Origin of the sequence: Allobacillus saliphilus (genome assembly GCF_018138385.1) — a bacterium.
In the GTDB taxonomy this organism is placed as follows: domain Bacteria; phylum Bacillota; class Bacilli; order Bacillales; family Alkalibacillaceae; genus Allobacillus; species Allobacillus saliphilus.
On record NZ_JAGSIE010000009.1, the window covers coordinates 115344 to 172377 of the forward strand.

63 protein-coding genes (1 of these 63 running past the window's edge) are annotated in these 57034 nt (G+C 37.7%); 8 read left to right on the plus strand and 55 right to left on the minus strand.

Annotation, left to right across the window (positions count from 1 at the left end):
- The 18 genes from KC820_RS03760 to KC820_RS03845 form a co-directional block, all read right to left on the minus strand.
- Positions 1 to 1001, minus strand: partial view of an NAD(P)H-dependent glycerol-3-phosphate dehydrogenase gene (locus KC820_RS03760; RefSeq protein WP_212368240.1) — the 5' portion only. 25 nt of this gene lie to the left of the window's left edge; 1001 of the gene's 1026 nt are visible here — the first part of the coding sequence; its start codon is at positions 999 to 1001; the stop codon falls past the left edge of the window.
- Positions 1002 to 1017: 16 nt separating this feature from the next.
- Positions 1018 to 2328, minus strand: coding sequence for a ribosome biogenesis GTPase Der (gene der, locus KC820_RS03765; RefSeq protein WP_212368243.1), 1311 nt, complete (start codon positions 2326 to 2328; stop codon positions 1018 to 1020).
- A 327-nt stretch (positions 2329 to 2655) separates the two neighbouring features.
- Complete coding sequence (rpsA, locus tag KC820_RS03770; RefSeq protein WP_212368246.1) at positions 2656 to 3795, minus strand: 30S ribosomal protein S1; 1140 nt, start codon at positions 3793 to 3795, stop codon at positions 2656 to 2658.
- Between the two features lie 62 nt (positions 3796 to 3857).
- Positions 3858 to 4439: a lysophospholipid acyltransferase family protein gene (locus tag KC820_RS03775; RefSeq protein WP_212368249.1), complete on the minus strand. Its 582-nt coding sequence runs from the start codon at positions 4437 to 4439 to the stop codon at positions 3858 to 3860.
- A complete protein-coding gene (cmk, locus tag KC820_RS03780) occupies positions 4439 to 5119 on the minus strand; it encodes a (d)CMP kinase (protein ID WP_212368251.1) in 681 nt (226 codons plus the stop codon). Before cmk ends, KC820_RS03775 begins: the two co-directional genes overlap by 1 nt.
- The gene (locus KC820_RS03785) at positions 5116 to 5805 is read right to left on the minus strand and encodes a flagellar brake protein (protein ID WP_212368253.1); all 690 of its coding nucleotides are present in this window, start codon (positions 5803 to 5805) and stop codon (positions 5116 to 5118) included. Before KC820_RS03785 ends, cmk begins: the two co-directional genes overlap by 4 nt.
- 90 nt (positions 5806 to 5895) lie before the next feature.
- Complete coding sequence (gene ypeB / locus KC820_RS03790; RefSeq protein WP_212368255.1) at positions 5896 to 7236, minus strand: germination protein YpeB; 1341 nt, start codon at positions 7234 to 7236, stop codon at positions 5896 to 5898.
- A gap of 16 nt (positions 7237 to 7252) precedes the next feature.
- Complete coding sequence (gene sleB / locus KC820_RS03795) at positions 7253 to 8005, minus strand: spore cortex-lytic enzyme (protein ID WP_377862720.1); 753 nt, start codon at positions 8003 to 8005, stop codon at positions 7253 to 7255.
- Positions 8006 to 8255: 250 nt separating this feature from the next.
- On the minus strand, positions 8256 to 9215 hold the full coding sequence (locus tag KC820_RS03800; RefSeq protein ID WP_212368367.1) for an asparaginase: 960 nt from the start codon (positions 9213 to 9215) through the stop codon (positions 8256 to 8258).
- Between the two features lie 12 nt (positions 9216 to 9227).
- A complete protein-coding gene (locus tag KC820_RS03805) occupies positions 9228 to 10208 on the minus strand; it encodes a YpdA family putative bacillithiol disulfide reductase (RefSeq protein WP_212368259.1) in 981 nt (326 codons plus the stop codon).
- 171 nt (positions 10209 to 10379) lie between these two features.
- Entirely contained in the window at positions 10380 to 11642 is a 1263-nt protein-coding gene (locus tag KC820_RS03810; protein WP_144087341.1) for a Glu/Leu/Phe/Val family dehydrogenase, read from the minus strand.
- A gap of 107 nt (positions 11643 to 11749) precedes the next feature.
- Positions 11750 to 12682, minus strand: coding sequence for a D-alanine--D-alanine ligase family protein (locus KC820_RS03815; protein WP_212368261.1), 933 nt, complete (start codon positions 12680 to 12682; stop codon positions 11750 to 11752).
- Positions 12683 to 12703: 21 nt separating this feature from the next.
- Positions 12704 to 13276 carry a genetic competence negative regulator gene (locus KC820_RS03820; protein ID WP_212368263.1) on the minus strand — a complete coding sequence of 191 codons (573 nt, stop codon included), beginning with the start codon at positions 13274 to 13276 and terminating at the stop codon, positions 12704 to 12706.
- 175 nt (positions 13277 to 13451) lie between these two features.
- The gene (locus KC820_RS03825) at positions 13452 to 14087 is read right to left on the minus strand and encodes a CBS domain-containing protein (protein ID WP_212368266.1); all 636 of its coding nucleotides are present in this window, start codon (positions 14085 to 14087) and stop codon (positions 13452 to 13454) included.
- A 247-nt stretch (positions 14088 to 14334) separates the two neighbouring features.
- Positions 14335 to 14568, minus strand: coding sequence for a hypothetical protein (locus KC820_RS03830; protein WP_212368268.1), 234 nt, complete (start codon positions 14566 to 14568; stop codon positions 14335 to 14337).
- A gap of 6 nt (positions 14569 to 14574) precedes the next feature.
- A complete protein-coding gene (locus KC820_RS03835) occupies positions 14575 to 15159 on the minus strand; it encodes a CPBP family intramembrane glutamic endopeptidase (protein WP_212368270.1) in 585 nt (194 codons plus the stop codon).
- A 4-nt stretch (positions 15160 to 15163) separates the two neighbouring features.
- Positions 15164 to 16633: a RecQ family ATP-dependent DNA helicase gene (locus tag KC820_RS03840; protein ID WP_212368271.1), complete on the minus strand. Its 1470-nt coding sequence runs from the start codon at positions 16631 to 16633 to the stop codon at positions 15164 to 15166.
- A gap of 5 nt (positions 16634 to 16638) precedes the next feature.
- Positions 16639 to 17679, minus strand: coding sequence for a YpbB family protein (locus tag KC820_RS03845; RefSeq protein WP_212368273.1), 1041 nt, complete (start codon positions 17677 to 17679; stop codon positions 16639 to 16641).
- A 144-nt stretch (positions 17680 to 17823) separates the two neighbouring features.
- Here KC820_RS03845 and KC820_RS03850 point away from each other — a divergent pair, with 144 nt between their 5' ends.
- Both KC820_RS03850 and KC820_RS03855 read left to right on the plus strand, forming a co-directional pair.
- The gene (locus KC820_RS03850) at positions 17824 to 18075 is read left to right on the plus strand and encodes a ferredoxin (protein ID WP_212368275.1); all 252 of its coding nucleotides are present in this window, start codon (positions 17824 to 17826) and stop codon (positions 18073 to 18075) included.
- A gap of 77 nt (positions 18076 to 18152) precedes the next feature.
- Positions 18153 to 18641, plus strand: coding sequence for an inorganic diphosphatase (locus tag KC820_RS03855; RefSeq protein WP_212368277.1), 489 nt, complete (start codon positions 18153 to 18155; stop codon positions 18639 to 18641).
- A gap of 52 nt (positions 18642 to 18693) precedes the next feature.
- Here the strand turns inward: KC820_RS03855 and KC820_RS03860 are convergent, their stop codons facing one another.
- The 15 genes from KC820_RS03860 to KC820_RS03930 all read right to left on the minus strand — a co-directional run bounded on the left by KC820_RS03860 (position 18694) and on the right by KC820_RS03930 (position 32452).
- Positions 18694 to 19260, minus strand: a complete 567-nt coding sequence (locus tag KC820_RS03860) for a DUF4256 domain-containing protein (protein WP_212368279.1) — start codon at positions 19258 to 19260, stop codon at positions 18694 to 18696.
- 50 nt (positions 19261 to 19310) lie between these two features.
- The gene (locus KC820_RS03865; protein WP_212368281.1) at positions 19311 to 20543 is read right to left on the minus strand and encodes a hypothetical protein; all 1233 of its coding nucleotides are present in this window, start codon (positions 20541 to 20543) and stop codon (positions 19311 to 19313) included.
- Complete coding sequence (sigX, locus tag KC820_RS03870) at positions 20540 to 21070, minus strand: RNA polymerase sigma factor SigX (RefSeq protein ID WP_212368284.1); 531 nt, start codon at positions 21068 to 21070, stop codon at positions 20540 to 20542. The genes KC820_RS03865 and sigX overlap by 4 nt, the downstream gene beginning before the upstream one ends.
- 146 nt (positions 21071 to 21216) lie before the next feature.
- A complete protein-coding gene (locus KC820_RS03875; RefSeq protein WP_212368286.1) occupies positions 21217 to 22992 on the minus strand; it encodes an ATP-binding protein in 1776 nt (591 codons plus the stop codon).
- On the minus strand, positions 22992 to 23708 hold the full coding sequence (locus KC820_RS03880) for a response regulator transcription factor (RefSeq protein ID WP_212368288.1): 717 nt from the start codon (positions 23706 to 23708) through the stop codon (positions 22992 to 22994). Before KC820_RS03880 ends, KC820_RS03875 begins: the two co-directional genes overlap by 1 nt.
- Positions 23709 to 23736: 28 nt before the next feature.
- On the minus strand, positions 23737 to 24924 hold the full coding sequence (ccsB, locus tag KC820_RS03885; protein WP_212368289.1) for a c-type cytochrome biogenesis protein CcsB: 1188 nt from the start codon (positions 24922 to 24924) through the stop codon (positions 23737 to 23739).
- A gap of 25 nt (positions 24925 to 24949) precedes the next feature.
- Positions 24950 to 26581: a cytochrome c biogenesis protein ResB gene (gene resB, locus KC820_RS03890; RefSeq protein WP_236782502.1), complete on the minus strand. Its 1632-nt coding sequence runs from the start codon at positions 26579 to 26581 to the stop codon at positions 24950 to 24952.
- A gap of 30 nt (positions 26582 to 26611) precedes the next feature.
- On the minus strand, positions 26612 to 27151 hold the full coding sequence (gene resA, locus KC820_RS03895) for a thiol-disulfide oxidoreductase ResA (protein WP_212368291.1): 540 nt from the start codon (positions 27149 to 27151) through the stop codon (positions 26612 to 26614).
- A 68-nt stretch (positions 27152 to 27219) separates the two neighbouring features.
- A complete protein-coding gene (locus KC820_RS03900; protein ID WP_212368293.1) occupies positions 27220 to 27969 on the minus strand; it encodes a pseudouridine synthase in 750 nt (249 codons plus the stop codon).
- A 415-nt stretch (positions 27970 to 28384) separates the two neighbouring features.
- On the minus strand, positions 28385 to 28909 hold the full coding sequence (locus KC820_RS03905) for a spore maturation protein (protein WP_212368295.1): 525 nt from the start codon (positions 28907 to 28909) through the stop codon (positions 28385 to 28387).
- Positions 28910 to 29497: a nucleoside recognition domain-containing protein gene (locus tag KC820_RS03910; protein ID WP_212368297.1), complete on the minus strand. Its 588-nt coding sequence runs from the start codon at positions 29495 to 29497 to the stop codon at positions 28910 to 28912.
- Positions 29491 to 30387 carry a D-alanyl-D-alanine carboxypeptidase family protein gene (locus tag KC820_RS03915; protein WP_212368300.1) on the minus strand — a complete coding sequence of 299 codons (897 nt, stop codon included), beginning with the start codon at positions 30385 to 30387 and terminating at the stop codon, positions 29491 to 29493. The genes KC820_RS03910 and KC820_RS03915 overlap by 7 nt, the downstream gene beginning before the upstream one ends.
- Positions 30388 to 30633: 246 nt before the next feature.
- Complete coding sequence (locus KC820_RS03920) at positions 30634 to 31101, minus strand: DUF3907 family protein (RefSeq protein WP_144087363.1); 468 nt, start codon at positions 31099 to 31101, stop codon at positions 30634 to 30636.
- Between the two features lie 24 nt (positions 31102 to 31125).
- Entirely contained in the window at positions 31126 to 31716 is a 591-nt protein-coding gene (scpB, locus tag KC820_RS03925) for an SMC-Scp complex subunit ScpB (RefSeq protein ID WP_212368303.1), read from the minus strand.
- Positions 31703 to 32452, minus strand: coding sequence for a segregation/condensation protein A (locus KC820_RS03930; protein ID WP_212368371.1), 750 nt, complete (start codon positions 32450 to 32452; stop codon positions 31703 to 31705). The genes scpB and KC820_RS03930 overlap by 14 nt, the downstream gene beginning before the upstream one ends.
- Positions 32453 to 32546: 94 nt before the next feature.
- Here KC820_RS03930 and KC820_RS03935 point away from each other — a divergent pair, with 94 nt between their 5' ends.
- The gene (locus tag KC820_RS03935) at positions 32547 to 33023 is read left to right on the plus strand and encodes a DUF309 domain-containing protein (protein ID WP_212368306.1); all 477 of its coding nucleotides are present in this window, start codon (positions 32547 to 32549) and stop codon (positions 33021 to 33023) included.
- 101 nt (positions 33024 to 33124) lie between these two features.
- On the opposite strand, the gene KC820_RS03940 is transcribed toward KC820_RS03935, so the two are convergent.
- From KC820_RS03940 to KC820_RS04040, 21 genes are all read right to left on the minus strand, one after another.
- Positions 33125 to 33469 carry a GNAT family N-acetyltransferase gene (locus KC820_RS03940; RefSeq protein ID WP_212368309.1) on the minus strand — a complete coding sequence of 115 codons (345 nt, stop codon included), beginning with the start codon at positions 33467 to 33469 and terminating at the stop codon, positions 33125 to 33127.
- Positions 33470 to 33623: 154 nt separating this feature from the next.
- Positions 33624 to 34055, minus strand: coding sequence for a peptidylprolyl isomerase (locus KC820_RS03945; RefSeq protein ID WP_212368311.1), 432 nt, complete (start codon positions 34053 to 34055; stop codon positions 33624 to 33626).
- A gap of 19 nt (positions 34056 to 34074) precedes the next feature.
- Positions 34075 to 35352, minus strand: a complete 1278-nt coding sequence (lysA, locus tag KC820_RS03950) for a diaminopimelate decarboxylase (RefSeq protein WP_212368314.1) — start codon at positions 35350 to 35352, stop codon at positions 34075 to 34077.
- A gap of 182 nt (positions 35353 to 35534) precedes the next feature.
- A complete protein-coding gene (locus tag KC820_RS03955) occupies positions 35535 to 37022 on the minus strand; it encodes a spore germination protein (protein WP_212368317.1) in 1488 nt (495 codons plus the stop codon).
- Between the two features lie 13 nt (positions 37023 to 37035).
- On the minus strand, positions 37036 to 37392 hold the full coding sequence (spoVAE, locus tag KC820_RS03960) for a stage V sporulation protein AE (protein ID WP_212368320.1): 357 nt from the start codon (positions 37390 to 37392) through the stop codon (positions 37036 to 37038).
- A complete protein-coding gene (gene spoVAD / locus KC820_RS03965; protein ID WP_212368323.1) occupies positions 37392 to 38399 on the minus strand; it encodes a stage V sporulation protein AD in 1008 nt (335 codons plus the stop codon). Before spoVAD ends, spoVAE begins: the two co-directional genes overlap by 1 nt.
- Before the next feature lie 18 nt (positions 38400 to 38417).
- Complete coding sequence (spoVAC, locus tag KC820_RS03970) at positions 38418 to 38864, minus strand: stage V sporulation protein AC (RefSeq protein ID WP_212368326.1); 447 nt, start codon at positions 38862 to 38864, stop codon at positions 38418 to 38420.
- Positions 38865 to 38878: 14 nt separating this feature from the next.
- Positions 38879 to 39298, minus strand: coding sequence for a stage V sporulation protein AB (locus tag KC820_RS03975; protein WP_212368328.1), 420 nt, complete (start codon positions 39296 to 39298; stop codon positions 38879 to 38881).
- The gene (locus KC820_RS03980) at positions 39288 to 39902 is read right to left on the minus strand and encodes a stage V sporulation protein AA (RefSeq protein WP_212368330.1); all 615 of its coding nucleotides are present in this window, start codon (positions 39900 to 39902) and stop codon (positions 39288 to 39290) included. Before KC820_RS03980 ends, KC820_RS03975 begins: the two co-directional genes overlap by 11 nt.
- A gap of 163 nt (positions 39903 to 40065) precedes the next feature.
- Positions 40066 to 40818, minus strand: a complete 753-nt coding sequence (gene sigF / locus KC820_RS03985) for an RNA polymerase sporulation sigma factor SigF (protein ID WP_212368334.1) — start codon at positions 40816 to 40818, stop codon at positions 40066 to 40068.
- Positions 40819 to 40827: 9 nt separating this feature from the next.
- A complete protein-coding gene (gene spoIIAB, locus KC820_RS03990; RefSeq protein ID WP_212368337.1) occupies positions 40828 to 41268 on the minus strand; it encodes an anti-sigma F factor in 441 nt (146 codons plus the stop codon).
- Positions 41265 to 41618 carry an anti-sigma F factor antagonist gene (spoIIAA, locus tag KC820_RS03995; RefSeq protein WP_212368341.1) on the minus strand — a complete coding sequence of 118 codons (354 nt, stop codon included), beginning with the start codon at positions 41616 to 41618 and terminating at the stop codon, positions 41265 to 41267. The genes spoIIAB and spoIIAA overlap by 4 nt, the downstream gene beginning before the upstream one ends.
- Positions 41619 to 41694: 76 nt before the next feature.
- Positions 41695 to 42867, minus strand: a complete 1173-nt coding sequence (locus tag KC820_RS04000; RefSeq protein ID WP_236782504.1) for a D-alanyl-D-alanine carboxypeptidase family protein — start codon at positions 42865 to 42867, stop codon at positions 41695 to 41697.
- 183 nt (positions 42868 to 43050) lie between these two features.
- Positions 43051 to 44355, minus strand: a complete 1305-nt coding sequence (locus KC820_RS04005; RefSeq protein ID WP_212368345.1) for a pyrimidine-nucleoside phosphorylase — start codon at positions 44353 to 44355, stop codon at positions 43051 to 43053.
- A 15-nt stretch (positions 44356 to 44370) separates the two neighbouring features.
- Complete coding sequence (locus KC820_RS04010; protein WP_377862716.1) at positions 44371 to 45192, minus strand: purine-nucleoside phosphorylase; 822 nt, start codon at positions 45190 to 45192, stop codon at positions 44371 to 44373.
- A gap of 22 nt (positions 45193 to 45214) precedes the next feature.
- Positions 45215 to 46390: a phosphopentomutase gene (deoB, locus tag KC820_RS04015; protein WP_212368347.1), complete on the minus strand. Its 1176-nt coding sequence runs from the start codon at positions 46388 to 46390 to the stop codon at positions 45215 to 45217.
- A 44-nt stretch (positions 46391 to 46434) separates the two neighbouring features.
- The gene (gene xerD / locus KC820_RS04020; protein ID WP_144087382.1) at positions 46435 to 47322 is read right to left on the minus strand and encodes a site-specific tyrosine recombinase XerD; all 888 of its coding nucleotides are present in this window, start codon (positions 47320 to 47322) and stop codon (positions 46435 to 46437) included.
- A 175-nt stretch (positions 47323 to 47497) separates the two neighbouring features.
- Positions 47498 to 47956 carry a ferric iron uptake transcriptional regulator gene (gene fur / locus KC820_RS04025; RefSeq protein WP_144087383.1) on the minus strand — a complete coding sequence of 153 codons (459 nt, stop codon included), beginning with the start codon at positions 47954 to 47956 and terminating at the stop codon, positions 47498 to 47500.
- 117 nt (positions 47957 to 48073) lie between these two features.
- Positions 48074 to 48703, minus strand: coding sequence for a stage II sporulation protein M (spoIIM, locus tag KC820_RS04030; RefSeq protein WP_144087384.1), 630 nt, complete (start codon positions 48701 to 48703; stop codon positions 48074 to 48076).
- 75 nt (positions 48704 to 48778) lie between these two features.
- Positions 48779 to 49945, minus strand: coding sequence for an endonuclease Q family protein (locus tag KC820_RS04035; RefSeq protein WP_236782505.1), 1167 nt, complete (start codon positions 49943 to 49945; stop codon positions 48779 to 48781).
- A gap of 3 nt (positions 49946 to 49948) precedes the next feature.
- Complete coding sequence (locus KC820_RS04040) at positions 49949 to 50491, minus strand: NUDIX domain-containing protein (protein WP_144087385.1); 543 nt, start codon at positions 50489 to 50491, stop codon at positions 49949 to 49951.
- A gap of 108 nt (positions 50492 to 50599) precedes the next feature.
- Between KC820_RS04040 and KC820_RS04045 the strand changes: the two genes are divergently transcribed.
- Positions 50600 to 51523, plus strand: coding sequence for an aldo/keto reductase (locus KC820_RS04045; protein ID WP_144087386.1), 924 nt, complete (start codon positions 50600 to 50602; stop codon positions 51521 to 51523).
- Between the two features lie 56 nt (positions 51524 to 51579).
- On the opposite strand, the gene KC820_RS04050 is transcribed toward KC820_RS04045, so the two are convergent.
- On the minus strand, positions 51580 to 52554 hold the full coding sequence (locus tag KC820_RS04050; RefSeq protein WP_212368349.1) for an MBL fold metallo-hydrolase: 975 nt from the start codon (positions 52552 to 52554) through the stop codon (positions 51580 to 51582).
- 172 nt (positions 52555 to 52726) lie between these two features.
- Here KC820_RS04050 and KC820_RS04055 point away from each other — a divergent pair, with 172 nt between their 5' ends.
- Genes KC820_RS04055 through KC820_RS04070 form a run of 4 tightly spaced genes read left to right on the plus strand, consistent with a single transcriptional unit; the run spans position 52727 to position 56866 of the window.
- Entirely contained in the window at positions 52727 to 53479 is a 753-nt protein-coding gene (locus KC820_RS04055) for a glycerophosphodiester phosphodiesterase (RefSeq protein WP_246065290.1), read from the plus strand.
- A 39-nt stretch (positions 53480 to 53518) separates the two neighbouring features.
- Positions 53519 to 54544, plus strand: coding sequence for an NADPH dehydrogenase NamA (namA, locus tag KC820_RS04060; protein ID WP_212368377.1), 1026 nt, complete (start codon positions 53519 to 53521; stop codon positions 54542 to 54544).
- 17 nt (positions 54545 to 54561) lie between these two features.
- Entirely contained in the window at positions 54562 to 55479 is a 918-nt protein-coding gene (gene rnz / locus KC820_RS04065; protein WP_212368351.1) for a ribonuclease Z, read from the plus strand.
- A gap of 16 nt (positions 55480 to 55495) precedes the next feature.
- Positions 55496 to 56866, plus strand: a complete 1371-nt coding sequence (locus tag KC820_RS04070; RefSeq protein ID WP_212368353.1) for an aldehyde dehydrogenase — start codon at positions 55496 to 55498, stop codon at positions 56864 to 56866.
- Positions 56867 to 57034: the final 168 nt, after the last annotated feature.

Consider the following 57034-nt stretch of genomic DNA (forward strand, 5'->3'; position numbering starts at 1 on the left):
TTCAGTTCATTCGTCTTTCCTCGTTGCATTAAATCATCCACAACTTGGCGTGGGTCTTTGCCTTCAAACAGTAATTCGTAAATACCACTTGTAATCGGCATTTCTACTGCTTCGATTTCTGCTAATTGATGTACAGCTTTTGTCGTACGTACACCTTCGACGACCATTCCCATCTTATCAAGTACATCGGATAATTCATATCCTTCACCTAACATAAATCCTGCTCGATAATTACGACTATGTTGACTTGTACACGTGACAATAAGATCGCCGATACCAGTTAGTCCTGCAAACGTTAAAGGAGTAGCACCTAGCTTAACGCCAAGCTTTGCCATTTCAGCTAAGCCTCTCGTCATTAATGCCGCTTTAGCATTATCTCCATAACCGAGTCCATCTGATATACCAGCACCGAGAGCGATAATGTTTTTAAGTGCTCCACCAATCTCAACGCCGATAAAATCTTCGTTTGTATAAACCCGAAATACGTTATTCATAAATAAATCTTGTGCTTTTTCGGCTTCAGTTGACTTTAACGAAGAAACAGTCACCGTAGTCGGTTGTTGCAAGGCCACTTCTTCTGCATGGCTAGGCCCTGATAAAACAACTACTTTCTCACCTAATGATTCCCCTAATTCTTCCGTAATCATTTCTGAGATTCGTTTATGTGTTTCAGGTTCAATTCCTTTTGATGCATGCATGAGAACCTGATTGCTTGTTAGATACTGTTTCGCTTGTTTAATGACATCCCGAATTGCTTTTGTTGGAACGACAATCAATACAGCTTCGGAACCTTCTAGTGCAGTATTTAATTCATGGTAACCTTTAATTTTATCCGGCAGTTCAATCCCCGGTAAATATTTGTCATTTGTATGCTTATCGTTGATCTCATCTGCTTGTTCTTTTCGGTGTGACCATAATCGAACCTCATGTCCGTTATGAGCCAATACCATGGCTAATGCTGTTCCCCAGCTTCCAGCACCGAGTACCGTAACCTTTTGCATTCTTCCACCTCATCAATTAATTTCTTCTTCTGGCATAAATATTGACGGGCGTACCCTCAAAACCAAAAGCTTCTCGTATACGATTTTCCAAGAAACGTTCATATGTGAAATGCATCAATTGTGGGTCATTAACAAATACGACGAATGTTGGCGGCTTTGCGGCCACTTGAGTTGTATAAAGGATTTTTAGTTTTTGTCCTTTAATCGACGGTGTCGGATTAACGGCTAAAGCATCTTCAATCACTTCATTCAATACGTTGGTTTTTACTCGTTTAGCATGATTTTCACCAGCCATGACGATTTTAGGCAATAAAGTGTGTAGTCTTTTCTTTGTTTTTGCCGATAAGAACACGATTGGTGCATAACTTAAAAATTGGAATTGCTTTCTGATCTCTTGTTCAAATTCCTTCATCGCATCTTGACTGCTCTCAACAGTATCCCATTTGTTAACGACAATAACAATTGCACGTCCCGCATCATGTGCGTATCCAGCAATTTTTTTATCTTGTTCTCGTATGCCTGTGTCAGCATCAATTAAAATGAGAGCGACATCTGAACGTTCGATTGCTTTCATAGCCCTCAGCACACTATATTTTTCTGTCGTTTCATAAACTTTGCCTCTTTTACGCATCCCTGCTGTATCGATGATGGTAAAATCTCTTCCCTCTCTCGTAAAAGAAGTATCTACAGCATCTTTAGTTGTTCCTTCGATATCGCTAACGATGACACGATCAACGCCAAGTATGGCATTTACAAGAGAAGATTTACCGACATTCGGTCTTCCAATTAAGGAGAAATAAATTCTATCTTCATCCTCGATTTCATTGCTGCGATCAGGAAAATGCTTTACGACCTCATCCAACAAATCACCTAAACCTAATCCATGTGTACCGGAAATTGGAAAAGGTTGTCCAAAACCTAATGCATAATATTCATAAATTAAATGTTGCATTTCATAGCTATCAACTTTGTTAACGGCGAGCACAACCGGTTTATTGGACCGATATAAAATCTTTGCTACTTCTTCATCTGCACTCGTAATGCCTTCTCGACCATTGACCAAAAAGATAATAACGTCTGCTTCATGAATTGCAATTTCAGCTTGCTCTCTAACTTGTACAAGCAGTGGCTCATCGCTTAAATCAATTCCACCTGTATCAATTATATTAAAATCTGTATTTAACCATTCTGCTTTTGCGTAGATGCGATCTCGGGTAACACCAGGTGTGTCCTCAACAATCGAAATCCGCTCTCCAACTAAACGATTGAAGATGGTTGATTTACCGACGTTCGGTCTGCCTACAATAGCAACAGTCGACTTTCTCATAATCATTCATTCCTAACAACATAAGTAAATTTTTTAATGCACAATCTGCAAAATTAAGACTTTTAACATTGTATTTCATAATAAAATAATCGGATAAAAAAGCTGGGACAAAAATTGCTTTATATCAGAAAGTAACGAGTGACAGCATATACCGATCTATACTTCCAGAAGCGAGACAACTTAATGAATGCTCGTTCTCCTATTCTGGAAATTTGCGTGTAATAAACCCTGCCATACTGCGCTTCTTCTGATTAATAAATGTTTGTTAAGTCCCAGCCTCTTCCAATCATTTTATTGTAAAGTTATTTCATGTAGCTTATTAAATCTTTAGTCCCTCATCTTTTTTAGTTTGTCCCCGACAAGGTCACCAAGTTGGAACGTATGGTCATCTTGGTCTTTTTGGTATTTTTGATATTCAGAACGATCTTGATCTTCTTCAATTTCACGAATACTTAAAGAGATTCGTTTCTTTTCGGCATTTACTTCAAGCACTTTCGCTTTTACTTTCTGTCCTTGCTCAAGTACTTCTTCTGGTCTACCAATATGTTCTTTCGAAATCTGAGAAATATGCACAAGTCCTTCTACACCTGGAAGCACTTCTACGAAAGCGCCAAAATGAACGAGACGAACGACATTTCCTTCAACAATTTCACCAACATTAATTTGTTCTTCAATTCGATCCCATGGACCAGGAAGTGTTTCTTTCACAGAAAGTCCAATTCGCTCATTGTCACGATCAACTGAAATGACTTTTACCTTCAATTGGTCGCCTTCACTAACGACATCGCTAGGTTGGTCAATATGCTGGTGGGATAATTGTGAAATATGAACCAATCCATCCATTCCACCTAAATCAACAAAAACACCGAATGGAGCTAGTCGTTGTACAGTTCCTTCAACGATGTCACCAATTTCGAGGTCTTGTAGTAATTTTTGTTTTTTCACTTGCAGTTCCTCTTCAGCTACAGCTTTATGGGAAACGATGATTCGGTTTTTTTCCTCATCCATTTCAATGATTTTTACAGATAAAGTTTTTCCTTTGTATTCACTTAAATCTTCTACGTAATGCGTTTCGACATGAGAAGCTGGCATAAATGCACTCAATCCAGCATTCACAACCAAGCCGCCATTGACTGATTCAATCACTTCCACGTCGAAAACCTCTTCATTTTCGAAGCGTTCAGTCAATTTTTGAAATGCTATTTCGCGGTCTTTCATCTTTTTGGAAAGAATAATTGTATCTTCTTCTACTTTTTTGACAACGACACTCACTTCTTCCCCTTCAGACAATACTTCGCTTGTATGATCCACGTGCAAATGTGACAGTTCAGAAATAGGGATGACCCCATCAAATTTTGTTCCTGTATCTACAACTACTTGCTTCTCCTCTAATTTCAATACAGTTACATTCAATTCATCTCCAACATTCAACACATTTACTTCATGGTCTTCATGATTCTCTACCATGTCCAAATCCTCCTTCGTACCAGAACTCTTCTTCAATAAATTTAACTAAATAAATCATAACATCATTTTCTATATTCATCTAATAATCGCTTTATATTTTCCATAATTTCATCGGTGACTTCCTGAGCAGATGGTTTATCTTTTTTCAATGATTCGAACTCTATTGGTTTACCATAAATAACCGTCAACGGTTTAGACCGTTCATATTTCCCGATGATTGCACAAGGAATGACTGTAGCATTCGATCGCATAGCGAAAAAACCAGCACCAGCAAGGCCTCTTTTCACCTGACCAGTTTTACTCCGAGTGCCCTCTGGAAACAGTCCTAATACATTCCCTTCCTCCAGAAGTTTCAAACCTTTTCGCAAAGCATTCCGATCACGCATACCGCGTTTAACCGGAAATGCATTGACATTTCTTAAAATAAACCCAATACCTTTTTTCTCAAACAGCTCTTCTTTCGCCATAAAATGAATTGTTCTTGGCGAGGTAATGCCGACTGTAGGTGGATCATAGTTTGAGATGTGATTAGAGCAAATAATTACAGGACCATCCTTGGGTATGTTTTCTTTTCCAATGACTTTAATTTTAAATAACACTTTAAATAGGACAGAAACGAGAAATTTACCTAATGGATATAACATTACGCTTTCCCTTCCTCATTTTCTTTTTGAGTGACTATTGAAAGAATCTTGTCTTTCACTTCATCTATGCTCATAGAAGTCGTATCCAATTCTATGGCATCGTCCGCTTTTATTAATGGTGAAACTTCGCGTTCTGAATCCAATTGATCTCGTTTGCGAATTTCATCTTTGAGCGTTTCTAAGTCTGATTCAAATCCGTTTTCCACATTCTCTTTATGGCGACGTTCTGCTCTTTCAATAACGGAAGCAATCAAAAAGATTTTTACTTCTGCATTTGGAAGAACGTGCGTACCTATATCTCTTCCATCCATAACGACATTACCTTCTTCGGCTAATTGTTGTTGCATCGCAACCAATCTCTCACGAATTAAGCGATGTTTTGCAACAATTGAGACGTTATTGGTCACGTCTTTATCTCGAATTTCCTTTGAAACATTGATTCCATTTACATACACTTCTTGCTGTCCATCTGTTCCGGCTTGGAATGTAATTGAAGTATCATTCGCCAATTCCACTAATTCATGTTCTTTTTCTAAGTTAACAGAAGCTTTTAACGCAGCTAATGTCATTGCGCGATACATGGCTCCTGTATCTATGTATAAATAACCTAGCTCTTTTGCCAATAATTTGGCTACGGTGCTTTTTCCTGCTGCAGCAGGCCCATCAATTGCGATTCTCATATGCGTTTCCTCCTGGAATTTTGGTTGTTACTTAATTTCCTTCGTTCTTCTAATTGTTTTTCGAAAATGAATTTAATAATTTTCTCCCGATTATTTGGTTGGATATCAGTAAAATTAATAGACATGCGGGGTTCAGCATGCTTTTGATCTAAAAAGTTTCGTACGACTTTCCCTGGACTTTCGATATATTCATATTTGTCAGAGCTAAAAGGTAATACAATCATTAAGCGGACAGTTTCATCTGGTTTGAAACGGTCTTGTGAATCAGTCACTACCGCTAAACCACCGCCACTGATATCGACAGATCTTGTTATTAAAGGAGCTTTCTCTTCCTCTAAAGAGTATACTGCAACATCTAGTACATTATCTACACGAACGTATTGTCTGCGTTGAATTTTTTTAATTTCTGTCGAATGAGGTATACGAATATAAAGAACAGGGATTTTTTTTATTTTTTTCCTACCTAAAATTTCTGAAGAAAATTTATAGACCACATTATTGGAACCAACGACTGATATATCCGCAAGTTGCCCATCGGCTACGTAAGTTGTTGTTCCCTTACGTTGGTGCGAAGGATATGTAAGATATAAATAATTTCGATCGAATTCCATAATTTTGCTTGTATGTTGCTCTTTGTTACCATTTTGATCCATTTCTAACGTGACTCGCATACCTATTGTAAACACGTCACCATTCCCCTTCGTGAGTAGATATACTTATTATTACAAAAAAAACGAAAAAGGAAAAGACATCTTTTTGTCTTTCCCTTTTTCAAGTTAAGAGGATTCAAATATTTGCTCACTATTCTTCAAGCGTTCAACACCTTCTTCAAATCCATCATCTGCATTAATATACACTTTGTAAGTTGAATCATTTGCTTGTCCAATGAATTCATAAGTCAATACTTCATCACCTAAGTCATTTTTAATAACTGCCAACTTTGATACCTCGACTTCGAGTGCAGGATTGACTAACTCTTTCGCTTCTTCTTCTGTTAAGTTTTGTTCATAGTTAACGTCGTCTCTAGAATAATGGTTCACTAAATAATCTCGAGCTGATAATGCGGTAATTTCACCATTATCCAAAGCTACTTTTACTTGAATACGATCTGGCTGATAGTAAACATCATCATCCGTACGAACAAACGTGTAGACTCCGATTTTTTCATATTGCATCGATTCGGTCGGCTCCATATTTTCAAAACCGAGTTCTTTCAAATGTTCAGCTGCCTGGTTCATTCCATCATGTAAACTGATTTCACGATCTTGGATATCACGGTTTAAAATAAAGGAAACAACTTGACCACCTTGTTGTGTAATTTCTGCATAGCCTCGGTGTGTGTCATTTTCAAAGGAAAAATAGTAGACAGGAAGGTCTGTCCCTTCCATTGATTCCGATACATTTAGCTCTAAAGACTCATCTAAGTCAAAATGTTTGCGAATAAACTGACTGGCTTCTTCTTCTGTAATTGGTTCTCCTTCCAGCTTAAGCTCTTTCTCATCTTCTGCTGTCGCTGTCAATCCAAATTGACTCCCTGCTTCTATATAACTCTCTGCGTTCGTTTCAACAGTTTGAAACCCATCGATAATTGTATTATCACCAGGCTCATTCGTTGCTAGGGCCATTTCAACATCCATCCAACGCAATCCTTCATTCAAAACTTCATGTTGAACTCGTCTCAAGTCTCTTTTGACCTCATTTGATTGTTCATATAGTTCAGCCAAATAATCTAATTCTTTCTGTTCTAGGGGATCATCATCAAGTTTACGTACGGCTACCCGATATGAATATTCACCGATATTATTTAAAAACTCCTGGGTTTTATTAAATGGCAACAGAGATAGTGGTAACATGCCGACATCACTATGTGCTTCTGAAGTGATTTTCCAAATATCAGCCATCTGTGGCGAAAGCCTTTCTGGCGTATTTGTAGCCATAACGGTACTAATCTTATCATTCAATAAATCAATGCGATAAGTTAAATCATGAAAAGCTCGTTGATATCCGTTCTCCGCATGGACAAGAACTGCATCCTTATCTTGGTGCTCTTGATACCCCCATATTCCAATGCCGAGCAACAAAACGCTTAATACTGCGATTGTTATCCATCGAACCAATGTTCACACCTCCATTTTAATTACAAAAAATATGTTTCCCGATTCGTTTAATCTGAGGTCTTCCCCATATCCAATCCGAAGTGGCAGTATCCGGATTAAAATAATAGGTTGCTCCACCTGAAGGGTCCCAACCATTAATGGCATCGAGAACAGCTTCTTTTGCTGTTTCATTCGGCTCCATATAAATTTGTCCATCCGCGACTGCAGTAAAAGCTAGGGGTTCAAAAACGACTCCAGAAATCGTATCAGGAAATGTCGAGCTTTCGATTCTGTTTAAGATAACAGCAGCAACAGCGACCTGTCCCTCATATGGTTCTCCTCTTGCTTCACCATACACAGCTTGTGCCATAAGACGGATATCATTTTGTGAGAAGCCTTTTGGTACGTTTACAGCGGTAGGCGTTGGAGTACTAGACTCTTCGTTAGTCGTTTGTTGTTCTCCACCTCGATCTTGACCTCCATAATGTGTGAATTTCTTCCCTTTATTTCTTTGTTCTTGTACATAACTTTGATCGTATTCTGTCGCTCGTTCAAGAGCTCGCTTCGTCTTTTCACCAACAAACCCATCTACTTTAATGCCGAATTCGTATTGAAAATTACGGGTTGCCCAATAGGTTCTCCACCCAAAAACACCATCAATATCGCCGTTGTAAAAGCCAATATACTGAAGTCTAGCTTGTAATTCGATGACATCTTCACCAACAGCCCCTTGTTGTATGACTTGGTTGGTAAACGCTTCTGCAGGCTTGGAAGGTCCTAAAAAAGACATGCCTACAACAACTAATAAAGGCAAAATCATCAACTTGAACTTTTTTTGATTCATCGATTAACCTCCTCGATTCATTGTGACTTTCCATATTTTCCGCCTGAGTCCGAAATTTATGCGATAGAAGCACAAAAAACTGAGAACCAGAGAAAAATATTCTCCAATTCTCAGTTTTTTCAACTAAGGTAATACATAGATCATACTGGTTTATTGTTACGCAGCTTGCTATTCAGGGGTTATAATTCATAGCTAGTTAAAAATACACGTTTTCTTTTGCGGCTAATTGAACGCTTAGTCGCACCCTCGCTTTTTTACTATCAAAATCGCGACCTAAAACTACTTGCTCATTATGTAAATTATGAGCACTCCCTGGATAGTCGTATGTTGGATAGACAGAACCTTCCTCTGAAGATGTCGTAATGACCACATAAATGCCTTGTTCAATGCAACGTTTGATTGCTGGCATCATGGAAGGTGTGACTTGCCCTCGACCTACCCCTTCAATAATAATTCCTTTACTTCCTGCATTTGCTAAAGCATCTAACACGACACCATCACTTTCAATATGACACTTCACAATGTCTACACGAGGCAAGGAACTTTTAACTTGATAATATTCTCGGTTGATCGGCTTTTGAAATAGATAAACATCATCATTATCAATGATGCCTAAATAGCCAAACCCAAATGCATTAAATCCTTGAATATTACTTGCGTGTTCCTTTTTCACATAGCGTGCTGAAAAAATGCGTTCATTGAAAACAACAACAGTACCGCAATTTCTCAAGTCTGGGTGACTGGCAGAATAGATAGCGTGGCGTAAGTTAATGTATACATCACTACCTAAATCAGCAATTGAACGTTGAGAGCCTGTTACGACAACTGGACGCTCATCAGCGATAGTCAAATCAAAAAAATATGCCGTCTCTTCCAATGTATCTGTCCCATGCGTGACAACCACTCCATCCACATCAGGGTTTTCAAAGTGTTTTTCAATTCTATCTTTAAGTAGAATCCAATCATCGCCAGTCAAGTGAATGCTAGGCTTTTGAATAGCTGAGTCTATTTCTACATCAATGCCTTTTGGTAAGTCACATAATTCTGCAAGTTCTTCACCAGACATTGCACCCGAATCTAATTTTCCACTTGATTCTTTCGGTTTGCTCGCAATTGTTCCTCCTGTAGTGATTAATACGACTTTTTTCAAATGAATCACCTACCGTTCTTATTGCCTATTTTTGTGTTGTATATCCTCAGCGATTAAGCCACCGTGATATCGACCGTTTTCAATAAAAATTTTATTATTGTTATACCCAGCAGCCACTACCCCTGCAACATAGAGATTTTCAACATTTGTCTCCATTGTATTTGGATTATAGATTGGACAAGCAGACTGATCGAGCTCAATTCCACTTTTTTTCAAGAAAGGTTGATCTGGTTGATAGCCTGTCATAGCAAATACATAATCAGCCTTCACAGAATGTTCTTCGTCATTTTTGACGTATACTACATGAGATTTAGTAATTTCTTTTGGGATGGAATTAAAATGGATAAATGCTTTCTCATTTCGCATTAACGAGTCAAATAGTGGTAAAATCCATGGCTTAACACTTGTTGAATAATCAGAACCACGGTAAAGAACAGTTACTTCCGCTCCCGCTTTTTCTAACTCTAATGTTGCGTCTACTGCTGAATTTTTTCCACCAATGACGACAACTTTTTTATTGAAAAAAGGATGTGCTTCTTTGAAATAATGGGAAACATGAGGTAAATGCTCTCCCTTAATTCCCATATAATTCGGCTGTCCGTAATACCCAGTAGCCATCACCACAAATTCAGCTTGATATACTTTTTCAGTTCCCTTATGATCAACTGACTGTATTTGAAAATAATCCGTATTTTTCTGTACGTGTTGCACTTCCTCAAAGGTATTAATCCGCAGCCCTGTTCGTGTAGCGACAGTTCGATAATAATTCAACGCTTCATTTCGCACCGGTTTTTGTCTCTCAGAAACAAAAGGAATTTGTCCGATCTCCAATCGTTCACTTGAACTAAAGAACATTTGGTGTGTGGGATAATTATATATTGCATCTACCACACTTCCTTTCTCGATGATGAGCGAATCAATTCCGATATTTTTTAATTCAATAGCTGCTGATAAACCACATGGGCCAGCGCCAATAATAATGACTTTTTCCTTTTTCATCCTTTTACACTCCTGTTTGTTAAAAACCATCTATATAATGTGTGATTAAAAATTCCTACCAAATTAATGATAGGAGAAGAAGTACATATAATCAATGAATTAAACATTATTTATAAAGACAATAAAAAGCCAATGAACGCATATACCATCCATTGGCGATTAAATAATGTATTAAATCCAACCTCTATATCTTGCAGCCTCTGTCGCTCTTCGTACACCAACCATATATGCTGCTAAACGCATATCGATTTGGCGGTTTTGTGATGTCGTATACACATTATTGAATGAACGAACAAGGACTTCACGAAGTTTCTCTTGAACTTCTTCTTCTTTCCAGTAGTAACCTTGGTTATTCTGTACCCATTCAAAGTAAGATACAGTAACCCCACCAGAGGAAGCAAGTACGTCTGGCACTAGTAAGATTCCTCGTTCTGTTAAAATTTTAGTCGCCTCTAACGTTGTTGGACCATTCGCTGCTTCTACAACAATATCCGCTTTAATTTTGTGAGCATTTTCTTCTGTAATTTGATTTTGAACTGCAGCTGGAACTAAAATGTCCGTATCTAGTTCAAGCATTTCTTGGTTTGTAATCGTATCGTCAAAAAGATTGGTTACTGTACCAAAGCTATCTCTTCTATCTAACAGATAGTCTATATCTAATCCGTCTGGATCGTGCAAAGCTCCTTCAGCATCAGAAATAGCAATAACTTTTGCACCCATATCGTGCATAAATTTAGCCAAGAAACTACCTGCGTTTCCGAAGCCTTGTACAATAACTCTTGCTCCTTTAACGTCAATTCCTCGTTTTTTGGCAGCTTCTTCAATACAAATCGTAACACCTTTAGCTGTAGCAGATTCTCTACCGTGAGAACCACCAAGAACGATCGGTTTTCCAGTAATGAATCCAGGACTGTTGAATTCATCAATACGGCTGTATTCATCCATCATCCAAGCCATAATCTGTGAGTTTGTGAAAACATCAGGTGCTGGAATATCCTTTGTCGGTCCAACTACCTGTGAGAGTGCACGGACATATCCCCGACTCAATGCCTCTAATTCACGAAAAGACATTTCTCTTGGATCACAAATAATTCCGCCTTTACCTCCACCATATGGAAGGTCGACAATTCCAGATTTTAACGTCATCCAAATGGATAATGCGCTAACTTCCTTCTCTGTTACATTCGGGTGGAAACGTACGCCACCTTTTGTCGGACCAATAGCATCATTATGTTGTGCTCGATATCCTGTAAATACTTTTGTTTTTCCATCATCCATCCGTACAGGAATCCGAACAGTAATCATCCGCATTGGCTCTTTCATCAACTCAAAAGCTTCGTTCGGATAGCCTAATTTATCTAAAGCTTCCTTAATCACTTCTTGGGTGGATAATAAAATATCATTTTTGGAATCTGCTGAATTCTCGGCTACCATTCATTTACCTCCTAAATTAAGCAACCTATATAAATCATTAAACAGGCTTTCAATGATTAGTATACATCCAATATAACTTTATGCAACCATAATTTGTGAGATTTTTATCAATAATTCTTCATAGCTAAACCAATTAATTTATCCAACATTTGCTCATAATTTAAGCCAATTGCTGATGCTGCATCTGGATACAAACTTGTCGGTGTCATACCAGGTAACGTATTGACCTCCAAAATGATTGGTTCTTCTTGATTATTCAATATAAAATCTACACGCGAATAGGATTCGCAACCTAATGCTTGGTGTGCCTTTACAGCCAAGGTTTGTATTTTGTTTGTCAACGGTTCAGCGATTTTTGCTGGTACGATATGTTCGCTACCACCTTCACTGTATTTTGCTTCATAATCATAATATTTATTTTTAGGAATGATTTCAATGATCGGTAAAGCTTCTTCTTCACCTTGATTGCCGAAAACAGATACCGTCAATTCTCTACCTTCAACAAAATCTTCAACAATCAACTGATCATCATGTGAAAAAGCGAGCTGAATGGCTTCTTCTACTTCGTCTTGTTGATGGACGAAAGTTAACCCTAGTGTCGAACCTTCTTGATTCGGTTTAATGACAAACGGATAGTCAAACGTGTCAATCACTTGTTCGTAGATTTCTTTGACATCCATTTTTTTGTTGAATGTTTGACTACGTGCAATCGGCAAACCTTCGTTAGCAAAAATTTGCTTGGCCCGGGATTTATCCATCGCCAAAGAGGAAGCAAGAACCCCCGAGCCGAGATATGGGAGCCCCAACAATTCTAAAAATCCTTGAACCCTTCCATCTTCTCCTTGTTTTCCGTGTAGTCCGATTAATACGAAGTCTGCATCTTCTAATTCACTAATATGTTGAGTAAGTTTGGCGGGATTAAAATCAATCGCAATCACATCGTGTCCTAAATGGCGAAGTGCTTTGATCATCCCTTCGCCGGTTGATAAGGATACTTCTCTCTCTTTAGATGTCCCGCCATATAAAACCGCTATTTTCATCTTGTCACCCTTTATACAAATTTAAAAATACTTTTGAATTGTTTCAAAGGCATTTTGTTCAACAATACATTTTCCATATTCATTTAGTACATAAGAGGTCATTGTCGATGGAGAAGAAAATTCTGATACCATCGAAATGATTTCTTCCTGGGATTGATCATTCAGTTCTTCATCATGTATTTTAACGTAATAATAGCCTTCGTAATGATAAAGAGATGCTTGAAGTTCAGTTAACTTTTTAAACGAACCAGCTGCTTGGATGACATCTTCAAAATCATCGAATACAAACATCAATTCTTTACTTTCATCCATAGTTACCTTCAACTCGATAAAATCCTCATTTGACATTCCTTCACTGTTCTGAGTAACTACTATTACCATACCTTGAGCTTGCAACATATAAACCTGAACGACTAATTTTCCATCCAGTTCAATTCCGAGCTCATCACATGCTTCATACAACATATCTTGAAAAAGCTCGTTAGCTTTTGGTAAGTTGTTCCACAATTCTTCTTTAGAGTATCCGCGTTCTTTTAAATCATTATATGTCAAAAAAATTTTGAATTGGTTAACGCTTAATCTCTCTAAACGCACGTAACCACCCCCAAAAGTATTTTATACTACTATATGATTTCATCCAACAAATAAAGCCTGGTCAAAATCAAAAAGTCTTAATTCTCCATTTTAAAGCATCCAACTGATATTAAAAAGAGTTAATTCGAATTTATGTATAAAACGGACCCCAGTCATGCAACTGGAGTCACTTTCATTAAAGCTCTTTCACGTCCAATATTCTAAAACCATTCTTTTCGAGTTCGTCGATAAACTTCTGGCTGTTTTCTTGTGTATCGATTTTAAGGACGATCCTCCTTGCTAATTTACCTGTTTCATCGAAGGTAGTCAATGAAATCACATTTACTTGGTGAGAGCGAATGACATTTGTCAATCTATATAAGACACCTTCTTGCTCAGTTGTTGAGAACGTTATCCGTGTGCCTCGTTTCTTCATACCAAAAACACTTTCGAATTGTTCGATCACATCGTATCTCGTGACGATACCTAAAAATGTTTTGTCATGATCGATCACTGCAATAATCGGCGCACCTTTTAACGTGGTGAAGGCACTCTCAAACACCTCATCTTTATACACATAGATGTTTTCATTACTTAACACTTCGTTAACACGATGATTTTCTAGAAACAATTGTTTGTTCTCTTCAACGACCTCAAAATAGTATTCATAAATGCGTTGCTTCGTAATCATACCTTTATATTTCCCTTGTTCGACGACAGGCATTCCTTCAATATCATATTTATCGAACGTATCCAATACTTCTTGCAGTGATTCTTCGCCTTCTGCAAAATGACATTCACTCTTCGGCATCATCACACTACGAACAAACACAAACATTCCCCCTTTTTCGACTATTATGATATTATTCAACAACTAATAGAAAGAGTCCTTCTTTCTCTTTAATTACTTCAATAAAAAGTCATGCTCTTTTGTCCTTCCGGCTAAGTTATAATAGATGAATTTCGTTTATTGAACATTAGTGATTAGGCAGTTTGGAGGGATTGTTTCATTGAGTGTTACTCTTCACGATATTGCTTCCGTTATTGAGCAACACTCACTGCATAATGGCTCAAAAATTTTATAAATAGAGGAAAGGAATTGATAAAATCAATAAGATAAAGACAATAGCCATTCCATTCAAAAACAAGTGAGAGAAGAAAAACTCATTTTCTTTAAGTTCTTTTTGCTCTCTATGGTTTCTACGTGTTTTACGTTCACGACGACTTGGTATTGCTACTTCGTCCGTGATTTCACTTTTTTGTGTTGTGAGGATTTGCTTGTCTAATTCATCCGGCATTTTTAATTCTTGCATATCCAATCACCCCATTCGATATCGATAATATACACCTAATAAAAAGTCGATCCATATATGTGCTGCTATTGGCACCAACAAGTTACCGGTTATCTCATACATATAGCCAATTAGGAAGGACAAAAGGATGACAGAAACCAATAAAACAGGTTTACTTAAGTATCTAACGTGGACGAGAGCAAAAATAGTACTTGCTACTATATACCCAAATTCAGTATGAATAACGCCACGAAATAAAAATTCTTCAGAAACGCCTATGACAATCGCCAACAAAAATATTTGCCAAGCATTGAGTGAACGAAATATTTTTTCATTAACTCCACCATCATCCCAGTGTCTTTTTGGAACGAGCCGGATAAGGAGTATATCAATAAGAACAACAATTGTTCCTGGAATAAGACCATAAACAAAGATTTCTAACCAGTTTAACTGAAATAGTTCAACTATTTCATCCCAAGAAAATAGATAGAAACAAGCAATCATAGCTAAAAACAAAAATATTAATTGAGATACTATGACATTTAAGACGAGTTCTTTATCAGAGATTTCCCGAATTAATTCAGCTTGTGTTTTTCTTTTCTTTCTTCCCATTCACTCACCCTTTAATTAACAATTCACCAAGCATTGCTTCCCAATTATTTTTACGAGGCTTGTTTTTCTTTTGATAGGTTTCCGGTTTGTTTCGCCACTCCTCCAGGCGAAAATCACAGCAATCACAACATTCATACTGAGCATTTGAAACATCCTGCTGAAAATGAGAGAACAATCGAGCACGTCGGCACGCACCTGTTTTGATCCAGTCGACTAATTTGAATATACTCTGCTGTTTAATTTGCTCTCGGTCATTTCTGTACTGAATGACTCTCTGTACTTGCTCGTTTTGATCAGTTGTATGGTGTTGTTCTTTTTGTAATTCCAAAAAACGCAATTTCGTTTCATTCAAATAATCTTCTGGCTGTTTGTGAATATCTTCACTAAAAAATAAGTTTACTTCATTTTCTGTTGGTAGCTCGGTCTGTATAAGTTGAAACGGCAGGTATTCGTCTCCTGGTGCATACAATAGTATCGAAACACTTTGCTTGCCATCTCTCCCTGCTCTTCCAACTTCCTGAATAAACGATTCTATTGTTGAAGGCATATGGTAATGAATCACTAAACGTATGTTAGATTTATTAACACCCATACCAAATGCACTTGTACAGCAAATGATATCCAACTGATTATTCATAAACTGTTGCTGGATCAATAACCGTTCATCCTGCTCCATCCCTCCATGATAATACGCTACTTCACGCTCAGGAAATTTGTTTTGCAACAATCTATATATAGCTTCGCTAACCTTTCGTGATGAAAAATAGATCATTGTTGGTATATTCTTTTGTTCAATTAAATCAATTAATCGCTCGTCTTTATTGTTTGGCGTCACTTCATCGACTGAAAACGTTATATTTGGGCGATCGATCGGATAGACGAGCTGCTTCATAGGAAGCTCAAGTTGCTTGATTATATCTTGACGAATCGAAGGTGTCGCCGTGGCGCTTAATGCTAGTACAGTCGGATTGTTCAATTTCTTAATGACATCTTTGAGCCGTAAGAAGTCTGGCCGAAACTCGTGTCCCCATTGGCTAATACAATGTGCTTCATCAATGACAAAGTAATCTATCGTTTTGTTTGATAAAGCAAGTTGTACTTGTTCTTGTTGAAGCATTTCTGGTGAACAGTAAAGTAATTTGTAAGTGTCCAATCGATGAATGACAGCCGATTTTTGTTTCGCGTTCATCATACTATTTAAGCTCGCCACTCGCTTAATCCCTTGTGCCTTTAATAACTTGACTTGATCGACCATCAACGAAATTAAAGGGGATACAACAACAGTCATACCTTCACCGATTAAGGCTGGAAGCTGATAACAAATGGATTTACCACTGCCTGTTGGCAAAGTGGCCAATGTGTGATTTCCACTCCGAATCGATTCTATGATTTCTCGTTGGCCAACGCGAAATTGCTTAAAGCCAAATAGACTGATTAACGCTTGGTCGATGTCATTAGATATCGCTGAGTTCATTTGTATTACTCCTTATCATCATTCATGTTGGCAATAGCCAGGCGGATGTGAAAATAGTCGATTTCTTCTCTGAGCTGTTCTTTTATCGGTTTCAATTTCCTAGTTGATGTATTTTGTATGGCTTCCTGGATCTCGTCTAAATGTTGTTTGGAAATGAATGAATAGATGTTGAAGACCTTTTTATGTGTTGCAATTTCTACAAAGTGATCTTGTATTGTACTGATCTTCAACTGACGAATTAAAGCAATTTCTTCAAGCGTATGTCCAGCCTGATAAAAATCAAACGTTTCTTGCGCTGAAACGGTTAAGCGGTTCGTTTTTTTCAAAATCAACTTTGTGAGTAATGTATACTGTTCAGTTTGTTCTGTGATTGTGTCAAGAATGTTATGGATGGCAGCAACTGTCTGAAGATGTAAATCTTCTTTGTTACGATTCTCTTCAACAGCGATTTGTTGTTCACTCATGCCAACACGTGCATATCCAGAACACTGCTTAAGCAAAACAGTAGCAAGATGTTCATCAATCGTTGATAAAGCGGTATGTAATTCACCATATAGTTGTTCAGCAATCATGTCGAACTGCATGGAGTAATCTCGCAACACTTCTCTCACTCTCGATTGAATATATGGTTGATCTACGATTGGGATAAATTTGTTTTCTCCGTGAATGAGCATTGAAACCGTTTGAATTAACAGGATTAAACCTTGCTTGAACTCGCGGTCAATTTGATGATACTTATGACCTTTAATCTGATAATAGCTTTGAAAGTTCCTACCTCTCAAGATTTGGTTACCCTGTTCTGTCACTATTGCTTGGTCATTTTCCACTCGAACAAGTCGGTTCTCTGTCAATTCCCTTACATAGACATCAAAAGTGGGTTTTTTCAATTTTCGATCGATACCATAAAAATTTTCGATTTGAAAAAGGTATGCATCTTGCAAGGTTTGTGCTGATTTTTTACCCTTCAACAAGTGAAATACTGCATTGACTGATCGTTCATGTTCCAGTTTTTTGAATAAAAATAATAACAATTCTCGATAATGCATGGCGATCTCCCTACAATCAGTACTCTTTAATAAAGTCCTCGAAATATATCTAACGTTGTCTCTCCCTTTATTATAACAATTTATTGAATTAAATGGCGGCAAAAATTACAATGAAAGAATGAAACATTTTTTCGGAGGATGAATATGGCCAACTACACAATCGTCGACCAAGATACATGCATTGCTTGTGGTGCTTGTGGAGCAACGGCACCCGAAGTGTTCGATTATAATGATGACGGAGTCGCCTTCTCACTACTAGACGACAATAAAGGAAATAAACAAATACCCGGCGAATGGCTGGAAGACGTTGAAGACGCGTTTGAAGGATGTCCAACAGAATCGATTCGATTGGCGGAAGCCCCATTCGAAGGAGATCCAAATAAGTTTGAAGATTGATCGTGGCTTTATATAGCCTATATAAACAAATATTGTTATAATAAATAGGACTTTGTAGATTTAAGGAGGAAGAAAACATGGCAGAAACCAAAATTGTTGAAGTCTTTGTTGAGATTCCAACAGGAAGCCAAAACAAGTACGAATACGATCAAGAAAAAGGTGTATTCAAATTAGATCGCGTATTATTCTCACCACAATTTTATCCAGCTGAGTATGGATATATTGATGAAACATTAGCTTTAGATGATGATCCATTAGATGCATTAGTGCTAGTTACAAACCCTACATTCCCTGGTTGTGTCATTGACGCTCGAGTGATCGGGTTCTTAAACATGGTTGATGATGGTGAGGAAGATCAAAAAGTGCTAACTGTTCCTGTAGAAGACCCACGCTTTAAAGATGTTTATTCACTCGAAGATGTACCACAACATGTCCTTGATGAAATCTCTCATTTCTTTAAAACATATAAAGATCTACAAGGCAAGAAAACAGAAATCGGTGACTGGGAAGGCCCTGAAGCGGCAGCTAAATTAGTTGATGAGTGCACTGCGCGTTACCAAAAATAATAACATGAAAAAGAGCAGCCTTCTCGGCCGCTCTTTTTTCATATTGAATGGTTTAAACTCGAAGTATACCCCGAAATCCTCGTACGCCATAATATGAATCTGCGCCATTGTGATAGATGAAAACTTGTCCGTATCGATAATCTCCAAACAGAGCCCCTCCGAGGTTTCTGACAGTACCGGGTGTTTGAATCCAACTTGACGTTTTTGTATCAAATGGTTCAAGTTTTTGTAACTCACGATATTGTTCTTCGGTAAGCATTTCAATACCCATATCATTGGCCATATCGATTGCATTATTTTCTGGTTTATACTTCTTCCTTGCTTCTAATGCTTCTCGATCATAGCACACTTTTCTCCGGCCTTTAGGACTTTCCTTTGAGCAATCACAAAAAATATATTCGCCTGTTACTTCATCATAAGCAATAACGTCTGGCTCGCCCTCTGTCGACTCCATTTCATTGAGTGACCATAATTTCTCACGATTGTTTTTTAACTTAGGTTCCACATCTTTCCAGTTTAAGTTTTCATGTCGGTGACTATTTTTTTCAAAACGCTCTTTCAGAATGTCAAGTAGTTCATGCTGTTTCTCATTTGACAACTCTTTTTGATTCTTTTTCATTTCAGTTCCAACCCCTCTTTTCTTAATAAATAGTTGATCGCAAATATAATTTAATGGTGAGGATTAACATATGCAGGGACTTGAATTGGTTCACCAATTGGATACCCACCAATATGTTCAATTCCGTCCATCGAAAAGACTACTTCATTAAATCCGAAACTTTTCGCTGTTAACAACATTGTTTCAATTGCAATGATACGACTTTGTTCGGTCTCTTCAGCCACATTTTCGATTGTAAGGTATAACCTGCCTTCTGTCTGATTGTCAACGTGAATCTCCCAGTCACTTGGTATGGAAGAAGTTGCCTCAGTATATTCGTCCTCTCGTTTCATTCGTTGAAATGCGTCCTCAATGGATATAGATTCTGTAGATTCTCCAGAAAAGTCAGGAGACTGTACATAATACGGTTCATCTATTTCAGTTAAATAAATGATTTTAAAAGGTTGTTTTTCTGTTGATTCCACTTCAAGCGGTTGGTCGATTTCTCCTGAATGTGAAAGAGAGACGTTTTCTCCATTGGTATTCACCAATTTGATCGTGTCCTCATTTAGCTCCGCAAAATAAGCATTAATTGTTTGTAACAGTAAGATTTCTATCGTTGAACCGCCAGGATATTCTTTTTGAAAACGATCCACGTCAATTTGAATGACTGGCATTCCGCTAGAATCAATCTCTTTAAAAGAAAGATATTCATAAAGATTATCATTTATTGGGAAATCATCTGGTATGACTTTTTGAGCATAATTGAAAGCTTCATATGGATCAGATCCTTGATGCTCAAAGGTAACGGGTATAAGTAATTGTAGTTGTTCATCCGGGAAGAAATAAGTAACTAAATTTTCATTTGTTTCATCATTAGCATGAACTACACGTGTGAATGATGCATCTTTACTTTCTTCCGTAGAATCTTCCTGATTAATTTCAGCACTTTCCATTGATTCCCCTCCTTGTGGTTCAACCGAACTTTCAGCTTGCTCATCATTCGCATATTGTTTCATATCTGTATTCGAGTTGAATTCACTTAGCTCCGCATCTGATCCCTCATCAAAAGTAGGTGCACCAATGGGAAGATATTTCGCAGACAACTGCATAACCAAAAACAAAGCCGCAACACTAGCTAATACCGGGTATAACTTTGTTTTCTTTTTACTCCGTCTTTTAGTTTGCTTGTAAAGTAATTCTTCATCAATGTTCTTATAATAATAATCACTTGATTGCTCATCTTTTATTTCGGGCATATGTCCAAGTAACTTTTCTATATCTTTTTCATCAAATTTACTCATCCGCTATGCCCTCCTTCTACTTCATTCATTCTTTTCGTCAAGAACTTAATGGCACGGTGTTGGGTGGTTTTTACTTTACTAACTGTCCAATTTAAGACTTCTGCAGTTTCTTGAATCGATAATTCCTGTATGTAACGCAAAATCACAACAACACGCTGATCTTCCGTACAGTCATCAAGACAGCGATAGAGCAACTGAATTTGTTCATTTTTTTCAGCGATTTCGTCTGGCAATGGTTGAACATCACCTATCTGATCATTATTTTCATGCCAATCATAGTAATCGGCTGATTGCTTTTTACGTCTTTCTTCTTTGCGAAAAAAATCAATGGTAACATGACGTGCAATTGAAAACATCCAAGTCTTCGGACTACTCTCACCTTTAAATGTTTCATAAGATTTGAAAACTTTAATATATACTTCTTGCACTAAATCCTCAGCTGTCGAACGATTTTTTACCATATAATAAATAAATTGATATAGATCTTGGTGATAACGGTCGTAGAGGTCCTGAAAGATGGATTTCATGCTCGCCCTCCATTCATATTATTTGTCGGATAAAAGATAAAAATAGTTACAACTTTAATCATTTTACCACAAAATAAATTGTCGGTTTCTTCATATATACATAATAAAACAGCCTGAGAGAGTAAAAATTTTCTCAGGCTGTTTCATCATGAATAATCTTTATGTGGGTTCTTCGGTAGAGTAATTGTAAACTTAGTACCTTCGTTAATATGACTTTGTACAGAAATTCGCCCTTTATGCGCTTCTACGATATGTTTAGCGATGGAAAGACCAAGACCCGTTCCTTTGACTTCTTTTTTCCTTGTCCGAGCTTTGTCACTTTTATAAAACCGTTCAAATATAAATGGTACGTCTTCTTCAGGAATGCCAGACCCTTCATCTTTTACGTAAATGACGAATTCATTTAATAGTTCATCGAGTGTAATTGTTATCGAATCACCGCTCGTTGAATGGCGGATGGCATTATCAATCAAGTTTGTTAATACTTGTTCCATTCGATCGGGATCTAAAAATACTAATTCTGTTTGATTATTTAAAGTAACATTAACGTGAATGTTTTGATCATCAGCAACCGTCCGGAACTTTTTCGCTACTCGATTGATAAAGCCGCTAATATCGACTTTCTCAATATTTAGTTGAATATGACCTGCTTCCATGCGAGCTAGATCTAGTAATTCGTTAACTAATCGACTCATGCGGAGTGATTCATCGTAAATAATCTGTGCCAGTTCACGTTTCTCTTCATTGGAAGCAGCGATGTCATCCACAATTGCTTCTGAATAGCCTTGCATTAAAGAAATTGGCGTTCGAAGTTCATGTGAGACGTTGGCTAAAAAGTCTTTACGGAGTTTATCCGTTTGCCTTTCTTCCGTCATATCTCTTAATATCGCTACAACCCCTCTAATGACTCCATTTGTATACAGCGGAGTCAGAAGTAAAACGTAGGTTCTGCCTTGAACAGAGATTTCTGAAATACTCTCTTGTTCTTCATTTAAAACATCTTCGAAATAACCTTTCAAGTCGGACGGCAATTTATTCATCGTATCATCAAATTGATAGCCTAATTGTTCCAAAACGGATTTTGCTGGTGGATTCATCACCATAATTTCACACTTTTTATTAATGGTGATGACACCGTCAGCCATTGATTTCAATATACTTGATAAATGAGATTTTTCTTGGTTCAACGCAGATATGTGGTCATTTAATTGACGGCGCATACGGTTAAATGAAATAGCCAGCTCACCAATCTCATCATGCGTTAACACAGGCACTTTTGTATAAAATTCACCACGTGAAAGTTCTCCTGCCGCTTTTCTCATTTTAATTAGCGGTGCAGTAATTCTTGTTGATAAGAAAAAGGCAAAAATTGTCGTTAAAATGATTGAAATTGATGCAGCAATCAAAATAATTCGAGTAGTTTTCGTAGTCGTTTCCTCAATCGCTTCAAGTGATTGATAAGCATAAATGGCACCCGTACTTCCCTCTAATTCGAAAGGAATCCCAACGACAACTATTTTTGCTTCTGAGTTGGATAAAGGTTCTATCTTCATGACTTCTTCTTTATTTGTTATTGTTTGGTTTAAATCTGTATTTGTTAAAAACCAAGTTGGATCTACCTCAGGTAATGGGTTTGTCTCAGAATTGTCATTCATCCAATACTCATGTTCACTATAAAAAATAGTTACACGAGTCGTCGGAGCGGTAACTTCATTGATTGTTTCAATCTCTAAACCGTCATTACCGTGACTTTCAATAAGTGTTGCTACACTTTCAGCTTGGTTCAACAAATTCTTTTCTGCTTCTTCAACGTAGTAATTCTCAAAGAATTCTAGTAGAAGTACAGTCAAGATGAATAAAACAAAGGCCACCATTAAAATAATGGTGAACCATAATTTGAACACTACACTACGCCAAAACATTATAAGTCTTTAACCTCGAATTTATATCCGACTCCCCAAACCGTTACAATCATCTTGGCAGCTTCTTCTGATACACGATTTAATTTCTCGCGCAGGCGTTTGACATGGGTATCTACTGTTCGTAGATCACCGAAGAACTCATATTCCCAAACTTCTTTTAACAACTCTTCGCGATCAAATACTTTATCTGGTGTTTTAGCTAAATAGTAAAGTAGCTCATATTCTTTCGGCGTTAAGTTAACTTCAGTGTCCTCTACCATCACTCGATGGGCATCTTTATCAATGCTCAAATGTGGGAACACTAAAACATCGTTTGTCTCAGGTGAAGTTTCCAAATACTTCGTGGCAGAAGAACGTCTTAATAGAGCTTTCACACGAAGAACGACTTCTCTAGGACTGAATGGTTTTACGATATAATCGTCTGCACCAACCTCAAAACCTTGCACACGATTTCCCTCTTCCCCTTTAGCCGTCAACATAATTACTGGAGTAGCTTTTCGCTCGCGAAGCTTTTCACATACCTCTTCGCCACTCATACCTGGTAGCATCAAATCCAATAAAATTAAATCATAATCGTTTTCTAATGCCATTTGGAGAGCACCCTCTCCATTTCCAACTTCTTCCAGCGTATAACCTTCACGAGATAGATAAAGGTTTAGAAGACGACGGATACGTTCTTCGTCTTCTACAATTAAAATTTTTCCTTCTTCAGACATTGCGCATTACCCCTTCTTCACCAATATTTTAAGCATAAGAATGTAAGCCGGAAATGACCAAGTTAATTACAATTAGATTAAACATGATAATTCCAAAGCCAATAACCGCAAGCCAAGCTGATTTTTTACCGTGCCAGCCGCGTGTAAGTCTTAGATGTAAGAAGGCTGCATAGAATAACCACGTAATAAGTGCCCAGACTTCTTTCGGATCCCACCCCCAGAAGCGACCCCATGCTTGTTGGGCCCAAATTGCCGCAAAAATCAATCCACCTAGTGTGAATAACGGGAATCCGATTGCTACGGCACGATAAATGATGTCGTCTACAATATCAGGGTTTACTTTTCCAAATTTATTCTGCAAGTATGCGCCTAGTCGTTTACGTGTTAACAATCGCAATAATCCATATAAAACAAGACCAGACAATAACGACCAGATTAAGGTGTTGAATTTACGTGCTGCCTCAGGCCCATTCATAAAACTTGGTGCCTCAATTCCAGTGTAGAAATGGCCGGTTGTTGCTAGTTCTGAGTCAGTTGGACCGATTAACGCAGGTAATGTATACGATATGTCGGTATAATCCTCATTCTCTGGTAAATTAAACACTGCCTCGTAATCGGCAGCACCGAATGAAAACGATAATATAACAAATGTTATAACTGAGACGACGAAGTACATAATCAATTCTAAATAAGATGTTTCTTTACTACGTACTTCTTGATTCACTTTCACGATTAAATACAACAACCCAGCCACAAAGCTTATTGATAAAATAGCTTGTGCCAATGCAACTGTCGTTACGTGAATGTATAGCCAGTTCGATTGTAACGAGTCAACTAATGGGGTGACTTCAGTTGGGAAGACGCTTCCGTATCCAATTAAAACGATCGCAATCGGTAGTGCCACAATCCCCATGATCGAATAGCGATAAATAAAATGAATTAATAAAAAGGCAAATATTAAACACATGCTGAAGAAATAGATGAATTCGAACATATTACTGACTGGAATATGTCCTGCTTCCATCCATCTAAAAATAAACGAACCGACCTGCGCAATGAAACCAATGATGGTTAATATGATCCCGATTGTTGTCAGTTTTGATTTTTGTCGCTCATCTCTTTTCTTACCTAAGATTGCACCAAAGAATACTACTGCAATCAAATAGATAAAAAAGGAAATAGATAATAGACTACTACTTATTTCATAAAAATCCATGAGAGGACCTCCTCTATTGAGTCAATTACTTCAATTCACTTTGGTCTTTAAATTCATTAAACTCAGTTCCTTCAAATATCTCGTCGAGTTCTTTCTTCATACCAAACCAGTTTTTATTGGTGTGAGAACCGACAAGGTACTCATTCTCTGCCGGATGAATCCAGATTCTGCGATGGTACCAATACAAACCTTGTACAACGCCGATCATAAAAATAATTGCCCCGACTAAGAAAAATGGTAAGGTATTATCTTTTTTAACCGTTAAACCGGAGGCTGAACGCTTATCAATATCGCTTACCGACATTGAAAATGTATTCTCTTCCGAAAGACCGATCACTTCCTCGGCTAAGTAAAAGAAGCGTTCGCCCTCTTCTTCGCCCTCTTTTAAAACTGAGAAGATAATCCCTGGATTTCTCGGAAACTTTGAAAATGATGACGGACCGTTATCAGTAAATTCTAACTGTGGATAGTAGTCGTCTACTCTCACTACTGTACCATCGTCCAATTCAACCTGATATGGTGCTTCATCTGTCTCAAATTTGAATTCACCAATCTCTTGGTCGTTCTCACCATTTACTTTGAATGAAATGCTATCATACTCACTCTCCATTTGGTTACCAGCCTGATAAAGTGAATAGCCATTGAAAGAGAGTGGTTCATTCACCCGAATTTCTCCACGTTTTATTTCTTCTAGTTCGGGTTCTTCGCCGATGACAGGATCTCCTACAACTTTATAGATGACTGCATCCGTTTGAAAGTCTTTTGGTATGGGTGCTTCATTTTTTTCCAATGCTTCGCGAAAACGTTCATCTTCATTCGGATCAAAGAAATCAAAGCTGAATTTTTCGTTTTTGACATAATACTCATGGCCTGTACCCGGAATAACTCGGGTTTCTCCTTCGCGTACCCATACGTAGTCATCCACATGCATGACATGAAACATACGTAGAATTGCAGCAACGAGAATAATGATTAAGCCTATATGGTTAACATAAGGCCCCCACCGTGAGAACCGATTTTTTTCAGCAAATAAATGTCCATCTTCTTCTTTAATCTTATATCTCTTTTTCTCTAGTCGCTCTTTAATCATTTGGTAGTTTTCATCTGAGAGCTTGTCTGCTGAACTCACAACTCTTTGTCGTTTGACGAATGTTGGATGACGTTTGATTTTTTGGTTTTTTAACGCACGTCTTAACGGTATGTAACGGTCAAGACTACAAATAACAAGTGATATACCAATTAAAGCTACTAAAATAATATACCACCATGAATCATACATATTATGAAAGCCTAGTTGGTAAAATATTTTACCCGTGATTCCATATTCTGTTTCATAAAACTGTGAAGCTGGTAATGGTGAGTTTTTAAATGGTTCTTGTGGATATATGGTACCTAACGCTGAAAAAATCAGCGTAATTACAATGAGCCACACACCGACTTTAACAGATGAAAAAAACGCCCATGTTTTATCTATAAATGTACGTTTATAGGTTTTTGAACGACGAGCACTTCCGTCATAACGCATTTCGAGAACCTTTTGATCGTCATTTCCATCAAGATGTTGGTTTCCTTGTATTGGTTTACCGCAAGCTTCACAAAGGACCGTACCTTCATGGTTAATATGTCCACATTCACATTTTATTGTGTTCACACTCATGTTTATCCCTCTTTAAGTCTACGTTTGATTTTAACTCGTTGGTTGAATTTCCTGTAAATACCCCTCTAATCGTTCCAATGTTAAAGCGCCCTTAACGACTCGCTCAATTGTCCCATCTGGATTGACAAAAAAGGATGTCGGCAATGGAACTATGTCGTATGCTTCCATTACTGTACCATTTTTGTCATGGACACTTGGAAAGGTTAAACCTAGTTTATTATAGAAATTATTAATGACAAACTCATTTGAATCAACACTGATGGCAACAATTTCAATCCCTTTATCTTTGTACTCTTTATAAAGTTCATCCATATAGGGCATTTCTTCTTTACATGGCTCACAATAAGTTGCCCAGAAGTTTAACATAACACCTTTTCCTTCGAGATCTTTCAGTTCAATAGTCTCCCCTTCAGCGTCCAATCGTTTCAGTTTAAAATTCGGTGCTTCATCTCCCTCAGCGACTACAGGTCGTTCTTTTGAGAAGTTTACATATAAAACACCAATTAATGTGAGGACCAGGACCGATAAGATAACCGTCCGAATGATCAATCTCTTTTTCTTTTTATGCACAGTATCTCACTCCTCTTCTGGGCCATTATATCACTAGTGTTGATATACCTTGATTTAACGTTTGAACATTATTTAACATTTTGTTGCGAGAGTGCGATCAGTTGCTTAACCTCATGTGGTGTAAGCTTTCTATACTCTCCTGTTGGCAGATTACCTAAACTCAAGTTACCAAATCGTTCGCGTCTCAACTTTTCCACTCGGTAACCAAGCGCTTCAAACATTCTACGCACTTGACGATTCTTACCTTGGTGTAGAGTGAGTTCGACAATACTCTTTCCATCCTTACTCTCTTTCCCTTTTTTAACATTACTATTTAAAATTCTTGCTTTAACGCATTTTAAGCGTTCACCTTGGTCGACAATTCCTTTTTTAAGTTTCGTAAGTTCTTCTTTTTCAATGAGTCCATTGATTTTCGCTACGTACACTTTATCCATTTGATATTTTGGATGTATGAGCCGCTGGGTGAATTCACCGTCGTTCGTAAGTAAAAGTAGCCCTGACGTATCGTAATCCAGCCGTCCAACAGGAAAAAGACGCTCTTCAATTTCTTCTGATAATAAATCAGTCACTACTTTCCTGTCTTTATCATCCGTCACAGCAGATATGACTCCTCGAGGCTTATGAAGCATATAATAAACAGGTTCTTCTTTTTCAAGCTCTACTTGATCTACTTCTACCCGATCTGATGATGAAACCTTTGTACCTAATTCTGTCACTGTTTTTCCATTCACTTTGACGCGGCCTTCTATAATGTAATTTTCAGCCTTACGTCTGGAAGTAACCCCACTTTTTGCGATCACTTTTTGTAGTCGCTCCATATCTATCTCACCTATTTTCTTCAATGTCTATGTGTATTTTAACATACGAGTATATTTACATACGACAAATAAGGGTTTTAATGTCGAATAGATCAAGTTTACCGTTTTTGAATTGGTTGTTAAGATGAAGAGATTTAAAACTTTTCGATAAATAGTTGGTTGAATATGCGACCATTTCCAAGTAATATGCTCCCCAAGAAGAAGTGAATGGTCCGTTCAGAACAAATTATGTGCCAAAAACGAGAAAATATGGTCCTAAGTCCAAATAATATGAGCCCAAACTGAAAATATATGAGCCAATCCCTCACCCCAAAGTAGGGAGCAACAGATATACATCGATGGGGCAGGTCGAACACTTGACAGAAAAACAAAATAAAAAAGCTTCAATTATTGAAGCTTTTGCGAAATGAATATATTAACTAAATAGTATGTAACAAATAATTAGTGAAGCTGTAATTCCGATCAAATCAGCCAACAAACCTACTTTCAACGCATCACCCATTTTTTTGATTTGGACAGCTCCAAAGTAAACAGTCAATACATACAATGTCGTATCCGTACTTCCTTGCATGGTAGAAGCTAATTTTCCTAAAAATGAATCTGGTCCATCATTTTGGATAATATCTGTCGCAACACCGAGTGAAGCTGTGCCAGAAATTGGGCGAGTCAACGCTAATGGAACGATATCTGGAGGAATATGAAAAACAGCCAATACGGGCTCTAGTAAATGAACAAATGCATCCAATGCTCCTGATGCTCGAAAGATTGTAATGGAAACGAGCATACCTAATAAGAAAGGAAGCAATGAAACAGCCATTGCGACTCCTTCTTTGCCACCTTCAACAAACGCTTCATAAGTAGGTACTTTTTTATATGTTCCATAAAGCAAAACCGATAAAATGAGGAGCGGAATAACCATGTTACTAAATTGAACAAGCATTTATAAGCTCCTTTGCCTTCGATAATAAAAGAATCGATCAATTAATAGTGCCCCTACAGTGGAAACCAATGTTGCCATAATGGTTGCTCCTACAATTTCAGTCGGTGCAATCGAATCATATTTCATTCGAATCGCAATCATAGTAGTCGGTATTAACGTCACACTAGAAGTATTAAGTGCTAAAAATGTAATCATCGATCTTGAAGCATCTGACTGGTTATTGTTCAACTTCTTCAGTGATTGCATGGCTTTTATACCAAATGGTGTTGCGGCATGACCAAGTCCAAAGATATTGGAAGAAAAATTCGATAAAATATAGCCCATTGCGGGGTGATCCGGTGGAACCTCAGGAAATAATCGCGTAAATAACGGGCGAAATAATTTTGCTAGCTTGTCCAGCAATCCCGCTTCTTCTGCAATTTGCATGACGCCTAACCAAAATACTAAAACACTGACGAGTGTGATCGTTAAAGCAACCGCTTCTTCTGCTCCCGAAAAAACAGCTTCATTAACTTCTTCCATCGTCCCATTGAATAAGGCATAGATAATTCCGATTGCTGCCAATCCGGCCCATATGATATTTACCATAAGGAAGCCCCCTGAAGCTGACGAAAGGTTTCGATATAGAGATCTATAAAATAAGAATCGTTGGCTTTTGCTTGAATCGGGACATTCGGCTTTTTAGCTAATTCTTGAAAGGCATAATCATAAAGTTTTTTATGATCATTCCAGTCGTCTGAAGCATTGAGCGTCACCACAACAATTTCTTTATTTTCATATTCAGCTGTCGTCACTAAGGTTCGACCTGCTTTCTTTGTGAATCCTGTTTTTCCTCCTGTGCAGTATTCACCGTATGTTGTTAGTAATTTGTTTTTATTAAACCAATAATAATCCCCATTTTTCGGTAAGTGCTTTTCTGTTCCGAAGATTTTTTTAAATTGATCATTCTTATTCATAGCATGGGCTGTAATTAAAGCCATATCATAAGCGCTTGAATAATGATTTTCCTCTTCCAGGCCATGTGAATTTTTAAATGAACTGTTTTCCATACCGATCCAATCAGCTGTTTCATTCATCAGAAAAGCAAAGCCCTCTACACTTCCGCCCACATGCTCTGCAATCGCAGTAGCTGCATCGTTACCTGAACGAAGCATAAGCCCGTAGATTAAATCTTCAAGTGTATAGAGTTGATTCTCTTTCGTGTAAATGGATGAACCTTCCATCATGGATGCTTTTTTTGAAATACGCACTCGGTCGTCTAAATCACCATATTCTAAAGCGACAAAGGCAGTAACAATTTTAGTGATGCTTGCTATAGAGGATCTCTCATTCATCTGTTTTCCATAGAGGACCTCCATTGTATTCATATCAAGTACAACAGCCTTCTCTGCGGATATATCTGGAGCAGCGTCACTTCCATATGGATTGATCAACATTATCAGGAGAATCAATAAGGTAAAAATGGCTAGCTTTTTCATTGTTCGATTCCACATCCATTCATGCTTGTCTAGTTATTAAAAGATATGAACCACTTCTCACTGATATGAATCCATCATTGAAATAAGGTTAAGCAATAAAGAATGATGTGATGAATCTGAAAAATTGTTCGGTCTGTGCCTTAAAGTCGGAAATGCATCCACAATATAAAAAACCCGAACTAAAAATCATTGATTTCAGTTCGGGTTGATCACAGCCTATCCTTTTTTAGTCACGATTTAAGTGTACTAGGATATTTCTTGTGAAAAATATTCTAATTGGTTTCGTAAATCTAGGAATATTGGTTCAAGCTCTCGAGTTAGTTGAGTAATTTCCTCTCCAGGATTTTCTATAAAGTCAATGGCATCTTTATTTTGATAAGATGCTCGGCTGTCCTCAAACCACAAATCAACGGTGGGCGAAAAGAATGAATTTACACATTTCAGATTAATACCTCTTAATATTCGATCGATGTTCTTGGCATCAATTGTTTTACCGTTTGTAAATGGGTAAATCGCTCTCTTGCCTTCCGTAGAATAGGCTTCTAGAAGTCTGAATTGTTTAATGACTCGTTGGATATATTCTTCACTTAAGTCTTTATTGCTATTTGCCAAGTGATTAGCCGAATGGCGATTGTGAAAGTCTTCTAGAATCGATTCTATACGTCCTAGCTCTTCAAAAACTTTTTGCGCTTGAGACCTTCTTCCTGTACGCATTGGTTCGTAGGGACCCCCTTAATATTATTGAGCTGCTTTTTCATTCTCATCAGCCAGTTCAGTAAAAAATAAATCGGATTCCATTAATGTTTGATCTAAATCTTCTTCCGTAAGTGGTGGTAAGTCATCTAACGAAGTTAATCCGAAAAATGTCAAAAATTCTCTTGTCGTTTGATATAGAATCGGCCGTCCACTTGTATCTTTTCTTCCGGCTTCTTCTATTAAATATCTCGACATTAACGTTTGAACTGGTCCATCACACTTCACACCACGAATTTCTTCCATTTCAACTTTCGTGATTGGCTGTTTATAAGCTACAATCGCTAATGTTTCCAAAGATGCCTGAGATAATCTTGACGATACATTTGACTGTTGCATTTTTTCATAATAAACAGCGTGATCCGGTTTAGTCGTCAGATAATGGATGCCCCTTACTTCTAAAATAGATAATCCACGTTGTCCATGTTCGTAATCATATTTTAATTCATTCAATAATAATGTAATAGCATCCTCATCTATATCAAGAATATTCTTGATTTGTTTATTTGATAACCCTTCATCACCTGAAACAAACAACAAACCTTCCAGGACACCTTTCATTTCATTTAACTCCATTATATATTTCCTCCGTCAGCTGGACCGTAATTGAGTCGAAATTATGGTTTTGGATACAGATGATTTTCATTCCTTTCATCAACTCTAAGATAGCAAGAAAAGTCGCAACAACTTCCACTCTCTTCTGATAAGGAAAAAGCTCTTCAAATGACCTTTTCCCACGATACTTCATTAACGTATTTATAATTTCATCCATTCTCTTTTCAATCGAGATTTCTTGTCTCTGTACAGTTGTTTCCAACGGTTCTAGCAATTGTTTTCTGCGTAAAACCTTTTGAAAAGCTTGTGTCAGATCAACAATATCTAATTCATTACTTCTCTCAACCTTTGTCTCATTTTGATAAACGGAAAGGTCGGTGGCCGGTCGCATATGCGTGCGAAGTTGCTCTTGCTCTCTTTCTTTTAATTCAGTGGCAGCTTCCTTAAACTTACGATACTCGATTAGCTTTGCAATGAGTTCATCGCGTAAGTCCTCTTCATACTCGTCCTCCATTTCCACTTCTTGCTTCGGTAAAAGCATCTGACTCTTGATGGCCAGTAGTGTTGCAGCCATGACTAAGTACTCGCTGGCAATGTCCAACTGAAGTTCTTGCATTGTACGTATGTAATTCATATACTGATCTGCAACATCTTTTAAAGGTACGTCGTATATATCGATTTCATATTGATTGACTAAATGTAATAATAAATCTAGTGGACCTTCAAAGGTATCGAATTTTACTTGATAGGTTTGAATGGACAAATGCATCACTCTTTCGATGGCCGAGAGTTTATATTGAAATCTTATCAAACTTTCGAGTGAAAAGGAATAACAATGAGGGAGATAACTTATGTATCCGAAACAATATCTTGAATATCTCTATGAATTCCATTATACAAGAGACTATTTTGAGTGTCATGAAGTGTTAGAAGATTTTTGGAAAAATGAGACGGAAATGAAGCGGAATTCGGTTTGGACAGGATTGATTCAATTAGCTGTTGGCTTGTATCATTATAGAAGAGGAAACATCATCGGAGCGAAAAAGTTAATTGATAGTTGTCATGAGAAGTTGTGGGAGCACCAAGATGATTTGGTTTGTTTAGGGTTATCTAACCAACGTTTAATTAATCTGATTTCTATAATCCAATATCAGATTCAAAATAATGTTCCGTATAAGAGTGTTGACTTACCGATCATTAGTGAGGATTTACAAAATAGACTTCAGCACTTGGCAATACAAAAAAATAATCAATCGGAATACGCTTATCATGTTTCGGATGAACGGATCATCCATCGCCATTTAAAAGAATTTCGTGATGACCTTTAAGGATAATTCGGTTTCGTTTGTTTATTTATTAAAACCCGAATTATTCATATAAAAACAAACTGTCCAATCTACTCATTACACAAGTAAATTGGACAGTTTATTTATTCTTCTTGGCAAGCTTCAAAAAATTCATTGGTGAATTCATTTCCACAAACGTGGCGCTCGTCATATAGCTCTTTCACTGCTTGAACCATCTTTTTACCAATACCTTGGTTTCGATAAGACGGATTTACGCTAATGTGCTGAACGACAACTTTATCTTCTTCAAAGCAGACACCAATTGTTCCTAGTACTTCTTCTTCTTTCCACAAGTACAATTGCCAATCTTCGTTACTTTCGTACTCATTTATTGTTTCTTGTAGTTTCTTCACCTGTTTTTCTTCGGGCATAAAAGAAAGAAGTCCCATGGCAATTTTTTCAAAGCTCTTTTTAAACTTGATTAACATATTAACCCCTCTTTAACAAAAGGATTTTTACAATCCTTCAATCTTTGAGAATTTCATGAAAAATAATTCAATGTAAAATTCACAAAAAAAGTTTGTCGAGTAGTAATAGTAACACCATTTTGTCCAAAAAATCAAGGTTCAATACGTTGGTGTTCTATTCTTCGATTGTCACCTTTTGCATGACGTCGCCAACTTTTACGCGGTCGACAACATCCATTCCATCTACAACTTTTCCAAATACAGTATGCACACCGTCAAGATGTGGTTGTGCTTCAAAACAAATAAAGAACTGGCTTCCACCAGTATCTTTACCGGCATGTGCCATCGATAAAGATCCTCTTTCATGCTTGTTCGGATTACCTTCTGTTTCACATTTAATTGTATATCCTGGTCCACCTGTACCATTACCATTTGGATCACCGCCTTGAATGACGAACCCTGGAATCACTCGGTGAAATGTTAAACCATCATAAAAATTCTTTTGTGCTAGGCTGACGAAGTTTTCAACCGTTCCTGGAGCATCTTTTTCAAATAAATCAATCTTGATTTGTTCTCCGTTTTCAAATTGAATCGTTGCTTTTTTCATTTCTATTCCTCCAATTAGTTTATTCATAGCTTAAATCGAATCGGGTTAAGTCCGTGTACTTTTCACGTTTGACAACGAGCTGATCTTTTCCATTTTCAACAAATACAACCGCTGCTTTAGGAAAACGATTGTAATGACTTGCCATAGCGTACCCATAAGCGCCTGTCGAAAATACAGCTAAAAAGTCACCTGATTCGATTGCAGGGGTTTTTAAGTCCCAAATAAGCATATCACCAGACTCACAACATTTGCCAGCAATTGATACTTCTTCGATCAATGGATCATTTATTTTATTTGCGACAACCGCTTGGTACTTAGCTTGGTATAGTGCTGGCCGAATATTATCTGTCATGCCACCGTCTACGGATACATATTTTCGAACATTTTTAACTTCTTTCAATGATCCAATGGTATATAACGTAGTGCCCGCATCACCAACAATAGACCTGCCTGGCTCAATCCAAATCTCAGGAATGGACAAACCTAATCTCTGCGCTTCAGCTTTGATACATTTTGTCAATGTTACGACATATTGATTCAAAGGTAATGGTTGATCGCTTTCCGTATACTTAATACCGAAACCACCACCTAAATTGACAACTTCAGCATCATATTGGTATTGATGTTTCCAATGATTGAGTAATTGGAAGAGTTTTTTAATGGCCATCTCAAAACCCGTTGTCTCAAATATTTGGGAACCGATGTGTGAATGAATCCCCAATACTCGAAATCGTGGTAGATTAAGTAAACGTTTCAGTGCCTTATCAGCTTGGTTGCTATTTAGATCAAATCCAAATTTGGAGTCTTCCTGACCAGTCAATATATAGTCATGTGTATGTGCTTCAATCCCTGGTGTGACTCGAAGCAACACTTGTACCGTTGTATCCAATTCCTCAACCAACGCTTCGAGCAAAGAGATTTCGTGAAAATTATCGACGACAATACAACCAATTCCACATTCGATTGCCATTCTCAGTTCATCTTCGCTTTTATTATTTCCATGCATATGAATTTTTTCAACAGGAAAACCGGCTTCCAGCGCTGTATGTAATTCACCTTGAGAAACGACATCCAAGCTTAACTTTTCTTGCTTAGCCACTTGAAGCATCGCGACTGAAGAGAAAGCTTTACTTGCATAAGCGACCTGAAAAGGGATGCCTGATTCTTCAAAAGTCCGGACAAAAGCACGTGCATTCTCTCGTATCTTCTGAACATCATAAACAAACAAAGGTGTGCCATACTTTTCAATTAACTCAATCGAATCAATACCACCAATATGCAAATGATTACTACTCATTAATTATCTCACCTTTTCTCTTTGAAGCACAGCTAATAGAAATAATTTATCATAAGTGCGATACTCTTTTCAATTTTAAACGCAGTTTTCATGGCAACAATCATAGAAGTCCAACCTTCTTAACCAGCAAAAATAAAGCGACCAAATGAATTACTGGTCGCTCTGATTTAATCAAATTTCAATTATTTTGTATTTTCACCTTTAGGCATTCTTGTTGCTGACTGAGGATGAACAATACTTGGACGGAACCGTTGATGAGGAACCGTCATCCGAATGAATACATGCCATAGTGCTCTTCCGTTGAAAGGAATTAAAGGCCAAAAATACGGTGTATTCAATGAAATTGTTCGTACTAAATGAAGCAAGTACAACGTTACACCGACCATAAATCCAGTTGCTCCCCATATCGATACAGCAATGACCAACATAATTCTTGCCAATTTATTCGCGACGCCAAGTTCATGACTCGGTGTGGAATACGTACCGATTGCACTGATTGCAACATATAAAATTATCTCTGGACTAAATAAACCTACTGTAATTGCGATTTCGCCAATCAACACCGCGGCAATAAGTCCCATAGCCGTCGATAGTGCGGTCGGTGTATGAATGGCCGCAATCCTCATAAACTCTAGTCCGATATCTGCCAGTAATACTTGCACAATAATTGGCAAATTCCCTTCTTCTTTTAAACCAATAAACGATAAATCCGGTGGTAAATATTCGGGGTGTGTTGCGAATAAAACCCATAACGGTAATAAAAAGATCGATAATATAACACCGAAAAATCGAACCCAACGAATAAACGTTCCGACAGACGGAACTTGTCGACTCTCTTCCGCATGTTGAACATGGTGAAAGAATGTTGTTGGGGTAATCATCACACTCGGTGATGTGTCCACATAAATGAGGACATGACCTTCAAACAAGTGGGCCGATGCGACATCAGGCCTTTCTGTATAACGTACTAACGGAAACGGATTAATACTTTGGGAAACTAGAAACTCCTCCAGCGTTTTGTCAGACATCGCCATGCCATCTACATTAATTTTTTTAATTTCTTTTTTGATCACTTCTACTAAGCCGGGATCTGCAATGTCTTTTAAATAAGCCACGGAGACATCTGTTTTTGACCGTTCTCCGACTCGCATAATTTCCATGCGTAGTCGCTCATCTCGTACCCTTCTTCTTGTTAAACCTGCATTCTCAATAATGTTTTCCGTAAAACCATCACGCGCACCTCGTACGACCTTTTCTGTATCCGGTTCTTCCGGCCCTCGACCCGGGTAATTCCTTACATCAACGACGAGAGCGAATGGCTCTCCATCAATAGTCACAACCACTAATCCTGCTAATAATTGATTAATGGCGTCATCATAGGTTTTAAACTCTTCCACTTGGTGGTTCATCAGTCGGTTTTTTATAATCTCAGCTAGTTTACGTTTTTCTGATTCAAAATCATTGATTTCAACTAACTTTTTAATAATTTCGATTGTATATTCAGAATCGGTTAAACCATTCACAAAATAAAGGTCTACATCGTGTTCTAATACTGAAAGTGTACGTCTTCCGACATCAAATGAAGTTCCGATTCCTAATTGATCTCCCAAAACTTTACGACTCTTCTTAATCGAAGCATCAATTGTTTTACCTTTAACATCTTGAGCCATATAATTACTCCTTCTAGCCTTTTGGTTTAAAAATTAAGGCAATGATAAATCCAAATAAAATAGCAGAAGAAATACCTGCGGATGTCAATTGAAAAATTCCTACAGCTATACCCATAAATCCATGTTCTTCAGATTGAGCCATGGCTCCATGGAGTAGATTATGTCCAAAGCTGGTAATCGGTACAGTTGCTCCTGCTCCTGCAAACTCAATCAATTTGTCATATATATCAAATCCGTCTAAAACGGCTCCAGCGACCACAAAAGATGACATGACATGTGCAGGAGTAAGCTTTGCTACATCAAATAACAATTGACCTATAACGCAAATCGCTCCACCAACTAAAAAAGCCCATAAAAACTGTAGAATCATCAGTCTTTCACCCGCTTTATAACCACTCCATGCGCTATACATGGAATGGATTCTTTTTGTTGCACAATCGTCGGACTAAGTAATGCCCCTGTCGCTACAATAAGTACTTTATCCAATTTGTTTTCCATCATTTGTTGCATGATATATCCATAAGTGACTACTGCAGAACTTGCACAACCACTGCCTCCTGCGTTTACTTTTTGGCTGTCGTGATAGATCATTAATCCACAATCTTGATGCACTTCCTCGATATCATAGCCTGATTGCTCTGTTAATTTCTTTACAATGGGGGTTCCTATACTAGCTAAATCACCGGTCAAAATAACATCATAATCTTCTGGTTGGCGACCGAAATCTTTGAAGTGCTGAACGATTGTATTCGCTGCAGCCGGTGCCATTGCGGAGCCCATATCTAAAGGGTTCGTTACTCCGTAATCAATAACTTTTCCGATGGTCGCTCCTTCCACTTGGATTGGCGATTTTTCTTTTTGTACGAGCACAGACCCAGCACCAGTTACTGTACAATGTGCAGTATTCGGTTTTTGGATTCCATACTCTGTTGGATAGCGAAACTGCCTTTCAGCTGTAGAATAATGACTACTTGTACTAGCAATAACTTTAGAGCAATGACCTGCATCCACTAATGAAGAGCTGATGGCTACAGTTTCCATCGATGTGGAACAAGCACCGAATACACCAAAAAAAGGAGCATCCAAGTCCCTTGCAACATAGCTGGATGATATGTTTTGATTTAATAAATCGCCACTAATTAATAAGTCAACAGCATCCTGGCGTGTATTTGTTTTTGATAACGTTAATTCAATTGATTTTTTTAATAACGCTTGCTCTGCTTTTTCCCAAGTTTTTTCATTGCAATATAAATCGTCAAAACTATAGTCAAAAGTATCTGCAAGCGGGCCCTGGGCTTCTTTTGGACCAGTTACAGTGGCATTGCCAGCAATATATACACCATTTGTAAATTTCCATGAATTTTTACCTTGCTTCATTTGCGATCACCTCTATTGTTAGAGTAATTGCTGGATTGTATACCGAATTAAACCAACGACATATGCCGATACAGTACCGAAGACAATTACAGAACCAGCTAGTTTAAACATATTTGTCGATATCCCATAGAGAATTCCTTCACTCTTATGCTCTAAGGCAGCACTTGTAACCGAGTTGGCGAAACCTGTGACGGGAACGGCAGCACCCGCTCCAGCAAAACTACCTAAACGATCGTACACGCCAAATCCGGTAAGTAAAGCTGAAATTAATATCAATGTTGTTACCGTCGGATTTCCTGCTTGTTTTTCTGTAAAATCAAATACGTACATATAAAAATAGGTTAATGCTTGTCCAAATACACATATTAAACCACCGACAATAAAAGCTTTCATACAATTCTTCACTAATGGAGGTTTTCCTTGATATGGTTTGATGCTTTCTTTATAGTTGTCTTTCGTAATCATTCAAATACCCCTTTCTAAAAATCAAATATTGTCCATTGAAAAATCGATCCGAATATTTTCCCTAGAACAATTGCAAGTAAGAGTGTCAATAAATAACGATTCAGCCGAATACGCTTAAACAAAATTGGAAACACATTGAGCACTTCAGTTAATGCGGCAGCAAGCATACCGATAAAGATTCCGTGTAACAACCCCCATAACACTTCAATTGGTAACGGCAAGGGGATTTTAGCTGTTTGAAACGATAAGTAGGTCCCAAACACGGCACCGGCAGTTACGCCATTTTCAAAGAAATGAATGAATCTTCTTGATTTTGATAGTTGAGCTAACCGAGGGATGATTCCTAAAACCGTTAAAAACGCAACAAACCCAGCGCCTACTGTGAAGCCAGCTGCTAAGCCGATAAATAAATCAAACAAGTAGTTAATCTTCATCTCGTTCAACCAATTCGTTTTCATGATAGGTCACATATCTTCGTATATCTTCATCATAGTTGTGCATCTCGATGTCTAGAGGACTCGGTTCTTCATTTAATTTTTTCTTGAAAATATGATTAAAAAACAAAATCATCCCAAAGCCTAATCCTAATGAATAAGGTATTTGAAGCCATAGAATACTCCGTCCTTTTTCACCAGTAATCATATAATGAATACGTTCCTGCACTTCTTCCATACTCACATCGTAATGAAAATTTACAATTGCCATTGCTGAACCAATAAACAGCAGACACCAAATAAAGACTACATACAATGGAAAGATTTTCGAATGCTTCTTTTGAAGTTTTAAAATAGTTTGTGCTGGTCCGATTGTTTCTATTTCATATTCCGGATAAATTTTCCTAAGTTTTTCGATAATCGTAAAAATATCTAAAACCTTATAAGTCAGATCTTCCTTTTTAACTTCTGAAACAAATAGTTGCTCTAGCTTTCGTTTCACCTCTTCGTCAGCTTGAATCCACGCGATGTCTCTTAAGTAAACCTTTTCATTCATTTGAACTGTTTTATGATGTTTTAACTTAATGTAAATGACTTGTGCCATCGTATTCACCTTCAATAGTTGACTCTAGCGATTAGTATGTGCGTTCATCTTCAAAGCATGTATTTGAATTGAAATTTTAACCATTGAGCTGATTCTATTCAATTTCATCATTGAACAAAAAATACCCTTGCAGGTTGATGGGATTTCAACCTGCAAGGGGCATTCATTGATTCAAATATTCTTTTAAATGATTAAGAATGTTCTTCTCCAATCGAGAGACTTGTACTTGTGAAATGCTTAGTCGTTCAGCTACCTCCGATTGGGTTTGGTCTTTGTAATACCTCAAATATACAATTAGCCGCTCTCGTTCATTTAGATGCCGAACAGCTTCCTTCAATGCAATATGATCAAACCACTCGGTGTTTTGATCGGCTATTAGATCCATAAGTGTGATAGGATCCCCTTCATTTTCATAAACCGTTTCATGAATCGAATGCGGTTGCTGATTTGCTTCAAGTGCTAAGATAATGTCTTCTTTCGGAATATCCATCTCTTTACTTAACATAGAAATGGATGGTGATTCACCGTGCTTTTTCGTCAGTTCATCTTTTTTAATACGGATTTTATTATTCAGTTCCTTCAGCGATCGACTCACCTTCAATGAACCGTCATCTCTAATAAAACGCTGAATTTCTCCGATAATCATTGGTACAGCGTATGTAGAGAATCGTACATCATAAGACAAATCGAATTTATCAATTGATTTAATCAATCCAATACATCCAATTTGAAATAAATCATCTGGTTCATATCCACGATTCAAAAACCGTTGGACAACAGACCATACAAGTCGTGTATTATGTTCAACAATTTCATCGCGGGCTTTTTCATCACCACTTTGACTCTTTTTAATCAATTCACGAACTGTTTCGTTACTGAGCGATATATTTTTTTTGATCTGGCTATTTTGGCTCATCGGCATCACCTAATTGTAAGCCGATTGATTGTTTAAGAACTTTTTTCTTAGAGTGACAGTTGTTCCGTGATTCGGTATTGATTCAATTTCAAAGTGATCCATGAAATTTTCCATGATAGTAAAGCCCATTCCAGATCGTTCTAATTCTGGCTTTGATGTATACATCGGTTGAATGGCTTCATCGACATCCTCAATCCCATTCCCGAAATCACGAATGGTCAACGAAATATTATGATCTTTAAGTTCACATTCAATCAAGACGGTACCTTCCTCATTCTCTTCATATCCATGAATGATTGCATTGGTGACCGCTTCAGAGACAACCGTCTTAATTTCTGTCAGTTCTTCAACCGTCGGATCTAACTGAGCAATGAATGCAGCCACTGTCGTTCGAGCAAATGATTCATTTTCACTTTTGGCGGCAAACTCCACTTTCATAAAATTACTCATAATGCCACCCCCAAACGAGCAAGAGCGACTGCTTCGTTTTCAGCTGTATCGATAATCTTGAATAAACCCGATAACTCAAATAACCGTTGAACATCATAATTAATGGAGCAGATGACCATTTCACCGCCAATTTCCTTCACTTCTTTATAACGACCGAGAAATACACCTAACCCCGAAGAATCCATAAAATATAAGTTTTCCAAATTAACAACAACATGTTTTGTCATTCCATTTTGCAAAAAAGATTGCCAATCGTTTTTTAACTGTTCCGCTTCATGATGATCCAACTCACCTGTCAATCGGACTAACAATACATCTTGTTTTTGTTCAAAATCATAAGTAAGACTCAAGGCCATACCCTCCTCTTGGTTTTAGCTACTTGAGTCTTTCTTTAATACTTATGAAAAATCCTTCTCCCTGACAAAACTAGTTCTTATTCGACGTTTTATATCCCTGGTGTAGATATTTTCCGACACGATTAAACAGCTTTAATAGACCAGCTTCCTGTACATCTTCCTGTACATATAATGGGATCTTCTTCATCGTTGTATCACCTTTCTTAACGTGTAAATAGCCCAATTGTTCTCCTTGCTTCATTGGCCACTTACTGATATTTCCGGGCTCAACGACTGTTTTATAATCTTTCATCTTTTCTCCCTTCGATAAAAGAACAGAAACATTTTGATCGGCGACCAAGTTCAGCTCATCTTGCTCTGATTTTAAATGGGACCAAGAATATAGAGGGATCTCTTTATCATGCAATTTATGAAGCTCATAATGACTGAATGCATAGTCCAACATATTGGTTACATCAGCGTTTCGATCTTTTACGGTTTCCGCTCCCATTGACACAGCGATCACTCGCATATCCCCTCGTTTTGCGGTAGCCGTCAGACAGTATTTCGCTGCATTTGTATAGCCTGTTTTTAATCCGTCCACACCTTGATAAAATTTCACCAATTTATTTGTGTTGACTAGCCAAAATTCTTCGTCTGTTCCTTTTCGTAAATAATCCTCATAAATTTGTGTATAAGAAGTTATTTCATCATGCTTTAATAGCTCTTGTGCAATCTTGGCCATGTCATATGCAGAACTAAAATGACCTTCCTCAGGTAAACCGGTTACGTTTTTAAATTTCGTGTTTTTTAATCCCAACTCTTTAACACGTTCGTTCATCCGTTTAACAAAGTTTTCTTCAGAAACGGCAATTCGCTCAGCTAAAGCGACAGATGAATCATTCGCAGAAGCGATTGCAATACTTTTCAGTAGGTCGTCAACCGACATTTCTTCATTCGGCTCTAAAAATATTTGTGACCCTCCCATTGACGCTGCATATTCACTCACACGCACTTTTTCACTAAGTGTCAGCTTTCCTTGATCAATCTCCTCCATGATCAATAATAGTGTCATAAGCTTTGTCATACTTGCGGGTGGTAGTTGTTTGTGGGCGTTCTTTTCGTGTAATACTGTGCCTGTATCTACCTCCATTAAAAATGAACTTGATGAATGGTTAGTTAATTCGGCATCTTCGGCGAATATAGATATACTTGGCATCATCAATAAAACAGTCAGTAATAGAATAAAATGTTTACGAATCATAATCTTCCTTCCCTCCATTCGTTCTGCTTGATATTTTTTCCATGATTCTTGAAATTATTACACCGTTTTACGAATTAGTGAAAATGAAGGGTTATAAGGTTGTTCCATATTGATTAAATAATAATTAAAAAAACCAAGCTACAGGTTGTATTCCATAGCTTGGTTGCTAATTATTTCATTTACTTATTCCGTTATAATTTGTCTGATTAAATCAGGTGGGATTAAAGGATCAGGAGAGATTTTAATATTTTCTTTTAATTTTTTCTCAACTTCTTTAATGTCTTCTTGGTTGCTATGAACGGTTAACAAAGGTTCTCCTTTTTCAATTGTGTCGCCAACTTTTTTCTGCAGTACGACTCCGACGGATAAATCAATTTCTGAATCCTTCGTTAATCTTCCGGCGCCTAACATGCTCGCTGCATGACCTATTTCATCGGCGACCATTTCATGAATATATCCCGACGTATCTGCAAGTACTTCAAATTGATACTTAGCCTGTGGTAACAACGTCGGTTCATCAACAACAGATGCATCTCCACCTTGTGAAGCTAAAAACTCTTTAAATTTTTTCAAAGCATCTCCGTTTTCAATGCTTTTCTCTAATAATGACCATGCATCCGTTAGATTCTCTGCGTGGCCAGCCAAGACAACCATTTGACTGCCTAAAGTTAAGGATAGTTTCGTTAAGTCTTCAGGTCCTGTACCTTTCAGCGTCTCAATCGCTTCCTTGACTTCTAACGCATTTCCGATTGCATTTCCTAATGGTTGGCTCATATCACTAATGACAGCCATCGTTTTTCTGCCAACAGAATTACCGATTTCAACCATTGCTTTCGCCAAATCAATTGATTCGCTTTCTTCTTTCATAAATGCTCCTGCACCTGTCTTAACATCCAAAACAATTGCATCTGCGCCAGCGGCTATTTTTTTACTCATAATAGAACTAGCAATCAACGGAATCGAGTTGACGGTCGCTGTAACGTCACGAAGTGCGTATAACTTCTTATCGGCAGGTGTTAAATTCCCAGATTGTCCGATAACAGAAACCTTTCTTTCGTTAACGTTTTGAATAAACTCTTCTTTAGTTAGTTCGACATGAAATCCTGGCACAGATTCCAGTTTATCAATCGTTCCACCAGTATGGCCAAGACCTCTACCACTCATCTTCGCAACTGGCACACCGACGGAGGCTACAAGTGGTGCTAGAATTAATGTCGTCGTGTCACCTACGCCACCTGTGGAATGTTTATCGACTTTCGTTCCTTCGATCTCTGATAAATCAATCATATCACCGGATTGTGCCATCGCCATCGTAATGGCTGCACGTTCTTCCTTGTTCATACCTTGAAAATAAAGTGCCATCGCAAACGCACTCGCTTGATAATCAGGAATTTCTCCAGAGGTATAACCGTCTATAAAAAACTGGATTTCTTCTTGAGACAATTCTCCCCCATCTCTTTTTTTGGCAATAATATCGTACATTCTCATACTGTCCACTCCGATCTACATTTTCTTTAAAATCGAGCGAACGATCTGGATGAAATCCTCTCGCACACGCTCAGTCGTCTCAATTACTTCTTCATGAGACAACGGTTGATCCAAAATACCTGCAGCCATGTTGGAAATACAAGAAATGCCCAATACTTTCATTCCCGAATGGTTCGCAACAATTACCTCAGGTACAGTTGACATGCCAACAGCATCGCCACCTAATATACGCAACATTTTTACTTCACTACTTGTCTCATAAGTTGGCCCGGAATTTCCTACATATACGCCTTTACGAATCGTCTGTCCGAGCTCGTTAGCTGTCTCTTCAGCAAGGTTGCGTAACGATTTACTATAAGCTTGGGACATATCCGGGAACCGAGTTCCAAGTTCATCTGGATTAGGTCCAATTAATGGATTGGTACCCATCATATTAATATGATCTTGAATAATCATTAAATCTCCAGGTTCAAAATTTTCATTAATTCCACCTGCAGCGTTTGTAACAATTAATTGTTCAATGCCTAATGCATGCATCACCCGTACTGGGAACGTCACTGCTTCCATCGGATAGCCTTCATAATAATGAAACCTACCTTGCATCGCTAAGACGGTTTGGCCTTCCAGTTCGCCAATCACTAATTGTCCCTCATGTCCAGCTACTGTTGATTTAGGAAAATGAGGAATCTGTTCATAAGGAATGGTCGTCGGTTCCTCGATATAATCAGCTAAAACACCTAACCCAGAACCAAGAATGAGTCCAATATTAGGTTCCTGTTTGTTTAATTTTTGTTGAATAAATTGCTTTGCTTCTTCAATTTGATTCATTAACTGCATGAATATAACTCCCCTTTACTTGTTATCGAATGTCTTTTAAAAAGCTTTCGCCATGCTCTGGTAACTTTATGTTGAAGTTATCTGCAATTGTCGCTCCAACATCTGCGAAAGTTTTACGAATCGGTAATTCTTCGCCTGTATTGATATTCTTATGATGAACAAGCAAAGGAACATACTCTCTCGTATGGTCTGTACCGTGATGCACTGGATCATTACCATGATCCGCGGTGATGATGAGTAAATCATCCTCTTTCAATTGTTCAAGCAGTTCTGGTAAACGTTCATCAAAAGCTTCCAAAGCTTCACCATATCCGATTGGATCTCTTCTATGGCCGAATTTCGCATCAAAATCAACTAAATTTAAGAAACTGATACCTGTAAAATCTGTATTTATTGTTTTATAAATTTGATCCATTCCGTCCATATTGTCTTTCGTCCGAATCGCTTTTGTAATACCTTCACCGTCATAAATGTCTGAGATTTTTCCAATTGCAATCACATCATAATCGTTGTCCTTGAGTTCGTTCATCACTGTGCGACCAAAAGGTTTTAGAGCATAATCGTGACGGTTAGATGTCCGTTCGAACTCGCCGGGTTTTCCTATAAAAGGTCGAGCGATGATCCGACCGATCATATACGGCTCATCTTTCGTAATCTCTCTAGCATACTCGCAAATTTCATATAACTCATCGAGTGGAACTACTTCTTCATGAGCTGCGATTTGTAAGACAGAATCAGCTGAAGTGTAAACAATTAATGCGCCTGTTTCAACATGCGCTTCACCTAATTCTTTAATAATTTCTGTACCGGATGCAGGTTTATTTCCAATAATTTTGCGTCCGAATTTACTTTCAATTTTTTCAATGAGTTCATTTGGAAACCCATCTGGAAATGTACGGAAAGGCTGATCGATCCGAAGACCCATCATTTCCCAGTGTCCTGTCATCGTGTCCTTTCCGCTCGATGCTTCTTCCATCTTTGTGAAATGAGCTTGTGGTTGCTCAGCTTTTTCAATCCCTTGAATTTCACGGATGTTACTCAATCCGAGCTTACTCATATTCGGCATATTCAAGCCATTCATTTTCTCCGCGATGTGCCCGAGGGTATCCGCACCGACATCATTAAATTCTTTCGCATCAGGTGCTTCGCCAATTCCTACAGAATCCATAACAATTAAAAATACGCGTTTAAAATCCATAAAAAACTCCTCCGTTTTTAAATAAGTAAAGTTGCCAATTCGTATTATGCCCGAGGATGATAGGTATGATAAATATCCTTTAACCTTGTTTTTGTCACATGAGTGTATATTTGAGTCGTTGAAATGTCCGAGTGACCCAACATTTCTTGGACAGCCCGTAAGTCAGCTCCATTTTCTAATAAATGTGTTGCAAAAGAATGACGCAACATATGTGGGGATACTTCTTTTTGAATGCCTTTCTTTAAAACAATTCCCTTTAACACTTTCCAAAAACCTTGTCGGCTCATCGGGTTTCCATGGTGATTCAGAAAAAGAGCATCTGATTGCTTTTTCTTCTCCAATTGAGAACGAGCATTCTCCACATAATCTTCGATTGCTTTTTGTGCATGTTTTCCGAGTGGCACAATTCGTTCTTTTCCACCTTTACCCGTTATACGGACAAATCCCATTGTTAAATGAAGATCATCCAACTCTAATGATAACAGTTCGGAAATTCTGAGACCGGTTGCATAAAGCATCTCCAACATTGCTTTATTCCTAAGATCAAACGGTGAGTCACCTTGAATATCGAGCAATGACTCTACTTCCTCGCTTGAAAGTACTTTTGGCAACATCCGTTCTTTTTTAGGCGTTTCGATATGTAAGCTCGGATCATGCTCTGCTAAACGCTCATAAATTAAAAAATGATGAAAAGAACGAATGGTTGATATAATTCGAGAAATTGAAGCCGTCGATTTATTTTGTTCTTTTAATGAGAGTAGAAAATGTTTAATGTGCGGTCGCTCAATCTGTTTAACTTCATGCAATGTATATTCGTTTGTCAAAAATGAATAATACTGCTTTAAATCTCTTTCATAAGATTTAACCGTGTTTTCTGCCAACCCTTTTTCAATCGTCAAATAGTGAACAAAATCAGCAATTTCATTATCCATAACGGTATCTCCCTCAAATGATGTGACGTAAAAAAGGCTATAGTTAGAATTTATCATACTACAGCCCTTCATTTCACTTAAAAACTCTATAATATATTAGAGAACATTTAAGAAAATTAAAAAGATGAACTCGAATGTACCGAGACCATCTTATCAATTGCTATTTTATGATACCTTACGAATTCACTTTACTTGTTATTGTTTGGCATTGTTCACAAACACCATGAAAGGTTAAACGGTGGTCTTTCACTTCAAAAGACCATCTTGATTGAACAATGGCTTCAACATCACCGAGTAAATCTTCTTCAATTTCTTTAACGGAGCCACATTCTACACAAACGAGGTGGTGGTGAAAATGTTCCGCCCCCTCTTTTCTAAGATCATAACGTGAGACACCGTCGCCGAAATTGATTTTATCAACCACTTTTAGTTCAGATAATAATTCCAACGTACGGTATACAGTGGCTAGACCAATCTCTGGGGCTTTTTCCTTTACGAGGAGATAAACATCTTCAGCACTTAAGTGGTCTTCTTCATGTTCAAGTAATACACGCACAGTGGCTTCGCGCTGTGGTGTCAATTTATAGCTTTGAGATGAAAGTTGCTTTTTGATCTTTTCAATGCGATTCTCCACTTATATGCACCTCTCCTCTTACTCGTTCAAGGTTTATTATAAGTAAGAGTCGTAAACATGTCAAATTAAAATGATTATTAATAGCAGATTATAATAAATATCTGAAGATAATCATTATTAATTGATAACTAAGTGGATCGCTTGGCTAGAAATTAAAATTTCAACAACACATCCTGCCAAAAGAATACAGAAAGAAATGGCAAGGTTTTTGAAATAACTACTCAACACTTCACCGATAGAAGTTTTGTTTCCTAGTCGGCTAAATAATAGTCGCATGACGCGAATACTGAAAATCATACTCCCAGCAGCCAAGAACAAGTAAGCCGGTATTATCAATAGATTTTGTGGAGCGATCGATACAAGCGAGATAAAAAATCCATCCCAAGCCAATTGGTGGACGAGAAAGCCGACAGTGAAACCGACAACTACACCTTTTAAAAATAATAAAAACCATACAATGGGCAGACCCACAAACGATAAACCAAATAAGAATAGAAATATCATATATTTACCATGCGTATATAAGATATTCAAAAAGCTATCCAAAACCGCTTGATCTGTTGGTCTCTCCAACATTTGAAAATAGTTTTCGACAAAAAACAACAAATCTTGTTGTTGTAAAAAGTTTAAGTTTCCGACCAAATTGGCCCCAAAAATCACACCTATTACAAATAAGACAAATAGAAAGACATACAGACTAATATAAGGTTCAATTGTATATAATGACCCTTTGATCCATCGCTTCATTCTAGATCCCCCAATCTCAATTTCCTATTAAAAATCTATGTGAGGAATCTTAAAACTAGAACGAAAGATCGTGAATTAATCGATGATTTTCCCGTAAACTCCGCCGCCACCAGCTTGCACAGAGATTTTTCCTTCTCGTAAATCTAATATTTTTCTAGCAATTCGCTCGTTGGAGTTTTCCTTCAACTGTTCGAAGCTAGCTCGATGAATAATATACATATCATGATGTAAATGCTCCCTCAACCGTTCAAGCGTCTTCGGGCCCAAACCAGGGATATAATCTAAAGGAACTTGATGAATATAAGGTGGTCGTTCCGTATAAGAACTATCTTCCGTAGACAAATCCTTTATGCGCTCGCTTACCCCTCGAATAACATTTGTCGATCCGCAGTTAGGACAGACCGTCCCGATAATCTCCGTAGTCTCGCATTTTTTACACACTGAATGATGATATTTTCCTAAATGAGGATTCATCCCATAATTTGCTTGAATTTTTCTTCCTGCTTCATTCTTTAACGCTTTTGCAAATTCATTGAACGTAGCTTCTTTTAATTCCAATGCGTTGTATTCACGTGCAATTTTTTCCAATGAATGAGCATCCGAATTCGTAAGGAATGGATAAGCTTTAATTTCTTCGATGTTTCGAACCATGTTTGTATCTGAGCTTAACCCTAATTCAACGGCATCGATCAGAGTTGGCTCAAAGACTTCTGTCAGGCTTTTTTTCACACCTTTGCCGTACAAACTTTTAAACGGCGTAAAGATATGTGCGGGAATAAATAATCCTTCTAATTCTTTGACCTTCTCTTGAAGTGTTTTTCCATCGACATATATGCGTTGAGAGCTTAGTTCCGGATTACTGACGTGTTGACGATACCATTGGGAAAAGTTTTTCATTCGCTCAACCGTTGCAAAAAAGCAGAGGATATGAATTGGTCCACTACTACTTGAATCGTAAATTTCAATTTCCGAGCCTAGTAAAACCGTTACCGATCCATTGGAAATACCACCATCAGACAATTCAATATAATCCTTCTTCTTAATAGCTAGGTCAATTTCTTCGAGAACAGCGGGCACGTGGGCATCGATAATCCCAATCAAATCCAACCCCTTCTTCTCTTTGACAAATTCCATGATCGTTGACAGTCTTAGTTGGTTAGAGGCTGAAATCTTCACCGGTCTCCCATACATTGTTTCTCCAATATGAATATGGATGTCTGCATAGTAAGTTGATAAACTCAATTGCTACACTTCCTTCATTAAGGCGTAATACACAGCATGGACTGTTTTGGCATCGTGAATTCTTTCTTGTTTAATATATTCAATCGCTTCTGTTGGAGTAAGTTCTATTAATTCAACAAATTCATCGTCATCTCCCAATGATTGTTCTTCTACTTTATAGAGGTCTTTTGCTAAAAATAGCTCAATCTTTTCATCCGCAAAACCAGGTGAAGTGTAGTAAGACATAATAAAGTCAAACTGACGTGCTGCATATCCTGTTTCTTCTTCTAATTCACGCGCAGCTGTTTTAACTGATTCTTCTCCAGGTTCTAGTTTCCCAGCCGGAATTTCAATTATGCTTTTTCCTAAGGGCTTACGGTATTGCTCAACCATGATTATTTTTCCTTCACCCGTCATCGCTAATATGGCAACTGCACCTGGGTGGCGAACAATCTCCCGCTTCGACGTCTTCTTATTTGGTAAAATGACATCGTCAATCTCTAAATCAATGATTTTTCCTTCATAAACCTTTTCGGTGTGTACTGTTTTTTCTTCAAACTTATTCACTTTACATGCCTCCTGCTATTGATTCATTTTACCATAATCATAAGTATCCAATCATTTGTCTTTCCTATTCTTCAATTCTACAATGAATAATAAAGGAGTGAAAATTCGATGAAAAAACGTAGACTTGGAAACTCGAACCTTCATGTCAGTGAAATTGGCTTAGGTTGTATGAGTCTTGGCACAGATGTCAATCGTGCAAAGGATATCATCCATGAAGCCATTCAATCAGGAATTAATTATTTAGATACTGCAGATTTATATGATTTTGGCGAAAACGAAAAAATTGTAGGACAAGCCATTAAAGGACGACGCGATGACGTGGTCATTGCGACGAAAGGTGGTAACCACTTTGATAAAGACAAAAAAGATTGGTTTTGGGACCCATCGAAAACATATTTGAAAGAAGCGGTTAAAAATAGCCTACATCGTTTAGGAATTGATGAAATTGATTTATATCAATTACATGGGGGCACAATTGAGGATCCTTTCGATGAAGTTCTTGAAGCGTTAGAAGAAATGCAGCAAGAGGGATTAATTCGCTATTATGGAATCTCTTCTATTCGTCCAAATGTTATTCAGCAATTTTCCGATCATTCGAAGATTGTGAGTAATATGATGCAGTATAGTTTACTCGATCGTCGTCCGGAAGAATTTGAAGATATCCTTCATGATCACGAAGTAAGCATTATGGCCAGAGGAAGCTTAGCTAAAGGAATGCTTACAGATGATGGAATGAAAAAATGGGAACAAAAAGGCCAAGATGGTTTTCTTGATTATTCAGGGAAAGAATTGCGCCATACGATTAAGGAATTGCTTGCATTATCAAAAGAAAGTGGTCAACCATTACAGTCACTTGCGATGGCTTATTTATTTAATAACAAAGCACTTGGAAGCTTAGTAATTGGCGCAAGTGAAGCAAGTCAGGTTGAACAAAACATGAAGGCTTATGAACAAGCATCGATTTCTGATGAATTGTACGAAGAGTTAAGAAAAATAACGAAATCGCAACGCTATGAAAGTCATAGGGTTTAAATAAAACGGGATTGATCACTACAATAGAGATCAATCCCGTTCTTTTTAATTATAAGTTACTTTTGATGTGTCATCGTCGGTGCATAGTAACTTACACCGTTGGATTCTACATTATTGACCGCACCGATACTTTCAAGATAATCCAATTGTCCAATTGTTTCAGACATTGTTAATCCAAATTGCGATTCATACTGTCTGGCAAATAACCACGTACAAATCTCATACGGTGTCAGAGGGCCTTTTTCTTTTAAATAAACCAATACGTTTTCTGCCCGCTTCGCCTGTCTTTCAAGTCTTCGTTCGATCAACTCTTTATGCCCACGAAACGGATTCCCGTGTCCCGGGAGAAACTGCTCGACGTCATATTCCAGAAGTTTTGCTAATGATTTTCTGTATTCCAATAATGGTTTCGGCCTTGCGTCACCTTTATTCTCTGGTGGTTCTAATAATGGATTGGAAGATATATGCTTTAACAACACATCTCCGACGATCATTTGCCGATTCGTTTCATCCCAAAAAGATAAATGACTCTGTGCATGTCCCGGTGTTTCGATTACTCTCATGCCGGGAATTCCCTCAATAATATCACCTTCAGACAAATAGTGATGCAGTTTACTTTTAGAAGAAAACTTTTTTGTAACTGCTATCGTTTTTTCAATGTTACGAAAACGTTGGGGTACATCCCACTTTTCATATAAATCATTAAAAAAGTCACGATACCCTTCGAAAAATCGATCGGATTGATTCAACCATGGCTCAACCAATCGGTGTCCATAAACAATTGGTTCGTGTTCGAATCGTCCAGTAAGTCCTATATGATCAGGGTGATGATGGGTCAAAATAATTTGTTCGATATCGGATGGTTGTAAGTTAATTTCTTTAAGACCCTTTACAAGCTGGTCCCACGCTTCATCAGTATTCACACCTGCATCAATTAATGAGACCGATTCACCTTTATAAACATACATGTGTACATCACCTACGGCATAAGGTGTCGTAACAGTAATTTGATGGATTGAATGATTTATCAATAGTAGGCTCCTTCCGTCTGGTTGATTGAATGGTTATTCATTTAATTATACTACAAAATTATTTTCAGATGTGAATGAAAAGAAAATTCATCTTACAACTAGCTTGATTATTGACTTTTAGTAATCTATACAAGACAATCAAAACAGATAACGATTTGAGGTGTTTTTTGCTGTGACACAAATTATCGCTCACCGAGGCGCGAGTAAATTTGCTCCGGAAAACACCCTTGCCGCATTTCAATTGGCAGAAAAAATGGGCGCAGATGGTATAGAGCTGGATATCCATCTGACCAAAGATCAAATTCCTGTCATTATACACGATACTGATATTAAACGTACAACGAATGGGCGAGGGTTTGTACAAAAATTTACGTATAAAGAACTCCAGCAATACGATGCTGGAAGTTGGTTCAGTGAACGGTTTTCCGATGAACGAATCCTTTCATTGGAAGAGTTTTTCGCATGGATTTTACCAAAAGACTTATTCGTAAACATTGAGATGAAAACAAAAGTCATCAGATACCCAAATATCGAAAAAATTGTGTTCCAATTAATCCGTGAATATGGCTTAGAAAACCGTGTAATCATTTCAAGCTTTAACCCACACACACTTTATCGTATGCGGGAGCTTCATCCTAACATTGAACTAGCTCTTTTAAGTAAAGTAGCCTTCAGAAACATACAACAATACTTAGCTGATACAGGCGCAAATGTTATGCACATTAAATCACGTCTATTATCCTCAAGAATGGTTCGCGCAATGAATCATCATGATATTCCTTTTCGTGTATATACCGTAAATAGAAAAAGCACTTTTAAGCAATGTGTCGATAAAAATGCGGCTGGAATCATAACCGACCGTCCAGACTTGTTTTCCATGAACGAAACTGTTCATCAAAATGAACAACATCTGGACGAATTATAATTAGATAAACATAAACTATTGAATTAAGGGTGGAAGTCAATCATGAATAAACTTTTTTCTCCTTATACAATTAAGGGAGTACAGTTAAAGAACCGAATTGTCATGTCGCCAATGTGTATGTACTCTTGTTTCGATGAAGATGGTCTATTAACACCTTTTCATTACACGCACTATGAAAGTCGAGCAATCGGACAAGCGGGGCTAATTATGGTCGAAGCTACTGCTGTCTTACCAGAAGGGAGAATTTCAGCCCAAGATTTGGGAATTTGGTCAGATAACCATATCTCTTCTTTTAAACAACTAAATGAACGAATTCACGCGCATGGTTCCAAAAGTGCGATTCAATTAGCTCATGCCGGCCGCAAATCTAAAGTAAAGGAAGAAATTTTTGCACCAAGCGCTTTACCTTTTGATGAAGAATCCCGTACACCGACAGAAATGACGATTGATGAGATTCATAAAACGGTTCAGGCATTTAAAGATAGTGCCCGTCGAGCGAAAGATGCCGGATTTGATATCATCGAACTGCACGGAGCGCATGGGTACTTAATTAATGAGTTCCTCTCCCCTCTTACGAATGTTCGCGAGGATGCATATGGTGGTACAAAAGAAAACAGGTATCGATTTTTAAAAGAAATCATTCAAGCTGTTCGAGAGGTCTGGAATGGCCCTTTATTTGTGCGAATATCAGCAAATGAATATCATGAAAACGGATATAATGTTCATGACTATATCGATCTTGTGAAAGAGATGAAGTCAGACGGAGTAGATCTTATTGATTGTAGTTCAGGTGGAGTCGTTCATGCACAGAAACCAATAGAAGTCTATCCAAGCTATCAAGTACGAAACGCTGAGACAATCAGACAAGAAGTAGACATTCCAACTGGAGCAGTCGGTTGGATCCGTGACGGCAATCAAGCTGAAGAAATTTTAAGAAACGAACGTGCAGATCTTGTATTCATTGGTAGGGCCATGTTAAACAACCCTTACTGGCCTAAGCGAGCGGCTGATGATTTACAAGTTGACATCGAAGCACCTAGACAATACAAACGTGGATGGATTTAGTGTAGGAGGATAATGTTGTGGAAATCACTTTTTTAGGTACAGGTTCCGGAGTGCCATCGAAAAACCGAAATGTCTCCTCTTTGGCGTTGAAAATGCTACAAGAACGTGATGAAGTTTGGCTATTCGATTGCGGAGAAGCTACCCAACATCAAATTATGAATACGACAATCAAGCCTCGAAAGATAACTAAAATTTTTATTACACATATGCACGGAGATCATGTATTAGGTCTTCCTGGTTTACTCAGTAGTAGGTCTTTTCAAAGCGGCGAATCTACTGTTGAGCTCTATGGTCCAACGGGACTAAAAGAATTTGTGGAAACGACTTTAAAAACAACAGGTACGCACTTGAATTATCCTCTAGTTTACAAGCCAATTAAAGAAGGAATTATTTATCAAGATCAAGACATTAAAGTTTCTGCCAAAAAGTTAAAGCACGGGATACCTTCTTACGCTTATAAAATTGAGGAAGAAGATAAAATTGGACCATTGCTTCCTGACCGATTGAAAGAACTAGGGGTCTCCCCTGGTCCAATTTATGAAACGATTAAAAATCAGTCAACGACCGTTCTTCCAAATGGCACGGAGGTTCATCGCGAAAATGTTACGGGGTCTGATATACCAGGTAAACGAATTGCCATCTGTGGTGATACAAAACCAGTAGATTCACTCGCACAATGGGTAAATGGTGTAGATGTATTGATCCATGAAGCGACATTTATTGAAGCGGATGACCAATTAGCAAAGGATTATTCTCATTCAACAGCAGCCGATGCCGCTCGACTAGCTAAACAAGCACAAGTGAGTTATTTACTCTTGAACCATATTTCTTCTCGTTACCAACAACAAATACTTGAAGAGGAAAAGACACGTTTACAAAGTATATTCTCTCCGTTACAATTCGTCGATGATTTTACGGAGTTTACAGTAAAGTAATAAAGGGTGTGAATGCATGCAATTATCAACGATTTTACGTGATCACAGAGTGATGTATAGAGCCGGCAAAACAATGACACACACATATCGTATTCATCAACTACAAAAGCTAAAAGACATGTTGAATCGCAATGAAAAACGAATCTATCAAGCAATTAAAAAAGATTTAGGGAAATCGGATTACGAGATTTTAATGACCGAATTAGGTGTGCTTTATAGTGAACTTGACCATGTCATTCGAAATTTAAAAGATTGGATGCGTACGGAGAGAGTAAAAACGCCTACAACCCATAAGGGAGCCAAAAGTTATATTTACAAACAACCCTATGGAACAGTATTAATTATTAGTCCTTGGAACTATCCATTGAACTTAAGTATTACGCCGTTAATCGGTGCCATCGTTGGCGGAAATACAGCATTTTTAAAACCATCAGAGTTCACACCTAACACGAGTGAGCTACTAGCTGACATGATTGCTGATACGTTTGAAGAGAAGTACATTACAGTCGTTCAAGGCGGTAAAGAGGTATCACAAGAGCTGTTGGAATTAGAATTTGATTATATCTTTTTCACAGGGAGCCAAAAAGTTGGACAAATTGTCATGGAGAAGGCAAGTAAACATCTAATTCCTGTGACACTTGAACTTGGTGGTAAAAGTCCAGTTATTATTGATGAAGACGCTAAAATTTCATTGGCTGCTAAGCGTATTGCTTGGGGCAAGTTGTTAAACGCTGGCCAGACGTGTATAGCACCCGATTATGCGCTCGTTCATGAATCGGTAAAAGTTGATTTTATTCAAGCATTAAAAAAGGAATTATCATCATTTTATGGCAATCAGCCAATGGAACACCCGAATTACACAAAACTTATACATGAGGATCATCTAAATCGATTAGAAAAATTATTGGATAATGAAAATATCATATTCGGCGGTGAAGTGGATCGCGAAAACCGTAAGATGAACCCTACACTTATTGATGAACCTTCATGGGATCGACCAATTATGCAAGAGGAGATTTTTGGCCCAATTTTACCTATCCGTTCGTTCAGCCATTTGGAGCAAATCGTTGATGAGATTGAACATTCCAGAAATCCACTAGCTTTGTATTATTTTTCTGAAAATGAACAGAAACAGCAATGGGTTGCGAACAATATCTCATTCGGTGGTGGTACAATCAATGATACGATTATGCATATCGGCACACCTCACCTTCCATTCGGCGGGATTGGTGCCAGTGGTATAGGTGCTTATCATGGGTATGAAAGTTTTCGTACGTTCACACATCGTAAAAGTGTCCTGAAACAAACAACGGCCTTCGACTTATCTTTCCGCTATCCAAATTCGAAATTCGGAGAGCAGATTATGAAAAAGTTGTTTAAAAAATAAAATATATTCAAATGAAAACACCCCGAGTTAAAGGATTTATCCTCCTTGCTCGGGGTGTTGATCAAAGAGGCTGAGAAAAATCAAAGTTATAAACTCAGAAACACGAATAACAATCTAACTTAGCGTAGGAAATATACGGAGACTTCTGCGGTCAGAAAATAAAAGAAA

Bases quoted from the DNA above. Each gene is read 5' to 3' on its own strand.
- der (WP_212368243.1), bottom strand. From the start codon at position 2,328: ATGAGAAAGTCGACTGTTGCTATTGTAGGCAGACCGAACGTCGGTAAA.
- rpsA (WP_212368246.1), bottom strand. From the start codon at position 3,795: ATGGTAGAGAATCATGAAGACCATGAAGTAAATGTGTTGAATGTTGGA.
- KC820_RS03775 (WP_212368249.1), bottom strand. From the start codon at position 4,439: ATGTTATATCCATTAGGTAAATTTCTCGTTTCTGTCCTATTTAAAGTG.
- cmk (WP_212368251.1), bottom strand. From the start codon at position 5,119: ATGAGAATCGCAATTGATGGGCCTGCTGCAGCAGGAAAAAGCACCGTA.
- sleB (WP_377862720.1), bottom strand. From the start codon at position 8,005: ATGTCTTTTTTAGGACCTTCCAAGCCTGCAGAAGCGTTTACCAACCAA.
- KC820_RS03805 (WP_212368259.1), bottom strand. From the start codon at position 10,208: ATGAAAAAGGAAAAAGTCATTATTATTGGCGCTGGCCCATGTGGTTTA.
- KC820_RS03810 (WP_144087341.1), bottom strand. From the start codon at position 11,642: ATGGTAGCCGAGAATTCAGCAGATTCCAAAAATGATATTTTATTATCC.
- KC820_RS03815 (WP_212368261.1), bottom strand. From the start codon at position 12,682: ATGAAAATAGCGGTTTTATATGGCGGGACATCTAAAGAGAGAGAAGTA.
- KC820_RS03830 (WP_212368268.1), bottom strand. From the start codon at position 14,568: ATGCAAGAATTAAAAATGCCGGATGAATTAGACAAGCAAATCCTCACA.
- KC820_RS03835 (WP_212368270.1), bottom strand. From the start codon at position 15,159: ATGGGAAGAAAGAAAAGAAAAACACAAGCTGAATTAATTCGGGAAATC.
- KC820_RS03840 (WP_212368271.1), bottom strand. From the start codon at position 16,633: ATGAACTCAGCGATATCTAATGACATCGACCAAGCGTTAATCAGTCTA.
- KC820_RS03845 (WP_212368273.1), bottom strand. From the start codon at position 17,679: ATGCATTATCGAGAATTGTTATTATTTTTATTCAAAAAACTGGAACAT.
- KC820_RS03850 (WP_212368275.1), top strand. From the start codon at position 17,824: ATGGCCAACTACACAATCGTCGACCAAGATACATGCATTGCTTGTGGT.
- KC820_RS03855 (WP_212368277.1), top strand. From the start codon at position 18,153: ATGGCAGAAACCAAAATTGTTGAAGTCTTTGTTGAGATTCCAACAGGA.
- KC820_RS03860 (WP_212368279.1), bottom strand. From the start codon at position 19,260: ATGAAAAAGAATCAAAAAGAGTTGTCAAATGAGAAACAGCATGAACTA.
- KC820_RS03865 (WP_212368281.1), bottom strand. From the start codon at position 20,543: ATGAGTAAATTTGATGAAAAAGATATAGAAAAGTTACTTGGACATATG.
- sigX (WP_212368284.1), bottom strand. From the start codon at position 21,070: ATGAAATCCATCTTTCAGGACCTCTACGACCGTTATCACCAAGATCTA.
- KC820_RS03875 (WP_212368286.1), bottom strand. From the start codon at position 22,992: ATGTTTTGGCGTAGTGTAGTGTTCAAATTATGGTTCACCATTATTTTA.
- KC820_RS03880 (WP_212368288.1), bottom strand. From the start codon at position 23,708: ATGTCTGAAGAAGGAAAAATTTTAATTGTAGAAGACGAAGAACGTATC.
- ccsB (WP_212368289.1), bottom strand. From the start codon at position 24,924: ATGGATTTTTATGAAATAAGTAGTAGTCTATTATCTATTTCCTTTTTT.
- resB (WP_236782502.1), bottom strand. From the start codon at position 26,581: ATGAGTGTGAACACAATAAAATGTGAATGTGGACATATTAACCATGAA.
- KC820_RS03900 (WP_212368293.1), bottom strand. From the start codon at position 27,969: ATGGAGCGACTACAAAAAGTGATCGCAAAAAGTGGGGTTACTTCCAGA.
- KC820_RS03905 (WP_212368295.1), bottom strand. From the start codon at position 28,909: ATGCTTGTTCAATTTAGTAACATGGTTATTCCGCTCCTCATTTTATCG.
- KC820_RS03910 (WP_212368297.1), bottom strand. From the start codon at position 29,497: ATGGTAAATATCATATGGGCCGGATTGGCAGCAATCGGAATTATCTAT.
- KC820_RS03915 (WP_212368300.1), bottom strand. From the start codon at position 30,387: ATGAAAAAGCTAGCCATTTTTACCTTATTGATTCTCCTGATAATGTTG.
- KC820_RS03920 (WP_144087363.1), bottom strand. From the start codon at position 31,101: ATGCGTACAGGAAGAAGGTCTCAAGCGCAAAAAGTTTTTGAAGAGCTA.
- scpB (WP_212368303.1), bottom strand. From the start codon at position 31,716: ATGGAGTTAAATGAAATGAAAGGTGTCCTGGAAGGTTTGTTGTTTGTT.
- KC820_RS03935 (WP_212368306.1), top strand. From the start codon at position 32,547: ATGTATCCGAAACAATATCTTGAATATCTCTATGAATTCCATTATACA.
- KC820_RS03940 (WP_212368309.1), bottom strand. From the start codon at position 33,469: ATGTTAATCAAGTTTAAAAAGAGCTTTGAAAAAATTGCCATGGGACTT.
- KC820_RS03945 (WP_212368311.1), bottom strand. From the start codon at position 34,055: ATGAAAAAAGCAACGATTCAATTTGAAAACGGAGAACAAATCAAGATT.
- lysA (WP_212368314.1), bottom strand. From the start codon at position 35,352: ATGAGTAGTAATCATTTGCATATTGGTGGTATTGATTCGATTGAGTTA.
- KC820_RS03955 (WP_212368317.1), bottom strand. From the start codon at position 37,022: ATGGCTCAAGATGTTAAAGGTAAAACAATTGATGCTTCGATTAAGAAG.
- spoVAE (WP_212368320.1), bottom strand. From the start codon at position 37,392: ATGATTCTACAGTTTTTATGGGCTTTTTTAGTTGGTGGAGCGATTTGC.
- spoVAD (WP_212368323.1), bottom strand. From the start codon at position 38,399: ATGAAGCAAGGTAAAAATTCATGGAAATTTACAAATGGTGTATATATT.
- spoVAC (WP_212368326.1), bottom strand. From the start codon at position 38,864: ATGATTACGAAAGACAACTATAAAGAAAGCATCAAACCATATCAAGGA.
- KC820_RS03975 (WP_212368328.1), bottom strand. From the start codon at position 39,298: ATGAAGATTAACTACTTGTTTGATTTATTTATCGGCTTAGCAGCTGGC.
- KC820_RS03980 (WP_212368330.1), bottom strand. From the start codon at position 39,902: ATGGCACAAGTCATTTACATTAAGTTAAAACATCATAAAACAGTTCAA.
- sigF (WP_212368334.1), bottom strand. From the start codon at position 40,818: ATGAGCCAAAATAGCCAGATCAAAAAAAATATATCGCTCAGTAACGAA.
- spoIIAB (WP_212368337.1), bottom strand. From the start codon at position 41,268: ATGAGTAATTTTATGAAAGTGGAGTTTGCCGCCAAAAGTGAAAATGAA.
- KC820_RS04000 (WP_236782504.1), bottom strand. From the start codon at position 42,867: ATGATTCGTAAACATTTTATTCTATTACTGACTGTTTTATTGATGATG.
- KC820_RS04005 (WP_212368345.1), bottom strand. From the start codon at position 44,355: ATGAGAATGTACGATATTATTGCCAAAAAAAGAGATGGGGGAGAATTG.
- KC820_RS04010 (WP_377862716.1), bottom strand. From the start codon at position 45,192: ATGCAGTTAATGAATCAAATTGAAGAAGCAAAGCAATTTATTCAACAA.
- deoB (WP_212368347.1), bottom strand. From the start codon at position 46,390: ATGGATTTTAAACGCGTATTTTTAATTGTTATGGATTCTGTAGGAATT.
- xerD (WP_144087382.1), bottom strand. From the start codon at position 47,322: ATGGATAATGAAATTGCTGATTTTGTTCACTATTTGACGATTGAAAAA.
- spoIIM (WP_144087384.1), bottom strand. From the start codon at position 48,703: ATGAAGCGATGGATCAAAGGGTCATTATATACAATTGAACCTTATATT.
- KC820_RS04045 (WP_144087386.1), top strand. From the start codon at position 50,600: ATGAAAAAACGTAGACTTGGAAACTCGAACCTTCATGTCAGTGAAATT.
- KC820_RS04070 (WP_212368353.1), top strand. From the start codon at position 55,496: ATGCAATTATCAACGATTTTACGTGATCACAGAGTGATGTATAGAGCC.